The sequence below is a fragment of the Streptomyces sp. NPDC048506 genome (assembly GCF_040651315.1).
Classification (GTDB): domain Bacteria; phylum Actinomycetota; class Actinomycetes; order Streptomycetales; family Streptomycetaceae; genus Streptomyces.
The window spans coordinates 1-56,419 of sequence record NZ_JBEZIX010000008.1 but is presented as its reverse complement, the minus strand read 5'-3'; the positions used below and the strand labels follow the sequence as shown (position 1 = coordinate 56,419).

The window sequence follows — 56,419 nt, the reverse complement described above, 5'->3', positions numbered from 1 at the left end:
CCGCACCCGGGTCTCCCACAGTGGAGAGCAGGCAGAAGCATGCTGGCTCTTCAACGACCCGGCAGACATACGTCAGGTCGTCGACGGATGGATCGAGGAACACCCCTGGTCGGAGTACTTCGAGGAGGAGCTCCTCGAAGAGGACGCTGAGGACGACTGGGACCCGAAGTCACCGTCCTTCGATCCGCTGCCCGACGATGACCTTCGTGTGGAGATCCACGCCCCGGGTGAACCGATCGTGGTGCGGCACGTGTATCGGGGGCTTCGCCGGACACCGGAGCACACCGTCCACCTGGACTGGGCAGCGGTTCCGCTGCCGGACCGGCTTCCCACACCCTTGCCGACCGGACATCCCGTCCGCTTCGGCGGGCGCTGGTACCCCTTCGGGGAGAGCTTCCACGACCTCTGACAGCCGCTGTGACGCCTTGATCAACACTTCACACGCCGCCTGGATGCCCGGCGGCCGAGCGGTCGGCCTAGCATGGAGGGATGAACGAGGCCGTCGTGGTCGGTCCGCTGCCGGACGACGGCGGGTTCCCGGCCCGGGTCGCGCCGGGCTGTGGCGAGTTCGCCGAGTTGGACGCGCAGGTGGCACGCTGCCGGGCCTGTCCGCGGCTGGTGGCCTGGCGGGAACACGTCGGCGCCCATCCGCGTGCGGCGTTCCGCGACTGGGAGTACTGGGCGCGGCCGGTCCCGGGGTTCGGGCCGTCGGACGCGGCGCTCGCCATCGTCGGGCTGGCGCCGGCCGCGCACGGCGGCAACCGGACCGGGCGGATGTTCACCGGGGACGCATCGGGTGACGCCCTGTTCGCCGCGCTCCATGCGGTGGGCCTCGCCTCCCGGCCGACCGCGACCCACCGGGGGGACGGACTGGAGCTGTACGGGGTGCGGATCACCGCACCGGTGCACTGTGCTCCGCCGGACAACAAGCCGACGCCCGCCGAGCGGCGCACCTGCCGGCCGTGGCTGGCCGCGGAGTTGGCGCTGCTCGACCCCGGGCTGCGGGCGGTCGTGGCGCTGGGCTCCTTCGGCTGGCAGGCGCTGCTGCCGGTGCTCGGCGACGCCGGCTGGCCGCTTCCCCGACCCCGCCCGGCGTTCGGTCACGGCGTGGAACTGACCCTCCCCGCCACCGGTGGGCGCCGGGAGCTGCACGTCCTGGGCTGCTACCACCCCAGCCAGCGCAACATGTTCACCGGCCGGCTCACCCCCGAGATGCTGGTGGACCTGCTCACCCGCGCGGCCGGCCGCGCGGGGCTGGTCGCCGGCTGAGCCCGCCGCCCTCACCGTGCGCCGTACACCGGCAGCGGTGGCTCCGCCTTCGTGAGCAGCCTGCGGGCCGCCTCGCCCGCCTCGGCCGGGGTCCAGCGGCCGCCCTTGTCCGCGGTGGGGCCGGGGCGCCAGCCCTGCATGACGGTGATCCGGCCGGCTTCGGCCTCGAAGACCCGGCCGGTGACGCCGTCGCTGGCGGCGGAGGAGAGCCAGACCACCAGGGGTGAGACGTTCGCGGGGGCCATGGCGTCGAACGCCCCGTCGGTGGGGGCCGCCATGGTCTCGGCGAAGGTCTGCTCGGTCATCCGGGTGCGGGCCGCGGGGGCGATGGCGTTGACCTGCACCCCGTAGCGGGCCAGTTCGGCGGCGGCGACGAGGGTGAGGCCGAGGATGCCGGCCTTGGCGGCGGCGTAGTTGCCCTGGCCGACGCTGCCGAGCAGCCCGGCGCCCGAACTGGTGTTGATCACCCGGGCGTTGGGCGTGCGGCCGGCCTTGGCCTCGGCCCGCCAGTGCGCGGCGGCGTGCCGCAACGGCAGGAAGTGGCCTTTGAGGTGCACCCCGATGACCGCGTCCCAGTCGTCCTCGTCGAGGTTGACCAGCATCCGGTCGCGCAGGAACCCGGCGTTGTTGACGAGGGTGTCGAGGCGGCCGTAGGCGTCCAGGGCGGTGGCGAGGAGGGAGGCGGCGCCGTCGGTGGTGGTGATGTCTCCGGTGTGCGGGACGGCCTGGCCGCCGAGCGCGCGGATCTCGTCGACGACCTGGTGGGCGGGGCCCGGCGAGGCGCCGGCGCCGACCGCGGAGGCGCCCAGGTCGTTGACGACGACCCGGGCGCCTTCGGCGACGAGGGCCAGCGCGTGGGCGCGGCCGAGGCCTCGGCCGGCTCCGGTGACGGCGGCGACGCGGCCTGCGCAGATTCCCGGCATGTCAGGTCCCTTCGGTGGTGGGGGCATCGGAAGCGGTCGTGCCGTGGTTGACGGTGGCGGCGTCGAGGAACGCGGGCCGTTCTCCGCCGCCGTGCACCAGCAGGCTCGCCCCGCTGATGTACCGGGCGCGGTCCGAGGCGAGGAACACGGCCGCCTCGCCGACCTCGGCCGGTTCGGCCAGCCGGCCGAGCGGCACGGTGCGGCCGACCGCGGCGACGCCCTCCTCGTCCCCGTAGTGCAGCGCGGACCGTTCGGTGCGGACCATGCCGAGGACGAGCGTGTTCACCCGTACCTCGGGCGCCCACTCCACCGCCATGGAGCGCGCCAGGTTCTCCAGACCGGCCTTCGCCGCGCCGTAGGCCGCCGATCCGGGTGACGGACGGGTGCCACTGACGCTGCCGATCATGACCACCGCGCCCCGTGCGGCGCGGAGGTGCGGGTGCGCGGCGAGCGTGGCGGTGAGCGGCGCGGTGAGGTTGAGGTCGATGACCCGGGCGTGCCGTGCGGCGTCCACCTCGCCCAGGAGCCGGTGGGGCGTGCCGCCCGCGTTGTTGACCAGGACGTCGAGGCGCCCGTACGCGGCGGCCAGCTCGGCGAAGAAGGCCGGTACGGCGGCCGGGTCGCGGAGGTCCAGCGGCCTGAACTCGGCCTGTCTGCCGTGGACTTCGAGGCGGGTGTCGGGTGGCCGGCGGGCGCAGACCACGACGTGGGCGCCCGCCGCCAGGAACGACCGTGCGATGCCCGCGCCGACGCCCCGGGTTCCGCCCGTGACGACCGCGACCCTCCCGTCGAACTCCATCCGGTGCTACCTTCCTCGCCTAACAAACGTTTGGTGGAAAGGTAGCTGATCGGCTCATGGGTGTCTCCACCTCCCGCCCCGAGAAGGGCATCTCCGTCCTCACCGTCGACTTCCCACCGGTCAACGCCCTGCCGGTGCAGGGCTGGTACGAGCTCGCCGACGCGGTACGGGCCGCCGGCCGCGACCCGGAGGTGCGCTGTGTGGTGCTGGGCGCCGCCGGGCGCGGTTTCAACGCGGGCGTGGACATCAAGGAGATACAGCGGGACACCGGACACGACGCGCTGCTCGGCGCCAACCGAGGCTGCGCCGAGGCGTTCGCCGCGGTCTACGAGTGCGAGGTGCCGGTCGTCGCGGCGGTCGGCGGGTTCTGCCTGGGCGGTGGCATCGGCCTGGCCGGCAACGCCGACGCCATCGTCGCCTCCGACGACGCCACCTTCGGCCTGCCGGAGCTGGACCGGGGCGCGCTGGGCGCGGCCACCCACCTCGCCCGGCTGGTGCCGCAGCACCTGATGCGGGCGCTGTACTACACCTCGCGCACCGCCACGGCCGCCGAACTACAGGCGCACGGCTCGGTGTGGCGGGTGGTGCCGCGCGCCGAACTCCACGACTGCGCAATGGAGTTGGCGCGCGAGATCGCCGCGAAGGACGGCACCCTGCTCCGGCTGGCGAAGGCCGCGATCAACGGCATCGACCCGGTCGACGTACGCCGCAGCTACCGCTTCGAGCAGGGCTTCACCTTCGAGGCCAACCTGAGCGGGGTGGCCGACCGGGTGCGCGGCGCCTTCGGCCGCGAGCACACCGGCGCCACGGAGGAAGGGGTGGTCGGGCCGTGACCGACAAGACGATGACACCGGAGGACGTCGTCGCCCGCCTCCGCAGCGGGATGACGCTCGGCATCGGCGGCTGGGGCTCCCGGCGCAAGCCGATGGCGCTGGTGCGCGCGCTGCTGCGCTCCGACGTCACCGATCTGACCGTGGTCTCCTGCGGCGGCCCGGACGTGGGCCTGCTCGCCGCCGCCGGCAGGATCCGCAAGCTGGTCGCGCCGTTCGCGACGCTCGACTCGATCCCGCTGGAGCCACACTTCCGCGCGGCCCGCCAGGCGGGCTCCTTCACACTGATGGAGATCGACGAGGCGATGTTCATGTGGGGCCTGCACGCGGCCGCCAACCGGCTCCCGTTCCTGCCGGTCCGCGCGGGCCTGGGCTCCGACGTCATGCGGGTCAACCCCGCGCTGCGCACGGTCACGTCGCCGTACGCCGACGGCGAGACCCTGGTCGCGGTTCCCGCACTGCGCATGGACGCGGCCCTGATCCACCTCAACCGCGCCGACCGGCTCGGCAACGGCCAGTACCTGGGCCCCGATCCGTACTTCGACGACCTGTTCTGCGAGGCCGCAGAGAGCGCCTACCTCTCCTGCGAGCGGCTCGTCGACACCGCCGGCTTCGCGGCCGCACCTCCGCAGACCCTGCTGGTCAAACGGCACGTGGTCACCGGGGTCGTGGAGACCCCGAACGGCGCCCACTTCACCTCCTGCGTGCCCGACCACGGCCGCGACGAGCCCTTCCAGAAGCTGTACGCGACCACGCCCTGGCCGCAGTTCGCGGAGCGCTTCCTGTCGGGGGCCGACGAGAAGTCCTACCAGTCCGCCGTCCAGGCCTGGCGCGAGGAGACCCGATGACCAGCCGCGCCGAGTACTGCGTGGTCGCCTGTGCCGACGCCTGGCGCGACGACGGGGAGGTGCTCGCCAGCCCCATGGGCCTGATCCCCTCAGTCGGCGCCCGGCTCGCCAAGCTCACCTTCGCGCCGGACCTGCTGTTGACCGACGGCGAGGCCCTGCTGATCGGGCTCGACGGAACGCCGGAGGGCTGGCTGCCGTACCGCAAGCACCTGGCCATGGTGACCGGGGGCCGGCGGCACGTGATGATGGGCGCCAGTCAGATCGACCGGTTCGGGAACCAGAACATCTCCTGCATCGGCGACTGGGAACGACCGACCCGCCAGCTCCTCGGGGTGCGCGGCGCACCCGTCAACACCCTCAACAATCCGGTGAGTTACTGGGTCCCGAAGCACTCCACCCGGGTCTTCGTGGCGAAGGTCGACATGATCTGCGGTGTCGGTTACGACAGCGCGGCCGCCGCCGGGCCGTCCGCGACACGGTTCCACCGCATCCCGCGGGTGGTCAGCAACCTGGGCGTCTTCGACTTCGCCACGCCGGACCGCTCGATGCGGCTGGCCTCGCTGCACCCGGGGGTCACCCTCGACGAGGTCAGGGCGGCGACGGGCTTCGCGCTGACGGTCCCGGACGACGTGCCGTGCACCCGGGAGCCCACTCCCGACGAACTCCGGCTCATCCGGGAGGTCGTCGACCCGGAGGGCCGGCGGGAACGCGAGGTGACGGGCTGATGGAGACGTCGCTCACCACGCTCGTCGGGGTGCGGCACCCGCTCGTGCAGACCGGTATGGGGTGGGTCGCGGGCCCCCGGCTGGTCTCGGCCGCGGCGAACGCGGGCGCACTGGGCATCCTCGCGTCGGCCACCATGACCGTCGACCAGCTGCGCGCGGCGGTCCGCGAGGTGGCCTCCCGTACGGATGCGCCGTTCGGCGTCAACCTGCGGGCGGACGCCGGCGATGCGGCCGAGCGGGTGCGTGTCCTCGTGGACGAGGGCGTACGGGTCGCCTCCTTCGCGCTGGCCCCCTCCCGCGAGCTGATCGCCCGGCTCAAGGACGCCGGCGTGGTCGTCATCCCCTCCATCGGCGCCCGCCGGCACGCCGAGAAGGTCGCCGCCTGGGGCGCCGACGCGGTCGTGGTGCAGGGCGGTGAGGGCGGCGGCCACACCGGCAGCGTCGCCACGACCGTGCTGCTCCCCCAGGTCGTCGACGCGGTCGACATCCCGGTGATCGCCGCGGGTGGCTTCTTCGACGGCCGGGGCCTGGTCGCCGCCCTGGCGTACGGGGCGGCCGGCATCGCCATGGGCACCCGCTTCCTGCTGACGTCGGACAGCACGGTGCCGAAGGCCGTCCAGGCGCGCTATCTGGCGGCCGCCGTCAACGACATCACCGTGACCACGAAGGTGGACGGAATGCCGCACCGGATGGTGCGCAGTGACCTGGTGGCGGCCCTGGAACGGTCCGGGCGCGCCGCGGCACTGCTGCGCGCCGTCCGCCATGCCGCGGCGTTCAGGAAGCTGTCCGGGCTGAGCTGGGCACAACTGGTCCGCGACGGCGCGGCGATGAAGCACGGCAGGGAGCTGACGTGGAGTCAGGTGCTGCTCGCGGCCACCACCCCGATGCTGCTGAAGGCGGCGATGGTGGACGGCCGCACCGACCTCGGTGTGATGGCGGCCGGCCAGGTCGCCGGCCTGATCGAGGACCTGCCGTCCTGCGCGGAGCTGGTCGACCGGATCATGGCCGAGGCCCACCGGACGCTCGGCGCGCTACCGCAGTGAGCTGACCGCCCCTTTGGTGCCGTCACCGGCGAGCCCGCTGCGTCCCAGGGCTCGGGTCATGGCCGGCAGGTCCCAGTGGGTGTCGCCGGAGTCGGCGACCATCGACGCCAGCATCTCGGGCGTCAACTCGTAGGCCTCGGCCCGGTCCAGCAGCAACGCGGCGCCGTGGCCGGTGCCGTAGTCGTTGCCGTCCAGCATCTCCAGGGCCTCGGCCCTGACCGCGAAGCGGCTGATCCCGCAGTCCAGACCGTCGTCGTCCAGGTCGTCCGGGTACGGGGCACGGGCCCAGGCCCCGTCCTCGCACCAGTAGACGCAGCCCAGTTCGTACCCTTGGAGCCGGTCGCGCAGCTCTTCGTAGGGGAGCCACTTCGGGGCCCCCGCCAGCATGTCGACGGCCGGTTCGTGCCACTTGACGTCGCTGGACTCGTCCTCGCCGAACAGCACGAACCGGCCCGGCGCCATGCGGGCGAACGTCCACCACGTGCACCCGGCGTCGTCGAGGTGCAGCCCCTCGTCGTCCATCCAGGTCCCCGTGCGGTAGCCGCCGCGCCCCTCCTCCTCGGTGGCGGCGTGCAGGACGGCCCCCAGGGCCCACCGGGCCCACAGGACCTCCGCGGGCGGCAGGTCGCCCGGCAGGCCGGGGCGGTTCAGGGTCGTGGCGCCGTTCGCCGGCCGGTCGTCAGAGCTGTTCACCCGGCAAGACTAGAACCCTCCCGTCGTGCCCCTCGCACCCGGATCTCCTCACCCGGCTTCAGCAGCCGCAGTCGGTCCGTGAGGCCGGCCCGGGCGAAGGCCTCGGTCAGCGAGTCCCGGCCCTGGGTGAAGTGGGACCAGTGCTCGAAGTGCAGCGGTATCACCTGCCGGGCGCCCAGGATCTCGGCGGCCCGCGCGGCCCGGTCGCTGGGGAGGGTCAGGTAGGCGTCGCCGAGCAGCGGGGTCTGCGCGCCACCGGCGAAGAGCAGCGCCACGTCGATCGGTCCGTACCGCTCGGCGACCGCCCGGACCACGTCCAACGAGGCGTTGTCGCCGCTGACGTAGACCGTCGGCAGACCCGCTCCGGACAGCACGAATCCGGTGACCTCGCCGACCAGGTGCTCGGTGCCGTCGGGGCCGTGCTGCGCGGGGACGCCGGTGATCCGCAGCGTTCCGCCGTCCGGGCGCGGCAGTTCGATGTGCGCGTCGTTCGGCAGGGCGCGGACGTTGCCGCCGAGCCGCTGCCGTGCGGAATCCGTGGACAGCACCAGGGGCGCCTTGGCGGCGTAGGCCCGGCCGGCCCGGTCGAGGTTGTCCGGGTGGTGGTCGTGGGACAGCAGCACCGCGTCCACCGGTCCCGCCTCGGCCGCGGTGAGCGCCGGCCCGGCCGTCTTGACCAACTTCCGCTCGCCGACCGGGTGGTCGCCGGGCGGGTCGAAGGTGGGGTCGGTGAGGAGCCGGACGCCCGCCACCTCCAGGAGGGCGGTCGGTCCTCCCACGTAGCGGACGCTGACTCCGCCGTCCGGTTCCGTCGTACTCATCGCTGCCCGAGTCCCCCTTCTGCCACACGAACGCGACGGTGATCCGTCACATGATCGGCAACACGGCCGCGCCGCGGAACATTCCCGCGGTGCGTCAGAGGCGTTCGATGATGGTGACGTTGGCCTGACCGCCGCCCTCGCACATGGTCTGGAGGCCGAATCGGCCGCCGGTGCGCTCCAGTTCGTGCAGCAGGGTCGTCATCAGCCGTACGCCGGTCGCGCCGAGCGGGTGGCCCAGCGCGATGGCCCCGCCGTTGACGTTGACCCGCTCCGGGTCGGCGCCGGTCTCCTTGAGCCAGGCCAGCACGACGGACGCGAACGCCTCGTTGATCTCGACCAGATCGATGTCGTCGATGGTCATGCCGGCCTTCTTCAGCGCGTACGCCGTCGCCGGGATCGGCGCGGACAGCATCCTGATCGGGTCCTCGCCGCGCACCGAGAGGTGGTGGACACGGGCCCGCGGGGTCAGACCGTGCTCGGCCACCGCCCGCTCCGACGCGAGGAGCATCGCCGCCGCGCCGTCGGACACCTGCGAGGAGACCGCCGCGGTGAGCCGGCCGCCCTCGACCACCGGCGTCAGCCCGGCCATCTTCTCCAGCGAGGTGGTGCGGCGCGGGCCCTCGTCGACGGTGACGTCGCCGAACGGGACGGCCTCCCGGTCGAAGCGGCCCTCGTCGATGGCGCGGACGGCCCGTTGGTGCGAGCGGAGCGCGAACTCCTCCATCTCGGTCCGCGAGAGGTGCCACTTGGCGGCGATCAGTTCGGCACCGTGGAACTGGTTGACGGGCGCCTCGCCGTAGCGGGCCCGCCAGCCCCCGGAGCCGGCGAACGGCCCCTCCGTCAGGCCCAGCGGCTCGGCGGCCCGGCGGCTGGCGAAGGCGATCGGGATCTGCGACATGTTCTGGACGCCGCCCGCGACGACCAGGTCCTGGGTGCCGGAGAGCACCCCTTGGGCGGCGAAGTGGACGGCCTGCTGGGAGGATCCGCACTGCCGGTCGACGGTGACGCCGGGGACCTCCTCGGGCAGTCCGGCGGCCAGCCAGCAGGTGCGGGCGATGTCGCCGGCCTGCGGTCCGACCGCGTCCAGGCAGCCGAAGACGACGTCCTCGACGGCGCCCGGGTCGACACCGGTGCGCGCCATCAGGGCCGTCAGTACATGGGCACCCAGATCGGCGGGGTGCACGGCGGACAGACCGCCGCCCTTCTTGCCGACCGGGGTACGGACCGCGTCGACGACGTAGGCCTCGGGCATGCTGGTCTCCTTGGTCAGATTCTGCGGAGCTGCCGGCCGGTTCCGCAAGGGGCTGCCGGCCGGCACGGTCGGCGGGTGCCGGCGGGCGCTCCCCCACGGGGTGGTGCGGTGCGCCCGGCCGCCACCAGGGGCGGCGAAGGGTGCACCGCGGGGTTCCTCAGGCGTGCTGCGAGCTGACCGACACGGTCTCGCCGGTCATGTACGAGGCGTAGTCACCGGCGAGGAAGACGATCACGTTGGCGACCTCCCACGGCTCGGCCCAGCGGCCGAAGGCCTCCCGTTCGGTGAGCTCCGCCAGCAGGTCGGCGGTGGTGACCTTCACCAGGTGCGGGTGCATGGCGAGGCTCGGCGCGACCGCGTTGATCCGCACGCCGTACGCGGCGGCCTCCACGGCGGCGCAGCGGGTCAGCGCCATCACCCCGGCCTTGGCGGCGGCGTAGTGGGCCTGGCCGCGCTGGGCGCGCCAGCCGACGACGGAGGCGTTGTTGACGATCACGCCGCCGCTGCCGGTGCGCCGCATCCGGCGGAGAGCGGCCCGGGTACAGCGGAAGGTGCCGTTCAAGGTCACGTCGAGGACCGTGCTCCACTGCTCGTCGGTCATCTCGACGAGGTCGGCGGTGCCGCCCAGTCCGGCGTTGTTGACGACGATGTCGAGCCGGCCGTGGCGCTCCTCGGCCAGCTCCAACAGGGCGCCCACCTGGCCCTCGTCGGTGACGTCGCAGGGCAGGGCGGCCACCCGGTCGGCGCCGAACGCGTCGGCCAGCGCGGCCGCGTGCTGCTCCAGCCGCCGGGCGTGGGCGTCACCGATGACGATCCGGGCGCCCTCCTCCAGGAAGCGGCGGGCGGTGGCACCGCCGATGCCGGACCCGGCGGCCGCGGTGATGACCGCGCTACGGCCGGCGAGCAGGTCGTGGCCGGGCACGTAGGGGGGCGGTGTCATACGCGGACCTCCTCGGGCCTCGACGCTGCTCACGGCCGTACGTTAACCTACCAAACACTTGTTAGGGAAGGAGGGGCGGATGCCCGCTGCCCACACCGACGAGCCGGTGCGCTACACCCGCCAGGGGCCGGTCGCCACCGTCACCATGAACCGCCCGGACTACCGCAACGCCCAGAACTCCGCGATGACCTACGCCCTCGACCGCGCCTTCTACCGCGCCGCGGACGACGACGAGGTCAAGGTCGTGGTGCTGGCCGGCGCCGGCCGGCACTTCTCGGCGGGCCACGACATCGGAACCCCCGAGCGCGACGCCCACCTCCCCTTCGACCGCGCCGCGGGACTGTGGTGGGACCACTCGGACAAGGCGGGCGCCGAGAGCCGGTACGCCCGCGAGTCGGAGGTCTACCTGGGCATGTGCCGGCGTTGGCGGGAGCTGCCCAAGCCGGTGCTGGCCGCGGTCCAAGGGGCGTGCGTGGCAGGCGGGTTGATGCTCGCCTGGATCTGCGACCTGATCGTCGCCGCCGACGACGCCTTCTTCGCCGACCCGGTCGTACGGATGGGCATCCCCGGCGTCGAGTACTTCGCCCACCCGTGGGTGATGCCACCGCGGATCGCCAAGGAGTTCCTCTACACCGGCGACCGGATGTCCGCCCACCGGGCGTACCAGTTGGGGATGGTCAACCGCGTGGTTCCCCGACACGAACTGGCCGACCGCACCCGCGAGTTGGCGCTGCGGATCGCGGAGATGCCACGGTTGGGGCTGGCGCTGACCAAGCGCGCCGTGAACCAGGCCGAGGACCTCCAGGGCCTGCACCCCGGCCTGGACTCGGTGTTCGCCCTGCACCACCTCGCGCATGCGCACAACACCGAGACGGCGGCGGACCCACTGGGCGGCATGGACGTCACGGCGATGAAGCGAGCGGGTTCCTGATGGACCTCACCCCCTCGCCGGCCGACGAGGCCTTCCGGGCCGAGGCCCGCGCCTGGCTCGGCACGCACGTGCCGGCCGAACCGCTGCCGTCGCTGGAGACCGAGCAGGGCTTCGCCGCCCACCGCGCATGGGAGCGCACGCTGCACGCCGACCGCTGGTCGGTCGTCTCCTGGCCACCGGAGTACGGCGGCCGGGGCGCCTCGCTCGTCCAGTGGCTGCTCTTCGAGGAGGAGTACTACGCGGCGGGCGCGCCCGGCCGGGTCGGTCAGAACGGGATCAACCTGCTCGCCCCCACCCTCTTCGAGCACGGCACCGAGGAGCAACGCGCCCGCATCCTTTGCCCCATGGCGAGCGGTGAGGTGATCTGGGCGCAGGCGTGGTCGGAGCCGGAGGCCGGGTCGGACCTGGCCAATGTGCGCTCCACGGCGATCCGGACCACCGGCGGCTGGCTGCTCCGCGGCCAGAAGACCTGGTCGTCGCGCGCGGCCTTCGCCGACCGCGCCTTCGGGTTGTTCCGCAGCGACCCGCACGCCGGCGCACCGCACCGCGGGCTGACGTATCTGATGTTCCCGCTCGACGCACCCGGTGTGACGGTACGCCCCCTGGGGCGGCTCGACGGCAAACCGGCCTTCGCCGAGCTGTTCCTGGACGGGGTCTTCGTGCCCGACGAGGACGTCATCGGCGAGCCGGGCCAGGGCTGGCGGGTCGCGATGAGCACGGCGGGCAACGAACGCGGGCTCACCCTGCGCTCCCCCGGCCGCTTCCTCGCCGCCGCCGACCGGCTCCGCCGCCTGTGGCACGAGCGGGCCGACCCCGCCGACACCGCGCTGCGCGACCGGGTGGCCGACGCGCTGATCGGCGCACGCGCGTACCAGCTGTTCACCTATGCCAACGCCGCCCGGCTCGCGGCCGCCGACGGCACCGCCGGCGCCGAGTCGAGCCTGAACAAGGTCTTCTGGTCCGAGCTGGACCTCGCCCTGCACGAGACCGCACTGGACCTGCTCGGCCCGTACGGCATGCTTTCCGACGACGCCGATGAGGCGCCGGCGCACGGGAGTTGGGCCGAGGGCCACACCTTCTCGCTCGCCGGGCCGATCTACGCCGGCACCAACGAGATCCAGCGCGACATCATCGCCGAGCGGCTGCTCGGCCTGCCGAAGGGACGCCGGTGATGCGCTTCCTCCTCACCGACGAGCAGCGGGAGTTCGGCCGTGCGCTGGACGACATGCTGGGGGCGTCCGGTACTCCGGCGGTGGTGCGCGCCTGGGCGGGTGGGGAGCACAAGCCCGGGCGGGAGCTGTGGGGGCGGGTCGCCCAGGCGGGGGTGTTCGGGCTGGCGGTGCCCGAGCGCCATACCGGAATGGGCCTGCTCCCGGTCGAACTCGCCGTTGCCTTCGGCGCGTTGGGGCGGCATGCGGTGCCGGGGCCGCTGGTGGAGACGGTGGCCGCGGCCGCGTTCCTGGACCGGCTCGGCGAGCCCGGCGCGGCCGGGGAGTGGCTGCCACGGATCGCCTCCGGCGAGGCCGTGGTCGGCCTGTGCGTCGGGGCGCCGTTCGCGCTCGACGCGGACGCCGCCGACACCGTCCTGGTCGTCCGGGGCGACACCGCGTACCGCGCGGACGCGCACGGCCCGGTGCAGCCCTCGCTCGATCCGGCCCGGCGACTGTGCCGGCCACGCGGCGGCGCGTTGCTCGCCCGGGGCCCGGCGGTGACCGCGGCCGCCGCGCACGCCGTCGACGTCGCCCGGTTGGCCACCGCCGCGCAGTCGGTCGGCCTCGGCCGGGCCCTGCTGGCGGCGACGGTCGACCACGTCCGGCGGCGTACCCAGTTCGGCGTGGCGATCGGCTCGTTCCAGGCGGTCAAGCACCGGTTGGCGGACACGCTCCTCGGGCTGGAGTTCGCCGAACCGTTGGTGTACGCGGCGGCCCTGGCGGTGGCGGCGGGCGCCCCGTCCGCCGCGCGCGAGGTGGCGGCGGCGAAGGTCGCGGCGGGCGAGGCGGGCCACACCGCGGCCGGTACGGCGCTGCAACTGCACGGCGCGCTCGGGTACACCGAGGAGTTGGACCTCTCGCTGTGGATCCGCAAGGCCCGCCCGCTGCGGGACGCCTGGGGCACGCCGGCGGACTGCCGGGCGCGGGTGCTCGCCGACTGATGTCACGTCAGATGCCGGTGCGGCGGGCCGTGTTCACGCCCCGGCCGGACTACCGGCGGGCGCGGTCCCGCTCGTCCAGGTCGGTCAGCATCGCGTCGGCCAGGTCCCGCTCGGAGGCGTAGAACCGCTCGGACCACTTCAGGACGAGCGCGGGGTAGTCCCAGGCCTGCTCGGCGCGGGCGCGCTCGGCGTCCGCCTCGGCGCGCTGCCGCATGGACTCCGCGTACTCCCGGTGCCGGCCGAGGACTTCACGCATCCGATCCGCCTCCAGCAGATGGCCGAGCCAGAGCCGCAGCATCACGCCGTGCTTGAGGACCGGGGGCTCCACCGGTGCCTCGCGCGCCCAGTGGCGGACCGCCGCCATCCCCTCGTCGGTGATCACATAGACCCGCTTGTCGCGGTTGCCGGTCTCCTGGGCGACCAGGCGCGAGCTGACGTAACCGACCTTCTCCAGGCGCTTGAGCTCGCCGTAGACCTGGCTGAAGGACGGGCTCCAGTAGAAGGAGCGCAGCGATTGGTCCGACCGCTTCTTCAGGTCGTAACCGGACAGCTCCTCGCCGAAGGAGAGCAGTCCCAGCACCGCCCAGCCGGTCGCCGGTAGCGCCGGCCGCTCCGCATCGCCGGCGTCCGCGACGCCCGCCGTCTTCTCCGTCACGGTGCGCAGTCTACGGTCCGCGTCCCGGCGGGCGGTCGACCGGTTTCTGACAGATCGTCATACGCGAGGGCCGTCCCGCCGGCCCGGCCCGCGGACGACCGATCGCCGGACGACGGGCGGGCCGAGCGGCGTGCCATGCGGCCCCGGTGCCGCTGGCCAATAGTGGAGGGGTGAGACCGCAACAGCGAGCTCCCGAGCGGCGGACGGCCGGCGGGGCCGTCGACGCGGTGCGGCGCAGACTGCGCTACCTGCGCGAGCACGGCCGGCACGAGCTGCGCGGACACCGCTCGGTGCTCGGCAATGCGGTCCGCGTGACCACCGCCTCCTGCATCGCGTTCTACGTCTGCCGCTACGGGCTCGATCGGACCGTGATGTCCGTGTACGCCACCTTCACCGTGGTCTCGCTCGGCGCCCTCGCCCGGATCCCGGGGTCCGGGCGCCAGCGCGCCGCGACCACCCTGACCGCGGTCCCCGCGGGTCTGGCGCTCGTCACCCTGGGCACCCTGCTGGCGGTACGGACCTGGGCGGCCGTCCTCGGCATGCTCGTCATCGGCTTCCTGGTCGCCTACGCCGGCACCACCGGGCCGCGGATCGCCGGCGCGGCACCCGGAATGCAACTGCTCTACATCCTCCCGTGCTTCCCGCCCTACGCCCCACAGACGCTGGACCAGCGGCTGGCCGGCTTCCTGCTGGGCGCCGTACTGCTCGCGCTGGCCCAGCGCTTCGTACTGCCGGAGCCGGACACCCCGCCGTTCCGCCGACTGCTGGCCGAGGCCGCGGACGCGGCGGCGGACCTGGCCGGGCACCACGGCGGCCCGGTGCCGGCGTCCGAGCGCACCCGGGCGCGTACCGCCGCCGATGCGCTGCGCCCGTCCCGCCTCCCCCCGGCCGACGTCCCGGCCTCCCCCACCGTCGCCCACAAGGCGATGGCACACGCCGCCGAGGCCGCCTGCACCCTGCTGACCAGGCTGGACGCCCTGCATGTGGCAGCCGGGAGGCAGTCCGCCTACCACCCGGAGACGATCACGCTGCTCCAGGGCATCCGCGCCGCGAGCGGTGAGGTGGCCGAGGCGTTGCGGGAACCCGTCCGGACGCGGCGCGGCCGGGGGCGGCTGCCGCGGCACAGGCGGCGGCTGCTGCCCGGCATGGGGCGTCCGTCCGCGACGGCCCTACAGAACGAGCTGGACCCGGTCCGCGCCCACCGGGCCGTGGACACCCTGGAGCGGTTGGGCACCGACGAGCGGCTGGGCTACCTGCGCCGCCGCTCCCTGGTCGTGCAGGCCGCCGACGCCGCCGTGATCCTCGTGCTGGCCGTTCGACTGCTGCTCGGCGACCGCAGCGTCGACCGGAACCCGGCCGGGCACTCCTTCTCATACGCGCGGGCACACGCCCCCGAGCTGTGGTGGCGGCGCCTGACCACGCACCTCACCCCCCGCTCGGTGATCTTCCAGAACGCCTGCCGGTACGCGCTCGGACTGGCCGCGGCCCGTGGCGTCGCCGGACTCCTCGATCTCCAGCACGGCTTCTGGGTACTGCTCGCGACGCTGACCCTGACCCGTACGACGAGCCTGGAGACCCGCTCCGCGGTCCGCCAGGCGCTCCTCGGGACGCTGATCGGCGCGGTACTGGCCGGCGGACTGCTGGCGCTGGTCCATGACCGGGCGACGGTGTACGCGGTGACGCTGCCGCTGGTGATGCTGGTGGCCTTCATCGCCGGGCCGCTGCGCGGGCTGGCCTGGGCGCAGGGCGGTTTCACGCTGGTCGTCGCCACGCTCTTCGCCCAGGTCTCGCCGGTCACCTGGCAGCTCGCCCCGGTCCGGCTGGAGGACGTGCTGGCCGGCAGCCTGATCGGGCTGGCCTGCGGTCTGGTGGCCTGGCCGCGGGGCGCGGGCGGCGAGTTGCGCAGGAGCATGGCGGACCTGTGCGCGGCCATCGCCGACGCCATCGGCCGGACCACCGCACGGGTCGTCGAGCGCACCACGGCGACCGGCAGCAGCGACGCCGGCGGCATCGCCGCGATCAACCGCGCCCTCCTCCTCGCGCAGGAGAGCCTGGCGCAGTACCAGAGCGAACCGTGGGAGGAGACGGCCCGGCAGCCGTACTGGCCGGCGCTGCTGGTTGCGGCGGCGGACGCCCGGCGCGGCGAGCGGCTGCTGCCCGGCCGGCCGGGCCGGATCGGCCACCAGGAGGTCGGCGCCTGGCTACGGCAGGCCGCCGGCGGCACGGCCGCCGCCTACCGGGCCCTGGCCCGGTACCTCCGCACCGACCACGGCTCCCCGCGCCCCGCCCCCCGCCCGCTGGACATCCGTGCCCTGCTGGCCGTCGTGCCGCCCGTCCCGCGCGACGTCCCGGACCGGGACGCCCGCGCGGTCTCCGCCGCGCTCCTGGTCGACTCGGTCATCTGGCTCGACTCGCTGACCGCCGATCTGACGCGTGTCCACCACGAGATGTGACACCCGCACAGCGCCCGAACCGCCGGGCCGGGGGAACCGCCGCGGGTGCCCGGCGCGGCCCGCCCGGGTGCGGATGGCCCTGTTGGCCCTGATCCTGAAGCAGTGGAGTGGCATCTGGCGTGTGACGTCCCGCCTCCCGGGCACCCGCCAGGGCAGGAGGACGAGCGACAGCTCCAGGCCCCGACAAGGCAGCATGTCGCGGTACCGCCGTGACAGCGGAACGGACACACATGAGCAAGGGAAGCGTGGGTCCGGGGGGTTACGGCCCGGACCCGTTCGGTGAATTCCTCGCGCGCTTCTTCGGCGACTCGGCGAAGTCCCAGAGCGGCGAGGCGGGACAACCGCCGCCCCGGCACGCGGACATCGCGCGCCTGATGAGCGGCCCCGCCCGGGATCTGGTGACCTCCGCAGCCGCCTACGCCGCCGAGCACGGCAGCCCCGAGCTGGGCACCGAACACCTGCTGCGGGCGGCGCTGAGCGCCGAGCCGACCCGGTCCCTGCTGCGGCAGTCGGGGGCGGACCCCGACGCGCTGGCGGCCGAGATCGACCGCAGCGCCGGCAGCGGCCCGAGGCAGGCCAGCGTCGCGGTGACCCCGGCGGTCAAGCGGGCCCTGCTGGGCGCGCACGAGCTGGCGCGGGACAACGGTGCCTCGTACATCGGTCCGGAGCACGTCCTGGACGCGCTGGCGGCGAACCCGGACTCGGCGGCCGGGCGGATCCTGAACCTGGCGCACTTCGATCCGCACGCCGCCCCGCAGGGCGGCCACGGGCCGCAGCACGGGGGCGGTGAGCACGGCGCCCCGCCGAAGCACGACACCCCGACCCTGGACAAGTTCAGCCGCGACCTGACCGACCTCGCCCGGGCGGGCCGGATCGACCCGGTCATCGGCCGCGAGGAGCAGATCGAGCAGACCATCGAGGTGCTCTCCCGCCGCGGGAAGAACAATCCGGTGCTGGTCGGTGACGCGGGCGTCGGGAAGACGGCGATCGTGGAGGGGCTGGCGCAGCGGCTGGCCGACGGGGACGTCCCCGAGACCCTGGCGGGGCGCCGGGTGGTCGCCCTGGACCTGACCGCGGTGCTCGCCGGCACCCGCTACCGCGGCGACTTCGAGGAGCGGATGAACGGGATCATGGAGGAGGTCCGCGCGCACCCCGAGGCGCTGATCGTCTTCATCGACGAGCTGCACACGGTCGTCGGCGCCGGGGGCGGCACCGGGGAGGGCGGCTCCCTCGAGGCGAGCAACATGCTCAAGCCCGCCCTGGCCCGCGGGGAGCTGCACGTCATCGGCGCCACGACACTGGAGGAGTACCGGCGGCACATCGAGAAGGACGCCGCGCTCGCCCGCCGCTTCCAGCCCATCCTGGTGCCCGAGCCGACGATCGACGACACGGTGGAGATCCTGCGCGGCCTCCAGGACCGCTACGAGGCGCACCACCAGGTCCGTTACACCCCCGAGGCGCTGCTCGCCGCCGTCGAGATGTCGGACCGCTACATCACCCACCGCTTCCTGCCCGACAAGGCCATCGACCTGATCGACCAGGCGGGCGCCCGCGTCCGGCTCCGTTCGGGGGCGAAGACCACCGACGTACGGGCGCTGGAGCGCGAGGTGGAACAACTGGCCGTGGACAAGGACCAGGCGGTCGCCTCGGAACAGTACGAGCGGGCCACCGACCTGCGGGACCGGATCGCCGAGCTGACCACGCGGATCGAGGCGGCCCAGGGCACCCGGCCGCGCGGGGACGGCACGATCGTGGAGGTCACCGCCGAGGACATCGCGGAGATCGTGTCGCGGCAGACGGGCATCCCGGTCAGCAGCCTGACCCAGGAGGAGAAGGAGCGGCTGCTCGGGCTGGAGGACCGGCTGCACACCCGTGTGATCGGGCAGGAGGACGCGGTCACCGCCGTCTCCGAGGCGATCCTGCGCTCGCGGGCCGGCCTGGCCGACCCCGACCGCCCGATCGGCAGCTTCCTCTTCCTCGGCCCCACCGGCGTGGGCAAGACGGAGTTGGCCCGGGCGCTCGCCGAGGCGCTGTTCGGCAGCGAGGACCGCATGGTGCGGCTGGACATGAGCGAGTTCCAGGAGCGGCACACCGTCAGCCGGCTGGTGGGTGCGCCCCCCGGATACGTCGGCCACGAGGACGCCGGCCAGCTGACCGAGGCCGTGCGGCACCACCCGTACTCGCTGCTGTTGCTGGACGAGGTGGAGAAGGCGCACCCGGACGTCTTCAACATGCTGCTCCAGGTGCTCGACGACGGGCACCTGACCGACTCCCAGGGCCGTACGGTCGACTTCAAGAACACCGTCATCGTGATGACCAGCAACCTCGGCTCGGACGCGCTCAGCGGAGGCCGCGGAGTGCTGGGCTTCGGTGCGGAGAGCACGGCGGCGGGGGGCGGCGACGGGGCCCGGCAGCGGGCGCTGGCGAGCCTGCGCGAGCACTTCCGCCCGGAGTTCCTCAACCGGCTCGACGAGATCATCGTCTTCCACCGGCTCACCGACGAGCAGTTGCGCGAGATCACCGGGCTGCTGCTGGAGCGCACCAAGCGCCGGCTGCAGTCCCAGGACATCTCGGTGGAGTTCACGCCGGAGGCCGTGGACTGGATCGCCCTCCGCGGCCACCAGCCCGAGTACGGGGCACGGCCGTTGCGCCGCACCATCCAGCGCGAGGTGGACAACGCGCTCTCCCGGCTGCTGCTGGACGGCGCGCTGTCGCCCGGGGACGAGGTACGGGTGGAGATCCGGGACGACGAGCTGACGTTCCGCACCGCCGTGAAGAAGTAGCTGCCGGAGGCATGATGGTCACGAGGAGGGGAGGGCGTCCGGCTTGCGCCGGCTCGGCAGCGCTGGGAGGTCTCCCATGACGGACAGCATCTGGGGTTATCAGGACACCGCGGGACACCGCACCGGGGTCGATCTGACCGGCTTCTCGGTCGAGGCGATCGACGGCACCGTCGGGACGGTGGAGCAGCACTCCGACGAGGCCGGCGCCGCCTGTCTGGTCGTCGACACCGGGGTGTGGATCTTCGGCAGGCAGGTCCTGCTGCCGGCCGGAGTCATCTCCTCGATCGACTTCGACCGGAGCGTGATCTACCTCGCCCGGACGAAGAAGGACATCGAACACGCCCCGGAGTTCGACCGGGAGAAGCACATCGGGGACGACGCGTACCACCGGCGGCTCGCCGGGTACTACGGCGCTCCGCACACCTGACGCGCCCCGGCCGCGGCGGCGCGGCGAAGGGCGCGGGCCGGGAACCCGTTTCCGGGTCCCGGCCCGCGCCCTCGACGCCGGATCCGCGCCGGCCGTTCACGCTCCCGCCGGGGCGGTACCGACCCGGCGCGGGCGGCTGAGCAGCGCCGCACCGGCGAGTCCGGCGCTGACCACGGCCAGTCCCACCGCCAGCATCTCGGGCCACAGGCCGATGTCCCCCAGCCCCTTGCCGAGGGGGGTGAGGACGCCGGCCCGGGACAGCGCGTGCAGGGCGACGATGACCATGGCCGCGGCCGCGCTCACCGTCCAGACCAGGGCGGTGTCGCGCATCGCCAGCCACCCGGACAGCAGCAGGTAGACCACGGCGATGGCCATGGACAGCCCCGCGGCGGCCTGGGCACCGGGCGTGTGGGCGGCGTTCACCGGCAGGTGGCCCACCCCGCACAGCGCCAGGGCCGCGGCCGCGGGCCAGCGCAGGACGGAGCGCAGCACGCCGGGGACGGCGTAGCCCGGCTGCCGGGGCTCCTCCTGACCGCCGCCCCACGCCGGACCGCCCGGACCGTGCTGCGGGTGGGAGGGCAGATGGGACCACGGCGGGCGGCCGGGCGGCTGCTGCATCGCGTGCTCGCGGTGTGCGGCGGGGGCCGGACGGGCGCCGTTGCCCAGCGGGCGGACGTCGGGGTCCAGGGTGTGCAGGGTCGCGGTGTGCTCCGGTTCGCCGAGGCCGCCCGGGCCACCGGAGCCGCCCGGGCCCGGCGGGAAGTGGTCCGACCGGTCGTACGGGTCGGTGGCGCCGAAGGGGTCGGTGCCGCCGTCCTGCGTCCGGTCGAACATCTCGATGAGCTGTGCGACCTCCTCGACGGACCTGCCGACCGCCGCGGCGCGCAGTGCGTCACGGCTGGACTCCACGGTGTTGGGGTCGGCCCGGAGCAGGTCGAAGAGCGCAGCGACCTCGCTCACCGGGCGGGCGATGACCGCCAGGCGCAGCGCTTCGTCGCCGGGATTGGGAACGTCGCCGCTGCGCTTGAGCAGTTCCACGAGAGCGGCGACTTCCTCCAAGGGCCGATGGGTGACGGCCTCCCAGAGAAGGGTGTGGGCGGAGTTCTTCTCGGAAGGGAGGGGCGGAATGTGCTCGCCGTGTGCTGTCGATGACAGTTCGGCGTCGCCCCCACAAAGTGCTGGTTCGGATGTCATGGAGGACTCCACTGAACGAGGGGAGCGTCAAACCCCAGAGGCTCTGACACTCAGCGGACGTGAGCTGCTGTGCTTCAGCCAACGTCCCTCCCGGTCGCCCTCGCCATTGCAGGAAGGCCATCTGGTGGAGACACGCCGGGACGCCCGGGCGTGCCGCGTTCGGCGGCCTCCTACGATCGGGCTTCGTGGCGGTCGGCCATTTCCGTGTCCCGGGAAGTTCCCTTTCGAGGTGCCGAAGACCGCCGGTCCTGATTCGCTGGTATATGCAGCTCCCCATCCACGGCGCGAGGACAGATCATGAGTGCATCCGGAGAAGTACGTGCACGAATCCAGCAGATGCGCGACAAGGCCCAGGAATTGAAGGCGGCCGCGGAACGCACCAGCGACCCGGACGAGCGGAAGCGGCTCCAGGAGAAGGCCCGCAGGCTCCAGTCCCAGAGTGAACAGGAAAGCATGATGCGGGGCGGGGACATCTACCCCGCGGAGTGAGAGACCGGAAGATGAGGGACGGGACGCGGCCCTGGGGCCGCGTCCCGTCCGTGTGCGCCGGTGGGTTCCGGTTGCTCCGGGTCGGTCAGACGGTGAACGGCTGCTGCGCCAGGAACGTCTCGCCGGGCCGTCCGGTCACGTAGAGGTTGGGGCTCTGGAAGGACGGCATGTTCCCCAGGATCTCGCGGTGGAAGGTGCGATAGGTGCCGCGGAACGCCCCGTCCCGCCAGACGTCCAGCAGGGTTCCGGTGAATTTCCCGTTGGTGTCCCCGTCGGAGGCGAGTTGATTGTCCTGGCACGCGGAGATGAGCAGCGCATCGGCGGTTCGTTCGCTGTCCTTCCGGGCCGCGAGATCGCGCTGGAGTTCCTGGAAGAACTCCTGGTCCCGCCGGTAGATCTCCTGCTGTTTGAAGACCGGCATGAGACGGGCGGCGGCTGCGTTCTGATCGGGCATTTCGATGGCGGTGCCGCTGTGGCAGCAGTCGAGGAGGGCCAGGATGCGGACGCCCTCGGCGAATCGGCCGAATTCCCGGTGCAGCTCGTCGTCGATGAATTCGCGGTCGTAGAACACCAGGGTCTCGTCGAATGCGTCCGGCTCCGCGTCGCCGCCGTCGGCGTTCGGGACCTGGCCGCCGTGGCCGGAGTAGCTGAACAACAGGATGTCGCCGCTGGTGAGCCTCTCCGCCGCGGTGCGCAGCGCGCCGACGATCCGGTCGACGGTGCCGTCGGGGGTGAGCAGGGTGGTCGGTGCGAACCCGGCCGCGCCGGCCAGCCGCGCCAGGTCGCGGGCGTCGTTCTCACAGGCGACCAACCGGCCGTCCCAGCCGTCGTACTTCTCCGGATCGACCTGGTTGAGTCCGACGTGGAGGGAGAGACCGGTGGGCATGGCGGCTCCTTGACAGCGGCGGGGCGACGGGCAACGCGGGGATGCGTTCCGTGATCCCCGGCCGGTGAACCCGGCGCCCGGCCCAACCGCCTGAACGGCCCCCTCCGCACGGGCCCGGCGCGGCGGCGCTCCTCGATACGCCGGGCTGTTCGAGTGGCTTCGCCGTGGGCACCGATCGGCGGTCCGCGCCACCGGGAAGCGCTCCTCACATGAGCCCATCAGATTCTTTAGGGGCAGGTGGGGCACCGTCCGGGGCCGGGACCCGGAACTCCCTGGACGACCGCGCGGGCTACGACGAGCACTTCCTCGGCGTCCAGGTACCGCTCCCGAAGCCCCACCGGCCCGACGTGGAGACCGTGGTCCTGCCGTACACCCACTTCAGCGTCGTGCTGCGCCCGGACCGGCGGATGGCGACGGCCACCGCCGTCTGCATCGACGGGCGGCGGCTGCTGGAGCACGTCCCCCGGGAGAGCGGCTGGCAGTTCGATCCGCGGCTGCCCGAGAGCCGGCAGACCGGCAACGACGTCTACCGCGACAACTCCCTCGACAAGGGGCACCTGGTGCGCCGGCTCGACCCGGTGTGGGGCGAGGCCGCGGAGGCGAACCAGGCCAACGCGGACACCTTCCACTACACCAATGCCGCTCCGCAGGCCGATGTGTTCAACCAGGGCAAGCAGCTCTGGCAGGGGCTGGAGAACTACCTGCTCGACCACGCCGCCACGTTCGACCGCAAGCTGGTCGTGCTCACCGGCCCGGTGCTGCACGACTCGGACCCGCCCTACCGGGGCGTCCAGGTGCCGCTGCGCTTCTGGAAGGTGGCGGCGTTCGTCCAGGACGGCGCGCTGGCCGCGACGGCGTATGTGCTCGACCAGAGCCCCGATCTGACCAGGGACGCCGACCGGGCACTGGCCGGTGCCACACCGGGGGCGCCGCCGCCGCTGGGCGCCTTCCGCACCTTCCAGGTACCGGTGTCGGACGTCGTCGAGCTCACCGCGCTGGACCTGGGGCCGCTGCCGGACGTCGATCTGATGCCGGTCGTGCGCGCCCCCCGGGAGCGCTGGGTACGGCTCGAGTCGCACGACGACATGCTGCTCGAGCGCCGCTGACCACCGGAAGGAAGCACCATGCCCGCCACGGTCGTCTACGTCCACGGCAACGGCAACAAGGTCCGCCGCGAGCTGCTCAAGTCCCAGTGGGACACGGCGCTGTTCGGCAGGGACATGGCCGAGGCGTCGCGGATGGCGTACTGGGCTCCGCTGCGGTACCCGGAGCCGCTCCCGGACTTCGGGGCGGACCCGCTGGACGGCGGGGCGGAGCCGATGGAGGAGCTGGCGGCCGGGCCGGACCGGCTCGCTCTCGAACCGCCCGAGGTCTTCGTGGCCCGCACCCTCGACGAGGCACAGCGGGAGGCGGGCGACGGCGGGCTGGAGGGCCGGGCGGTCCCGGACCAGGACAGACTGGCCGACTGGCTGCGGGACATGACGTACCTCGCGGACACCCTGGCCCGTACCGGGGAGCCCGAGGAGCCGGCCGAGGAGCTCCCGCTGGAGGCGCTGCCGCTGCCCCGCGCCGGCCGTACCGCGCTGTTCCGGCTGCTGGTCGAGCGCGCCTTCAAGGACGTCCACGCGTACTTCTTCGGCGGGGCGGGCCCGGCGATGCGCGCGGTGGTGAAGGAGGCCCTGGACGGTCTGGACGGCGGCCCGCTGGTGGTGATCGGGCACAGCCTGGGCACGATCATCGCCTACGAGGAGCTGCGGGAGCAGGGGCGTGACGTGGAGCTGCTGGTCACCGTCGGATCGCCGCTGGCGATCACCGAGGTGCAGGACCAGCTGGCCCGGCCGCCGGCCGTCCCGGCGGGCGTGGCGGCCTGGCGCAACGCCTCGGACCTGCGGGACCTGGTCGCCCTCGACCACACCCTGCGGCCCGAGTACGCACCGCAGGAACGGGTCACCGACCTGCTGGTCACCAATGACAGCCACAACCACCACGGCATCACCGAGTACCTGGCCCAGCCCCAGGTCAGGGAGCCGGTGCAGCGGCTGTTCGGCGACCACGCCGGCGGTCCGGGGTAGGTGCGGCATGCCCTTGACCGAAACCGAGTGGGACCTGGTCACCACCTGGGTGCAGAGCTATCTGCTGGACACCACCGATCCGCACGCCCAGCTCGCCCAGTACGACTTCCCGCAGGACTTCATCGGCGGGCTGCCGCTGACGCACGTCAGCGCGGACAACGCCCGTGCCCTGGTGCGGACCTCGCGTGCGGACATCCAGCGGCAGCTGCGGCTCGTCGAGGCGCTCACCCGGGTCGACCGGCTGGCCGTGCTCCCCGACATCGTGAAGGCGCAGGAGTTCCTGGAGCGGCTGCGCGAGGACGCCCGTGCGCACACCGCGCAGGACACCTTCCGCACCTGCGTCCTGAAGAACGGCACCGAGGCCTTCATCGACCGCCAGGACCTGCGGGAGACGCTGCGCCGGTTCATCGCGGACCCCGACAAGTTCGTCCTGCTGGTCGACGGCGAACCGGGCAGCGGACGGTCCTACACCTACAACTTCCTGCGCCACATCGGGCAGCACAGCGGATTCCGCCCGGTCCGGGTCACCCTGTCGCGGACGTCCACGGCCGCCAAGGTCGTGCGCCGGCTGGCCGACTTCGTCGCCGATCCGGGAGCGGGGACCGCCCCGCTCAACCCGACCGAACTCAACGACCTGCTGCCGTCGATCGACGAGGCGGCACATTGGGTGGCCGGCCGGGCGACCGCCGTCGAGGAGCGCCTGTGGCTGGTCCTCGACGAGTGCGACAAGCTCGACCCCAGCTCCGATGTGTGGGACTTCATCGGCCAGCTGGCCATGGCCATCTACGAGCACGCCGCCGTACGGGGCGACCAGGCGCCCCGGCTGGTGCTCCTCGGCTACGGCCGCTCGATGCGGCAACTCCCCTACGACCTGCGGGGGAACATCTGCTGGGACACGGCGCGGGCCGCCGAACCACAGGATCTGCGGGCCTTCTTCGACCAGGCCTTCCACGAGACGCCCGCGCCGTCCCTGGGCAGCGGCGGGTTCCGGGAGACCTCGATCGCGGAGCTGGTGGACGTGGCCGTCGAAGAGGTGCTGCACGCCTCCGCAACGGGTGGCGCGGAGAGCGAGGGCTATATGCGCAGGGTGTGCACGGCAGCGGAGGGGGCCATCCGTGTCTACCAGTCCCTCTGACCCGCCCGCCCAGGGTGCCGCCGAACCGCCGGTGAACTTACGGGAGTTGTTCACCGCACGGCTGCGCGAGGCGCTGCACACCGGCGCCGGGAGGACCGCGGACGTCTCGGACCTCCGCCGCGCCTACCGCGAGGCGGCCTGTCTGCTGGCGCGTTTCGACCCCCGACAGCTGAAGCTGCCCGGGGAGCAGCACGCCACCGGCCGCGCGCTGCTGGAACTGGTCGACGACTGTACGACCCTGGGGATGCAGGACCGGGCCGAGTGGGCGCTCAAGGCCGATGTGCGGGAGCGGACGCTGCGCGGGCTGGCCGGGCCCGAGGCCGCCCGGCGCGTCCTCGCCGGCAACATCGGCCAGCTGTCCGCCGCGGCGGGGCCGGAGCACTTCGCGCTGGCCCAGCTGTTCGGCCACCCGCAGCCGACGGACCGGATGACCGCCGACGAACTGACCGACGCGCTACAGGCGGTGTTGTGGCTGTCCCAGGTGCCCGGGGTGGCCGAGCTGCCGGACCCCACCGAGCTGCAACGCGCCCTGGAGCGAGCCCGGTTGCTGGAGCCGCTGGAGCGGCTCGTCCAACAGCCGTTCCAGGGGCGTACCCGCGAACTGGAGGAGCTGCGGCGCTACGTCGGCCTGCCGGTCGGCGCCGCGGGGCCCGGACAGCGGCCGGCCGTCCCCCCGGCGCCGATGCCGCCGCTGATCGTGCACGGCCCCGGCGGGATGGGCAAGAGCACCCTGCTCGCCAAGTTCCTGCTCGACGGAGCCCGCGCCTCCGGCGACGGCTTCCCGTTCGTGTACATCGACTTCGAGCGGCCCACCCTCTCCATCCGGGAGCCGGTCACCCTGATCGCCGAGGCCGCCCGGCAGCTCGGTATCCAGTACCCGGACCACCGCGCCGAGCTGGACGCGCTGGCGGAGGAGTGCCAGCAGACCGCCCGCAGCCAGCGGGAGGGGCAGGACCGGGTCACCCAGCTGCACGAACTCGCCACCACCCGGGCCGTGTTGGGACGTCGCTCGTCGCAGGAGTTCCAACTGCTGGCCACCGGGCGGGAGACCGATCTGATCCGACGGGTCGCCGACGTCCTGGTGCGGGCGGTCGCCGACCGCAAGACCGCCGAGGACCAGCCGGACCCGCCGTTCGTGCTGGCCGTCGACTCGTTCGAGGCGGCGCAGTACCGCGGCTCACCGGTCATCGGCCGGACCTGGGCGATGTTCCTGTCGTTACAGAGCGTCTATCCGCGGCTGCGGTGGATCGCCTCCGGGCGGGCGCCGGTCGACCACCCCGCGAAAACCACGACGCCGCTCGACATCGAACTCGGCGAACTCGACACCGAGGCGGCCGTCAACGTCCTGATGTCGTGCGGGGTCGAGGACCCGGAGGTGGCCCGGGCGCTGGCCGACCGGGTCGGCGGCCATCCGCTCAGTCTGAAGCTGGCCGCCCGGGCCGCCACCCTCGCCGGGACGGCCGAGGAGACGACCGGCGAGCTGATCCGCTCCCTGCCCGAGCGCCGCCGCGAGGTCTTCCGCCGGGTCGACCAGCTGCTGGTGCAGGGCATCCTCTACGACCGGATCCTGAACCACATCGCCGACGAGGACGTCCGCCGCCTGGCCTACCCGGGCCTGGCGCTGCGGGTCATCACGCCGGAGATCATCAAGGACGTGCTCGCCGAGCCCTGCGGGCTGCGGGTGACGACCATGGACCAGGCCCGTGCGCTGTTCGCCGAGCTGAGCCGCCTCGACATGGTCGAGCCCGCCCGGACGGACGCGGTGCGCTACCGCAGCGACGTCCGCGCCATCATGCTGCGGCTGCCCGGTGGCGACCGTACCCAGGTGATGCGGGCCGTCGAACGGCGCGCGGTCGACTACTACGCCGCGTGCGAGGGGCTGGAGGCGCGCGCCGAGGAGATCTACCACCGGCTGCGGCTGGACGAGGACCCGCGTTCGGTGGAGGAGCGCTGGCTGCCCGGCGTCGAACGCTTCGTGGCCGGGGCGCAGCAGGACATGACGCCCAGGGCCGCGGGGCTGTTGACGGCCCGGCTGGGCGGGGGCGCCCCGGACCGGGTGGCGGCGGGCGCCGACCAGGAGGACTGGGAGCGGATCGCGGCCCGCGAGGTCGAGGACCTGCTCGCGCAGGGCTATGCGGAGGCGGCGTTGGAGCGGATCGGCAGACGCCGGCCCTGGACGCCGTGCAGCCCCCTGCACGCCCTGTTCGCCGAGACGCTGAACCGGCTGGGGCGGGGCGCCGAGGCCCGCCGGGCGGTGTCGGACGCCATCGCGCCCGCGGAGCGCGCGGGGTGCGGGGAGCGCCGGCTGGAGCTGCTGTTGCTCTCCGCCCGGCTCGCGGTGGAGGCCGGCGACCTGGCGGGCGCCGACCGCGAGCTGCGGATGGCGGAGGACGTCGCGGTCGGCCTCGGACAGGACCTGGAGGCGATGGGCGCACTGCTGGCCCGGGCCCAGCTGCCCCCGGGGGGCGAGGGCACGGACGCCGAGGCGGACCGCCAACTCGCCGAACGGCTGGAGCGGTTGCCCGATGCGGTGCTCGCGGACCAGCCGGTGCTGGTGCGGGCGGTCGCCTCGCAGATCTACGACCGGGCGCCCGGGGCGCTCGACCACGCGCTGGAGGTGGTGGGCCTGCCGGCCGACGACGAGACGCTGGACGCGCTGGGCAGCGCGATGCGCCGGGCCACCCGCCGGCAACCGGCGCTGCTGGGCGCGGTGATGGGGATCCTCGACGAGGCGGTGGGTCCGGCCCGGCCGCCGGCCGGCGGCGCGCCCACCAGCATCGCGGGGATCCTGCGGCTGGCCCGCGACCGCGGCACCCTCGACGCGCTCGCCCGCCGGCTGCTGGCGGTACCCGACAAGAGCGGGGAGATCGTCGCGGGGGTGGCCGCCGCGATGGGGGTCGGCTCCGGAGGGCGTACCGCGACGCCGGTGGGCGGCGGCGCGTCCGACGAGGGCTCCTGGCCAGGAGAGAGGAGCGGCCCGCAAGGGCCTGGTGACCGATGACCAACTACCTCGCGCCGGAGGAGATCCGCCGGGTCGTGGACGCCGCGGTGGAGACCGGACTCGCCGACCCCGCGGTACGGCCGCTGCTGCTCGACGGGATCATGCCCCGCTACCGCAGCACGCTGCCGCTGAACCCGGCGCCGGGGCGCCAGGTGCACTCGGACCTCAACGAGATGAACCGGGTGGAGCGGCTGGTGGACGGCTCGGTGCCGCTGGAGATCTGGCTGCGCAACGCCGTCGCCGAGACCACCGAGGCCGATCCGCTCACCGTCTTCCAGCGGGCCCTGGACGATGTGGCGCGTCAGGCGGGCGGTGAGCCGGACGTGCCGGCCGGGATGGCCGCGGAGATCAAGGAGGAGATCGTCCACCGGGACGACACCGTCCCGATCGGGTTCCTCCAGGGCGGTGCGCTGGCCGGCGCGGCGGTGGCCCGGATCAAGGTGCCGCCGTACCAGGGCGGCGCGCCGTTGCAGCCCAACGGCTTCCCGCACTCCGGCACCGGCTGGCTGATCGCCCCGGACCTGCTGATCACCAATCACCACGTGGTCAACGCCCGGTCCGGGACCGGCGCGGGGCGTCCGGTGGCCGACCCCGAGGACCTACGGCTCCAAGCACGGCGCAGCACCGCCCGGTTCGACTTCGACACCGAAGGCGACCTGGACGAGACGGCGACGGAGGACGCCACCGTCACCGAGCTCGTCGCCTCGGACGCCGCACTCGACTACGCGGTGCTGCGGCTGACCGATCCGCCGGCCCGGCCGGCTCTGAAGCTGGCGGAGCGGCCGCTGGCGGTGGCCCGCGGCGACTACGTGGCCGTCAACATCATCCAGCACCCGGGTGGCCAGCCGAAGCGGGTGGCGCTGCGCAACAACCTCGTCTACGAGGCGGACGAGCACGACGTGCGGTACTTCACCGACACCCGCGGCGGGTCGTCGGGCTCACCGGTCTTCACCGACGACTGGAAGGTGGTGGCGCTCCACCGCGGCACCCGGCGCGTGGAGAACGTGCTGTTCCAGGGCAGGACCACCGCCTTCGTGAACGTCGGTACCCAGATGCGCAGTGTGCTGCGCCATCTGGAGACCAGCAGTCCGGGGGTCCATGCCGAGATCCAGAACGCACAGGCGACGCCGTAGCACAGGGCGACGGCGGTTGGAGGAGGGCGAGATGCACAGAGGGCGCAGATCACCGGTCGCGGCCGGTCCCGAGGAGGTCTTCTCCGACCTCCGCGCGGTGGCGGCGCGGGTCCGCGACGGGCTGTCCTGGGAGATCCCGGAGTCCCTGGAGGAGCTCCCGGCGGACGAGCTGCCGGCCGGGCAGATCGCGCAGTTCGCCCAGCAGGAGCGGACCCGTGTGCTGTCGGCGGGCGTCAGTGGCCTGGAGAAGCTCGCCGAGGGCCGCGCGGACGAGATCGGCGACGACGAGTCCTTCGGCATGGAAGCCATCGTGCTGCTCGAAGGCCGGCCGGCGATCCTGGTGCAGAACCACGACTTCGCACCGCAGCAGGGCGACTGGGCGGTCCTGGAGGGCCATCGGACGGCGATCCGGGAGTCGTTCGCCCGGGTCGGCCGGGTCGAGCTCACCGGGCACCTCAGCCTGGACTGGCTCGGCACGGCGTTCCTGGTCGGCCCCGACGTGGTGCTGACGAACCGTCATGTGGCGGCGGAGTTCGCCCGCGGCGACGGCGCCGGCTGGACCTTCCAGCAGGGCATCACCGCGAACGTCGACACGGGCGAGGAGTACGGCGACACCGTTCCGGGAGGCAGCGGCCCCTCCTACGACGTCGTCGAGGTGCTGGGCATCCACGAGGACGTCGACCTGGCCCTGCTGCGGGTCGCACCGCCGGCCGGTGGCGGGGCGTTGCCCACCCCGCTGGCGGTGGCCGCGGACGCCCCGGCCGACCTCCCCGGTCGCCCGGTGTACTGCGTCGGCTATCCGGCGTACGACGGCCGGCGCAACGAGCCGGAGTCGATGCGCCGGATCTTCATGGACGTCTACAACGTCAAACGGCTCCAGCCCGGCACCACTACGGAGCTGGTGCCGGGCCAGAACGTCATCAGGCACGACTGTTCCACGCTGGGCGGCAACAGCGGCTCACCGGTCATCGACCTCACCGACCACCGGGTGCTGGGTCTGCACTTCGGCGGCCGGTACGGGTCCGGCAACTTCGCCGTACCGCTGTGGCAGTTGGTCGACGACCCGCTGCTGGGCCGGGCCGAGATCAACTTCGTCTAGGGGAACCCCCGGGCCGGCGCGGGCCCGCCCGGCGGTCGGCCCGGAGCGGCTCAGCCCTTCTTGACGAACGCGGTGGTGTAGGTCTTCTTCAGGTCCACGGACGCGTTCTTCAAGTTGGGGTTGAAGGCCTTCAGGACGCGCTCGACGGTCTCCGGGCCGTCGGCCGGCATCACCCCGTCCTTGGTGAACATCGGCAGGGTGTCCTTGATCGCCTGGGCGTAGAGCGCCTTGCCGCCCTGCGCGTAGTCGGCGGGCATCTTCGCGGCGATCTGCTCCGGCGTGTGGGTGGACATCCACTTGAGGGTCTTCACGAAGGCGTTGGCCAGCTTCTGGACGGTGTCCTTGTGGCTGTTCACCCAGTCGGTGTTCATGTAGAGGCTGGAGGACGGGTAGGGGCCGCCGAGCGCCTGCTTCGAGCCCTCGGGCGTGCGCATGTCGATGAGGACCTTGCCCAGTTTCTTGTCCACGATCTGCGCAACCGTCGGGTCGGTGGTCATCCCGCCCTGGATGGAGCCCTGTTGGAGGGCGGAGAGGAAGGTCTGGCCGGCGCCGACCGCCACCGGGGTGAACTCGTTGGTCTGCACCCCGTTCTTGACCGCGAGGTACTTGGTCAGGAAGTCGGTGGACGAGCCGAGGCCGGTGACGCCGAGCTTCTTGCCCTTGAAGTCCTTCGCCGAGGTCAGCTCGCCGGCCGCCTTGTTGGAGACCACCTCGACCTCGCCGGGGGCGTGGGCGAACTGCACCACCGACTCCACCTGCTTGCCCTTGACCTGGAGGTCGAGGGTGTGGTCGTAGAAGCCGACGACGCCCTGGACGTCGCCGGAGACCAGCGAGGTGGTGGCCTGCACACCGGCCGGTTCGGTGAGCAGGGTGACGTGCAGGCCCTCGTCCTCGAAGTAGCCGAGCTGCTGGGTGAGTCTGGCGGGCAGGTAGATGACCTTGTCGAGGCCGCCCACCATGATCTTGATCTTGCCGTTCTGATCGTCGGCGGTGGAGGCCGCGGAGCCGCCTCCGCCACAGGCGGTGAGGGTGGTCAGGGCGAGCAGCGTGGCGGCCGCGGCGGCCGACAGCTTGCGGTGTGGGCGCATGGTGATGTCCTTGGTGGGTTGACGGGCGTGCGGGGGGGGTGGGGTTCAGCGGCCGGTCGAGGCGTCGGCCGGCTTCCAGCGGAAGAGCCGCTTTTCGAGGAAGGCGAGCAGCCCTTCGGCGAGCAGCGCGACGACCGCGAGGATCGCCATGGCGGCGTAGACACCGGCCGCGTTGAAGGTGCCCTGGGACGCCGAGACCAGCAGGCCGAGGCCCTTGGTCGCGCCGATGTACTCGCCGACGATCGCGCCGATCAGCGCGAAGCCGAAGCTGACGTGCAGGCTGGTGAAGATCCACGAGGTGGCGGAGGGGATCACGACCTGGAGGGTGACCTGGCGGTTGCTGGCGCCGAGGATGCGGGAGTTGGCGACCAGGTTGCGGTCGACCTCCCGGGCGCCCTGGAAGGCGTTGAAGAAGACCGGGAAGAAGACCAGGACGACGGCGGAGGCCACCTTGGAGGCCGGCCCGAGGCCGAACCAGATCAGGAAGATGGGGGCGAGCACGATCCGCGGCAGCGCGTTGAGCACCTTGATGTACGGGCCGAGCACTTCGGCCAGGAAGCGGACCCGGCCGAGCGCGATGCCCAGCACCACACCGCCGATGACACCGATGACCCAGCCGAGCAGCGCTTCGTAGAGCGTGTACCAGATCTGCTCCCACAGCGAGCCCTGCGGGGTGCCGTGCAGCGCCCACTGGGTCATCTGGTCCCAGATCCTCGACGGCATCGAGAAGTTGAACGGGTCGATGACGGCGGCCCGCGCGAGCCACTCCCACAGGCCGATCAGGCCGACCAGCAGCAGCGCCCGGGTGCCGTGGACCAGGAGCCGGTGCTTCCGGGCGGCCCGCGCCCGTTCCTGTGAACGGTCGGCGCCGGGGCCGGACTTGGCGAGCGCGACGGGGGCGGGGACGGTCTCAGGCGACATGTGCGGCACCCCTCTCGCGGGTGATCCGGACCTCTTCGCCGAGCGAGGACCAGATCTCCCGGTAGATCTCGATGAACCGCGGTTCCAGCCGTACCGACTCGACCTTGCGGGGCCGCGGCAGGTCGATCTCGAAGACCTCCTTGACGGTCGCCGGTCCGGCGGTCATCACCACCACCTTGTCGGCGAGCGCGATCGACTCCTCCAGGTCGTGGGTGACGAAGACGACCGAGGCGCCGGTGCCCGACCACAGCTCCAGGAGTTCGTCCGACATCAGCGCGCGGGTCTGCACGTCGAGCGCGGAGAACGGCTCGTCCATGAGCAGGATCCCGGGGTCGTTGACGAAGGTCGCGGCGAGCGCGACCCGCTTGCGCTGACCACCGGAGAGCTGGTGCGGGTAGCGGTCCTCGAAGGCGGCCAACCCGACCCGGGCGAGCCACTCCCGCGCCCGTTCCCGGGCCTCGGGCTTGGGCACTCCGCGGAAGCGGGGGCCGGCCATCACGTTGGACAGCACGGTGCGCCAGGGGAAGACCGCGTCCTGCTGGAAGACGAACCCGACCTTGTCGCCGATCCCGCGGACCGGCTCGCCGGCGACCAGCACCTCCCCCTCGGTGGGCTCCTCCAGCCCGCTGACCAAGGTGAGGGTGGTGGACTTGCCGCACCCGGTGGGGCCGACCACGGCGACGAACTCGCCGCGTTCGACGACCAGGTCCAGATCCCGGACGGCGGTGTGCAGCACCCCCGACGGTGTCCGGAATGTCTTGCTCGTTCCCCGCAGTTCGATCGCGGGGCTGGTGTGGCTGTTCATGGCTCGGGAGGCTAGGAGCGGCCCGGGCCGCCGCGGCAGCCTTGTGGGCGCAAGCTGCCTTTCTGCGCGCAAACCCTGTTGTGCTCGTTTTGCTCACGCTAGAACAGCATCCGCATGACCAGGGGGTGGGCAGGTGCTCACGGAGGGCTTACGGTGCGGGCACCTCGCAGTAACAAACGTCGGCGTCGGTTCCACGCACATGCGTAAGGGCCCAGGACAAGGGAGACCCATGCGGATCCACTGGCCCCGACGCGTCTTCGCCCAGGTCCTCACCGCACAGCTGACCCTGACCACCGGCGTGATGGTGCTGGCCACCGGCCTGTTCCTCGCCCCGCTCAGCTCCCAGCTGGACGACCAGGCGATGCGGCGGGCGCTGTCCATCGCCCAGACCACCGCCGCGGATCCGGGAATCGCCCGGGAGCTGGTCGCCACCGAGCCGGACGCCCACGGGCCGGTGCAGGCCGACGCGGAGCGGATCCGCCGGGCGACCGGGGCGCTGTACGTCGTGGTGATGGACACCCGTGGGGTGCGCTGGTCGCACACCAACCCCGCCGAGATCGGCCGGCACGTCTCCACCGACCCCAGCCTCACCCTCGCCGGGAAGGAGGTGCGGCAGATCGACACCGGGACGCTGGGGCGTTCGGCCCGCGCCAAGGTGCCGTTGCGTGACGGCCGTGACCGGATCGTCGGCGCGGTCTCGGTCGGCATCGCCTACGACAGCGTCCGGGGGCGGCTGCTGGGCACCATCCCCACCGTGCTGCGGTACGCCGGCGCGGCGCTGGCCGCCGGTGTGCTGGCCGCGGTCGCGCTCTCCCGGAGGCTGCGCCGCCGTACGCACGGGGTCGCGTTCGCCGACATCTCCGCGCTGCTCGACGAGCGCGAGGCGATGCTGCACGGCATCCGCGAGGGCGTGGTGGCCTTCGACCGGCAGGGCCGGATCCGGCTGGTCAACGACGAGGCCGGGCGGCTACTGGGGCTCGGCGCCGGCGCCGCCGGGCGGGCGCTGGACGACGTCCTGCCGCCGGGCCGGACCACGGACGTGCTGGCCGGGCGGGTGGCCGGGGACGATCTGCTGGCCGTCTGCGGCGGCCGGGTGCTGATCGCCAACCGGGTGCCGACGCGGGACGGCGGGGCGGTGGTGACGCTGCGGGACCGCACCGAGCTGGAGCTGCTCGGCCGGGAACTGGACGGCACCCAGGGGCTGTTGGACGCACTGCGGGCCCAGGACCACGAGCACGCCAACCAGCTGCACACGCTGCGCGGGCTGCTCGAACTAGGCCGGTACGGAAAGGCGGTGGAGTTCGTCACCGAGGTCACCAGCGCCCACCGGGCCTCGGCGGAGCAGATCGCCGAGCGGGTGCACGATCCGCTGCTGTCCGCGCTGCTGGTCGGCAAGGCGGCGATCGCCGCGGAGCGGGGGGTGTCGCTGCGGGTGTCGTCGGCGTCGCTGCTGCCCGATGCGGTGGTGGACCCGCGCGATCTGGTGACCGTCCTGGGCAACCTCATCGACAACGCACTGGACGCCACCGCGGAGCGGCGCGGCGACGACCCCTTCGTCGAGGTGGAGCTGCGGGCCGAAGGGGCCACGGCCGTGCTGCGGGTCTCGGACAGCGGGCCGGGGGTGCCGCCCGACAGGCGCGAGCGGATCTTCGCCGAGGGCTGGTCCACCAAGGCCCCGCCCGGGGCGGCCGGGGCACCGGGCGGCTCCCCCGCGCGCGGACGGGGCATCGGACTGGCGCTGGTGCGCCGGCTCGCCGAGCGCTACGGCGGAATGGCGCGGGTGACCGCGCGGGCCGGCGGTGGTGCGGTGTTCACCGTCGTCCTGCCCGAGGCGCTCGCCGTCCCGGACGGCGCGTCCGACGGCGGCGGGGCGCTGCCGTCGGCCGGCGCGGAGCCGCGGTGGCGGGAGTGCCACGAGGAACGAAGACCCACGGTGATCGGAGAGCCACGATGATCGACGTCCTGGTCGTGGATGACGACTTCCACGTCGCCGAGATCAATGCCGCCTACGTCTCCCAGGTGCCCGGCTTCCGCGTCGCCGGCCGTGCGCACACCGCCGCCCAGGCGCTGGCCACCCTGGAGCGCACCCACGTCGACCTGCTGCTGCTCGACCACTACCTCCCGGACGAGACCGGCCTGGCCCTGGTGCGGCGGCTGCGGCAGCTCGGCCACCGCACCGACGTCATCATGGTCACCGCCGCCCGCGACGTGGCCACGATCCAGGACGCGATGCGCTCCGGTGCGCTCCAGTACCTCGTCAAGCCGTTCGGGTTCTCCGGGCTGCGCGCCAAACTCGACGGCTACGCCGCGCTGCGCCGTACCGTCGCGGGTGTGGGCGGCCGCGGCGCGGCCGGCCAGGACCAGGTCGACCGGATCTTCGGCGCCTTCCGGACCACCGAGTCCCCGCACACCGAGCTCCCCAAGGGCCACTCGGCGGCCACCGTCGACCTCATCCGCCGGGTGCTGGACGAGGCCGGCCGGCCACTGTCCGCCCACGAGGTCGCCGCACGCTCGGGCGTCAGCCGCTCCACGGCCCAGCGGTACCTCAAGCACCTGGAGCGCAGCGGCCACATCACGCTGACCCTGAAGTACGGCGACACCGGCCGCCCCGAGCACCTCTACCGGTGGGCGGTCGCGCACTGACCGCCGGCGCTCGGGGGCGCCGCTACGACAAGGTCTTCCACATGCTCGACTTCCGCGGGGACCGTCGAACCCCTTGACAGCTCCCCCCGCGGGATCCGACTATCCCCGGGTGAACCTGTCAGACAGCCAGACAGCTGGCGATGTGCCCCGGCGGATCAGCGCGATGGAAGCGGTCCTGAACCATCTGCGCGGTGCCATCGAGCGGGGCGAGTACGCGGTCGGGGACAAGCTCCCCTCGGAGGCGGAGCTCTGCCGCCGTCTGGAAGTGAGCAGACCCGTGCTCCGGGAGGCGCTGCGGGCCCTCCAGACGATGGGCCTCACGGTCTCCCGCACCGGCAAGGGCACCTTCGTCGTCTCGGACGGCGCGGTCGCGGACCCGACCTTCGGCGACTACGCGGCGAGCGACCTCCTGGAGGTCCGTCGCCATGTGGAGATCCCGGTGGCCGGGTATGCGGCGCTGCGCCGTACACCGGAGGACCTCGACCACCTGACCCATCTGCTGGAGCGGATGGAGCGGGAGACCGACACCACCGCCTGGGTCGCGATGGACACCCTCTTCCACCTCGCCGTCGCCCAGGCGGCCCGCAACCCGGTCTTCCGCAGGGTCATCGAGGAGATCCGCGACGCGCTGGCCCGCCAGTCGGCGTTCCTCAACGAGCTCGGCGGACGGCGCGAACAGTCGAACCGCGAGCACCGGGCGATCGTCGAGGCGCTCGTCGACAGCTCCGAGCACGACGCCACGGAAGCCATGGCGCACCACCTCTCGCGCGTCGAGACGACGCTGACCACCATCGTGCGGCCTCCCCACCGCACGGACCCCTCCACGGAAGACGAGGAACGAGCGTGAGCGAGCACTCCCTCCGGCAGGCGGAACGGCAACCACAGCAGGACCCCGCGCGGCAGCGGCCGGGCGGCCATGTGGACGCGGGCGACGCCGGCTACAGCAAGTCCCTCACCTCCCGGCACGTCAACATGATCGCCATCGGCGGGGCGATCGGTACCGGGCTGTTCCTGGGCGCCGGTGGCCGGCTCGCCGACGCCGGGCCGTCGCTGGCGGTGGCGTACGCCCTCTGCGGGGTGTTCGCCTTCCTCGTCGTGCGTGCCCTGGGTGAGCTGGTGCTGCACCGGCCGTCCTCCGGGGCGTTCGTGTCGTACGCCCGTGAGTTCCTCGGCGAGAAGGGGGCGTTCGTCGCGGGCTGGATGTACTTCCTGAACTGGGCGACCACCGGGATCGCGGACATCACCGCGGTGGCGACCTACACGCACTACTGGGGGATGTTCTCCGACATCCCCCAGTGGGTGATCGCGCTGATCGCGCTCGCGGTCGTGCTGACCGTGAACCTGATCTCGGTGAAGATCTTCGGTGAGCTGGAGTTCTGGTTCGCGATCGTCAAGGTCGGCGCGCTGGTCGTCTTCATGCTGATCGGGATCTTCCTGCTGGTCACCCAGCACCCGGTCGGCGGCCACTCCCCCGGCCCGGCGCTGGTCGCCGACCACGGCGGGGTCTTCCCGGCCGGGACGCTGGCGATGCTGCTGGTCATCCAGGGCGTGGTGTTCGCCTACGCCTCGGTCGAGCTGGTCGGCGTGACCGCGGGCGAGACCGCGGAGCCGGAGAAGATCATGCCCCGGGCGATCAACTCGATCATGTGGCGGGTGGCGCTGTTCTACGTCGGCTCGGTGGTCCTGCTGTCGATGCTGCTGCCCTGGAGCTCCTACACGGCGGGCGAGAGCCCGTTCGTCACGGTGCTGTCCCGGGTCGGGGTGCCGGCCGCGGGCGGGGTGATGAACCTCGTCGTGCTCACGGCCGCGATGTCCAGCCTCAACTCCGGCCTCTACTCCACCGGGCGCATCCTGCGCTCGATGGCGATGTCGGGTTCCGCACCGCGGTTCACCGGCGTGATGAGCCGCAACCAGGTCCCGTACGGCGGCATCCTGCTCACCTCGGGCGTCTGCGTACTGGGCGTGGGCCTCAACTACGTCGTGCCGAGCCAGGCGTTCGAGATCGTGCTGAACTTCGCGGCGATCGGCATCCTCAGCACCTGGGCGATGATCATGATCTGTCATCTGCTCTTCTGGCGGAAGGCGCAGGCCGGGCAGCTCGTCCGTCCCGGCTACCGGCTCCCGGGCTCGCCCTGGACCGAGATCGTGACGCTGGTCTTCCTCGCCCTGGTACTGGTCCTGATGTGGGGCGACGGCGGCGCCGGCCGGACGACCGTGCTGTGCCTGCCGCTGATCGTGGCCGCGCTGGTCGGCGGCTGGTTCCTGGTACGGGGCCGGGTCGGCGCCGTACGGGAGGCCGCGGAGCGCGAGGCCGTCCCGGCCGGTCCCGCCGGTGGCCCCACCACACACCCCGAGAACACCGAAAGCACCGAGAACTGATCATGAGCCAGAGCTCCACCCTGTCGCGCCGCGCACCGAAGGCACCGCCCGAGGTGCGCGAACCGGCCCACGTTCCCGTCGCCCACGTGCGGCGCGGAGGCATCGTCGAGGGCGTCCACCACGGCTCGGTCGTGGTGCTGGCGGCCGACGGGAGCGTGGCGTTCCAGGCGGGCGACATCGAGGCCGCCTGCTACCCGCGCTCGGCGCTCAAGCCGGTCCAGGCGGTCGGCCTGCTGCGCGCGGGCCTGCCGCCACTGGACGACGAGGCGCTGGCCCTGGTCGCGGCCAGCCACTCCGGCACGGAACGCCACCTGGCCACCGCCCGGCGCATCCTGGACGCCGCCGGACTGACCGAGGACGCGCTGCGCAACGCCCCCGACCTGCCGTACGGGTCCGCCGAACGGGACGAGTGGCTCCGGCGCGGCCTCGGGCCCACCCGGCTCGCCCAGAACTGCTCGGGGAAGCACGCCGCCATGCTGTTCACCGCCCGGGCCCGGGGCTGGCCGCTGGACACCTACCTCGACCCGGGGCACCCGCTACAGGGAGAGCTCGCCGCCACCGTCGAGGACCTCACCGGTCAGGGCATCGCCCGGGTCACCGTCGACGGCTGTGGCGCCCCGCTGTTCGCGGTGTCGCTGCACGGGCTGACCCGGGCCGCTGCCCGGCTCGCGACGGCGGCCCCCGACACCCCCGAGGGCCGGGTCGCGCACGCCATGCGGACCCACCCGGAGCTGGTCTCCGGCCCGGGCCGGGACGTCGCCCGGCTGGTGCACGCCGTGCCCGGACTGCTCGCCAAGGACGGCTTCGAGGGCGTGCAGATCGCGGCGCTGCCGGACGGGCGGGCGGTCGGCGTGAAGATCGCCGACGGCGGCGACCGGGCCCGGATGCCGGTGACCGCGGCGGCGCTGGCCCGCTGCGGGGTCGACCCCGAGGTCCTCGCCCCGTTCGCCGCCACACCGGTCATCGGCGGCGGCGCACCGGTCGGTGAGCTGCGGGCGGCCGGCGCCCTGGCCCCGCACCCCGCCGAGAGCTGACAGTGCGCCACCCGGAACCCGCGGCCGCTCCCCCACTGCCCCTGACCACCTGACCGCCCCTCCCTCAGGCACCGCCCGAGCCCCACCTCCCGAAGGACCACCCGCACCATGACTGCCGCCGCCCACCGCCGCGAACACGACCTGCTCGGCGACCGCGACATACCCGAGGACGCCTACTGGGGCGTGCACACCCTGCGCGCCTCGGAGAACTTCCCCATCACCGGCACGCCCATCGCCGCCTACCCGCACCTGATCAATGCGCTCGCCGCCGTCAAGGAGGCCGCGGCCCGGGCCAACGAGGGCCTCGGGCTGCTCGACCCGCAGCGGGCCGACGCCATCGCCGCCGCCTGCCGGGAGATCCGCTCCGGCCGGCTGCACGACCAGTTCGTCGTCGACGTCATCCAGGGCGGCGCCGGCACCTCGACGAACATGAACGCCAACGAGGTGATCGCCAACCGGGCGCTGGAGATCCTGGGCCACGACAAGGGCGACTACCACCACCTGCACCCCAACGAGCACGTCAACCTCAGCCAGTCGACCAACGACGTCTACCCGACCGCCGTCAACGTCGCCACGATCATCGCCGTGCGGGAGTTGCTCGACGCGATGACGGTGCTGCGGGAGGCCTTCGCCGCCAAGGCCGAGGAGTTCCGCGACGTCCTCAAGATGGGCCGCACCCAGCTCCAGGACGCGGTGCCGATGACGCTGGGCCAGGAGTTCTCCGCGTACGCGGTGATGCTGGAGGAGGACCAGAGCCGGCTGGCCGAGGCGGTGCTGCTCATCCACGAGATCAACCTCGGCGCCACCGCCATCGGCACCGGCCTCAACGCCCCCCGGGGGTACGCCGAAGCGGCCCGCGAGCACCTGGCCGCCCTCACCGGACTGCCGCTGGTCACCGCCGCCAACCTCGTCGAGGCCACCCAGGACTGCGGGGCCTTCGTCCACCTCTCCGGCGTCCTCAAGCGCATCGCCGTCAAACTCTCCAAGAGCTGCAACGACCTGCGGCTGCTGTCCTCGGGCCCGCGCGCGGGGTTGGCGGAGATCAACCTGCCGCCGGTGCAGGCCGGTTCGAGCATCATGCCCGGCAAGGTGAACCCGGTGATCCCCGAGGTCGTCAACCAGGTCGCCTTCGAGGTCATCGGCAACGACGTCACCATCACCATGGCCGCCGAAGCCGGCCAGCTCCAGCTGAACGCCTTCGAGCCGGTCATCCTGCACTCGCTCTCGGAGAGCATCACCCACCTCGGCGCCGCCTGCCGCACCCTCGCCGAGCGCTGCGTGGCCGGTATCACCGCCAACACCGAGACTCTCCGCGCCAGCGTGGAGAACTCCATCGGCCTGGTCACCGCGCTCAACCCGCACATCGGCTACACCGCCGCCACCGCGATCGCCAAGGAGGCCCTGGCGACCGGCCGGGGGGTCGCCGAACTCGTCCTGGAACAGGGGCTGCTGCCGGCCGACCGGCTCGCCGCGCTGCTGCGCCCGGAGGAGATCGCCGGCACCGGCCGCGACCTCGCCTCGACCTGAGCCGAGGCTCCCGTACCGGGGCGCGGCTCGACGGCCCGTCCGGTGGCCGGTCGGCGGCACCCTGCGGGCAGGATGGTCCGGGGCTCGTGCGCCGTATGCGGCACATGAGCCCCGGAAGGCACCGACCGGCCCGAGAATCGGTACCGGAACGGGCAGGACACAGGCACGAGGGAGAGAGACCGGATGCGTATCGCGCTCTGTCAGATGACGGCATCGACCGATCCCGAGGAGAACCTCGCGAACGTACAGGACCATGTGCGTCGGGCCGCGGACGAAGGGGCCCGGCTGGCGGTCCTCCCCGAGGCCTCCATGGTGCGGTTCGGGGTGCCGCTGGGGCCGGTGGCCGAGCCGCTGGACGGGCCGTGGGCCGAGGGGGTGCGCGCCGTCGCGCGCGAGACGGGTGTGACGGTGGTGGTGGGCATGTTCACCCCGGCACCCGACGGGCGGGTCGCCAACACCCTGCTGGCCACCGGGCCGGAGGTCGAGGAGTCCTACGACAAGATCCACCTCTATGACGCCTTCGGGTTCCGGGAGTCCGACACGGTCGCCGCCGGCAGCCGGGTGGTGACCATCGACGTCGAGGGCGTCCGGGTGGGCCTGGCGACCTGTTACGACCTGCGGTTCCCCGAGCTCTTCCGGGCGCACGCGGACGCCGGGGCGACGGTGTCCGTGCTGCCCGCGTCCTGGGGCGCGGGACCGGGCAAGGTCGCCCAGTGGGACCTGCTGGTGCGGGCCCGCGCGCTGGACGCTACCGTCTGGCTGGCGGCCGTCGGCCAGGCCGCCCCCGATCCGACGGCCGACCCGGAGGAGCGCACCAAGGCCCCGACCGGCGTCGGGCACAGCGCACTGGTCGGCCCGGACGGCACGGTTCGCGCCCAACTTGGCGGCGAGCCCGGCCTGTTGACCGCCGAGGTGGACGCCGAGGAGACCGCACGGGTGCGGCGTGCGGTGGCCGTGCTGGACAACCGCCGGCTGTAGGGGCCGTCTCCCCCTCTCCGGGGGACCGCCCCGCCCGGCACCGGCCCGGGTCGGCCGCCTGACCGGCGGCCGACCGGGTCATGCGGCCAGGAGGAGACGCTGGGTCGCCCGGATGTGGTGGTCGATGGCCGCGCAGGTGGCCGCGGTGTCCCCGGCGGCAAGGCCGTCCAGGATCCGGCGGTGTGCGGCGAGCACCTCGTCCCGGCGGTCGCCCGAGCGGTACAGCGCGCTCGCACCGGCCCTGGCCTGCCGGCTGCGCAGCGAGTCGTACTGACGGCTCATCAGCGCACTGCCGACCGCGCCGACCAGCGTGCCGTGGAAGCGGTGTTCGGCGGCGAGGAACTCCGCGACGCCGTCCGCGTCGCGCAGCGCGACCTGCTCGTCGAGGATGACGGCCATCGCCTCGACGGGTGCGGTGCCCTCGGCCGTGGTGCGCTCGACGGCGAACCGCTCGATCAGCCCGCGCATCTCCATCAGCTCGCGGATCTCCCGGCCGGACAGCGGGGCGATGTGCGCCCCGCGCTTGGGCACCAGCCGCACCAGGTCCTCGGCGGCGAGCAGCAGCAGGGCTTCCCGGATCGGCGTGCGCGAGACGCCGATCCGGTCGGCGATCTCCTGCTCGGACAGGAACCGGTCCTGCATCTCCGGGTCGGTCAACACGCTGCCCTTGAGATACGCGTAGGCCTTCTCACGCCCCGACTGCATCGCCCGTACTCCCCACACCATGAACGGCATACACGCCGTATGCGAAGGCTACACGTCGGAGAGGGATCAACGACGCACCGCGGGCCAGGTTCCTGACGGAATGTCACAATGCTCCGCGCTGTCGCCCGCGACCGGTCGCCTCACGGGAGGAACTTCACCTCTGGGAAGGCCGCGCTCGGGCCGTCGAGCGGACGCCCCCGCCGGGTCGAGCCGGTTGACGTGGCCCTGCCCGCCGCCACGGTGTTCCCCGCCTGCGGCTGCTGCGCGGGGCGGGGTCGTGGCGGCGGGCAGGGTCACGGCCTGACGGGTCAGCCGCCGGCGGGCCTACCGGGCGTCCTCCCGCAGCAGGTCGGCGCACTTCTCGCCGATCATCATGGTGGTGATGCACGGGTTGACGGTGACCAGCTCCGGCATCACCGAACCGTCCGCGACGCGCAGGCCGGCGACGCCCTTGACCCGCAACCGGGCATCCAGCGGGGCGGTGACGTCCTCGTCGGCGCCCATCTTCACCGTCGAGGAGGGGTGGTAGACGGTGTTGTGGGTGGCCCGGATGTAGTCCAGCAGCTCGTCGTCGGTGTGGACGTCGGGGCCGGGGGCGAGCTCGGCGCCCGCCCAGCCGGAGAGCGCGGGCCGGGCGGCGATCTCGCGGGCGAGGCGGAGGCCGTGGGTCATCACCCGCACGTCGTGCTCGTGGGTGAAGTAGCGCGGGTCGACCCTGGGCTTGTCGCGGAAGTCGCGGGTGCGCAGCCGGACCGTGCCGCGCGAGCGGGCCCGGGTGACGTTCGGGGTGAGGCAGAAGGCGTTCTCCGAGGTGGGGTAGCCGTGCCGGGCGGTGTTCAGGTCGAACGGCACCGAGCCGTAGTGGAACATCAGGTCCGGGCGGTCCAGACCGGGCTCGGTGTCCGCGAAGATGCCGATCTCCCACCACTGCGTGGATGTGGACACCATCGGCTGCTTCGCCTCCCACATGATCACGCCCTCGGGGTGGTCCTGGAGGTTCTCGCCGACGCCCGGGGAGTGGACGAGCACGTCCACCCCCACCTCCCGCAGGTGGTCGGCCGGGCCGATGCCGGAGAGCATCAGCAGCTTGGGCGTGTCGATCGAGCCGCAGGAGACGACGGTCTCGCGGCGCGCCGTCACCGTCCGGGTGTGGATCAGGTCGGGGTCGAGGTACTCGGCTCCGGTGCAGCGCCGATCGGCGTCGATCAGCAGGCGCTTGGCACGCACCCCGGTGCGCACCGTGAGGTTGGGACGCCTGCCCATGATCGGGTGGAGGTAGGCCACGGAGGAGGACTGCCGGGTGTTGTTCTCGTCCGAGTTGATCTGGAACCAGTGGGCACCGCGGACGACCGTCCGGCCCGTGTTGAACGGGGTGGTGGGGATGCCCTGTTCGGCACAGGCCGCCAGCAGTGCGGTGCCGCAGGGGTCCTCACCCTTGATGGTGCGCAGGGTGACCGGGCCGTTGCGGCCGTGGTGGTCACCGGGCGCGTCGTTGTTCTCCAGCCGCCGGTAGAGCGGGAAGCAGTCGGCCGCGCTCCAGCCCGCACACCCCAGCGCGGCCCACTCGTCGAGGTCCTCGGCCGGCGCCCAGAACGCGATACAGGAGTTGTGCGAGGAGCAGCCGCCGAGCACCCTGGCGCGGGCGTGCCGCATAAAGCTGTTGCCGTTCTCCTGCGGCTCGACCGGATAGTCCCAGTCGTAGCCGGACTCCAGCAGGCCCATCCAACGGTCCAGCCGCAGGACGTTGTCGTCCCCGACGTCCGAGGGGCCGGCCTCCAGCACGCACACCGTGACGGTCGGGTCCTCGCTGAGCCGGGCGGCCACGACGTTCCCGGCGGTTCCGCCACCGACGATCACATAGTCGAACTCTTCGTGGGACATGGGTAGTTGACCTCCTTGCAGGTCGGGGTCAGTCCTGCGCCGGCACGGTGGCCGGGGGTTCGGTGGCGGTCGGGGCGTCCGGGGAGGACTGCGGCGCGGCGTGCTCGGCCAGCACGCCGGTGCGGTGGCGCTGGACGCACCAGTAGTACGCGAAGCCGCCCCCTGCCACGACCCCGACGAACAGCACCGCGCCCCAGCGCAGATACCAGTGGTGGGGCGGGGTGGCGTTGTAGACGGCGTCCCGGGGCCAGGCGAGGTTGACGATCATGCCAGCGCCCCAGAGGACGGCGAGGACGTTGACCGGCAGACCCCAGCGCCCCAGCGTGAAGCGGCCGCCGTCGGCCGGCACCCATCTGCCGCGCACCCTGGCCACCAACATCGGGGCGGTGACCAGCAGATACGCCAGGTAGATCATGATGATGCCGATGCTGGTCACCACGGAGAAGATCTGCGGCTGGCGGATGTTGATCAGCAGGACGGCCAGCGAGAGCACGCCGACGACGACCGCGGGCAGCACCGGGGTCTGGAAGCGCGGGCTGACCTTCGCCATCAGCGACGCGGCCGGCAGGTTGGTGTCCCGGGCCATCGCGAACGCCAGCCGGATGGCGGCGGTGTGCACCGCCAGCGCGCAGACCGTGACCGCGATCAGCACGCACCACAGCATGGCCTTGCCGCCGGTGTCACCGAGCACGTCCAGAACGACGTATTGCAGCCCGTCGGTGCTCAGCCCCTTGCCGTTCAGGCTGCTCACGCTCATCAGGGCGAGCAGCAGGACGAGCCCGCCCAGGACGAACGAGGCGATCAGCGCACGGAGGATGGCGCGCGGGGCGTTGCGCGAGGGGTCGAGGGACTCCTCGCCGAGCGAGGCCGCGGTGTCGAAGCCGTACATGACGTAGGCGGAGGCCAGCGAGGCGGTGAGGAAGGCGCCGAGGTAGCCGAGGTGCTGACCGGTGCCGATGTGGTGGGTCTGGAGGACGACGTCCGGACCGCGGACGATGTGTACGGCGAAGAGCGCGATCAGCACGACCGTCGCGATCAGCTCGACGAAGACGCCGGCGGTGTTGATGCGGGCCATCAGCTTGACGCCGAAGGCGTTCACCAGCGTCGTGAAGAGGATCAGCACGGCGGCCAGCAGGACCGCGTTGGTCGCGGTGTCGTACGTACCGCTGCCGTCGCCGATGACCTGGAAGGCGGTGGAGATCTGCGGGAGCGTCAGTTGATAGGCGAGTGCCACCGCCGACAGCGACACGATCGAGGCGACCAGCATCATCCAGCCCGCCAGCCAACCGATGTGCGGATTGCCGAGCTTCTTGGCCCAGTTGTAGACGGAACCGGCGACGGGATGGCGGGCGGCCAGCTCCGCGAAGGACAGCGCGACCATCAACTGGCCGACGAAGACCATCGGCCAGGACCACCAGTAGGCCGGGCCGCCGTGCCCGTAGCCGAAGTAGAAGAGCTGGAAGGTGCCGGTCAGGATGGAGATGTAGCTGATGCCGGCGGCGAAGGTGTGGAAGTTGCCGAGGGTGCGCTTGAGTTCGGGCCGGTAGCCGAACTCCGCCAGTGCCGCGTCGTCCGGAGGCGCCGCCGACTGTGGTGACGCCTCATCAGGTGCTCGCAAGGGCCTTCCTCCTCAGATGACTCACTCGAACCAGTACTGCGCCTTCGGGGCGGTGTTCCGCCAGATGTGCTTGGTCTCGCGGTACTCCGCGAGACCGGTGGGGCCCAGTTCCCGGCCGTTCCCCGACTGCTTGAAGCCGCCCCACTCCGCCTGCGGGAGGTAGGGGTGGTAGTCGTTGATCCAGACGGTGCCCAGGCGCAGCGCCGAGCCGACCCGGTCGGCCCTGGCCTGGTCGGTGGTCCAGACGGCGCCGGCCAGTCCGTAGACGGTGTCGTTGGCGAGCCGTACCGCCTCGTCCTCGTCGGTGAAGCGCTCCACCGTCAGCACCGGCCCGAAGGACTCCTCGCGGACCACCGACATGGCGCCGTGGCATCCGTCGAGCACGGTCGGCAGGTAGTAGAAGCCGCCGGCGAGCGCGGGGTCGTCGGGGCGGGCGCCGCCGCAGCGCAGTACGGCACCCTCGGCGAGCCCGGCGGCCACGTACGCCTCGACCTTGGCGCGGTGCTCGGCGGAGATCAGCGGTCCGGTGCGGGCGTGCTCGTCGAAGGGTCCGCCGAGCCGGATCAGCCGGGCGCGGCGCACGACCTCGTCGACCAGGCGGTCGTGCAGGGCGTCCTCGACCAGCAGCCGGGCGCCGGCCGAGCAGACCTGACCGGAGTGCAGGAAGACCGCGGTGAGGGCGTGGTCGACGGCCGCCTCGAAGTCGGCGTCGGCGAAGACGATGTTGGGGTTCTTGCCGCCGAGTTCGAGGGCGACGCGCTTGACGGTGCCGGCCGCGGCGGCCATGATCCGGCGCCCGGTGGCCAGCCCGCCGGTGAAGGAGACCAGGTCCACGTCCGGGTGGTCGGCGAGCGGGGCACCGACCTCCGGGCCGGCGCCCAGGACCAGGTTGGCCACCCCGTCCGGCAGCCCGGCCTCCTGGAGCAGCCGGACCAGGGCGACGGCGGTGTGCGGGGTGAGTTCGCTGGGCTTCAACACGAAGGCGTTGCCCGCGGCGAGCGCCGGGGCGACCTTCCAGGCGGTCTGGAGCAGCGGGTAGTTCCAGGGCGTGATCAGGGCGCAGACGCCGACCGGCTCGTGGACGATGCGGCTGTCGACGGCGGGGACGCCCGGATCGGTCACCCGGCCGTCCTCGGTGCCGGCGAGCCGCCCGAAGTAGCGGAAGCAGGCGGCGATGTCGTCCAGGTCGGCCTCGCTCTCGACCAGGCGCTTGCCGGTGTCGAGGGACTCCGCGCGGGCCAGCGCGGGCTTGTCGCGGACGAGCAACTCGGCGACCCGCAGCAGCAGATCGCCGCGTTCGGCACCCGGTGTGTGCGGCCACGGGCCTTCGTCGAAGGCCCGCCGGGCGGCGGCGATCGCGTCCAGCACGTCCTTGCCGCCGGCCTCGTCGACGACGGCGACCAGGCTGCCGTCGGCCGGGCAGCGGATCTCGCGGGTCCGCCCGCCGAGCGCGGCGCGCCACCGGCCGTCGATGAACAACTCAGCCACGCTCGTCCTCCAGCTGCTCGGTGACCCACTGGTGGAAGGCGCCGATGTGGTGCTCGCTGGGGACGAGCACCCCGCCGTCGCGGTACGCGCGGGAGCTCATGGCCGGCTGGGTGCGCTCGCAGGCGTCGAAGTCCTGGGCGTTGACGCGGTGGAAGAGCTCGACAGACTTGGAGACGTCGGCGCCGGAGTCCACCGCCTCGGGCAGGTACAGCCAGTCGCACTCGATGACCGTGCGGTCGGCGGCCATCGGGAACATCCGGTGGACGATGACGTGGTCGGGGACGAGGTTGACGAACACCTGCGGGCGGACGGTGATCGCGTAGTAGCGGCGGTCCTGGGCGTCCGCGACGTCCGGCAGCCGGCCGAAGCCGGCGCTGCCGTCGACGGTGAACCCGGCGGCCTCCTCGGCGAACTCCGCGCCGTGGCCGACGTAGTACTGGGCGGCGAAACCGTCCGCGAACTCCGGTAGGACCTCGGTGAGTTCGGGGTGGATGGTGGCGCAGTGGTAGCACTCCATGAAGTTCTCGATGACGAGCTTCCAGTTGGCGCGCACGTCGTAGGTGATCCGCCGGCCGAGCGCGAGGGCTTCGGTGCGGTAGTGCTCGATGGCGGCCGGATCGCCCAGCCGCTCGGTGGCCGCGCCGATCACGGTGTCCTCGAAGGACGGCGGCCGGTCGGCCAGGCACACCCAGGCGTAGCCGAGCCACTCCCGGAGCGGGACGGTGACCAGTCCGCGTTCGGTGCGGTCGACGTCCGGCATCTTCTGGAGGTTGGGGGCGGCCACCAGACGGCCGTCGAAGTCGTAGGTCCAGGCGTGGTAGGGGCACTGGAGGTTGCGGCGGACCTCACCGGACGCCTCGGTGCACAGCCGGGCGCCGCGGTGCCGGCAGATGTTGAGGAAGGCGCGCAGCTCACCGGCGCGGTTGCGGGTGATCAGGACGCTCTCCCGGCCGACCTGCACGGTGCGGAAGGCGCCGGGCCCGGCCAGGTCGGAGCCGCGGACGGCGCAGAACCACAGCCGCTCGAAGATCCTCTCCTGCTCCAGCCGGAAGACCTCCGGGTCGGTGTAGTGGTGGCCGGGGAGGGTGGCGATCAGACTGGGGGAGATCGGGGTCGTCGTCACGGGCGTACTCCTCAGGCGGGCGCGGCGGCGGGCCGGCTAGGGGTCTCCCCGGCGAAGCGGGGGGAAGGGTCGAAGAGGCCGATCGGGTGCGCGGTGGTGCCGGTCAGGGCCAGATCGGCGACGATCTCGCCGACGACGGGGACGAACTTGAAGCCGTGCCCGGAGAACCCGCAGGCCACGGTGACGGACTCCGGGTGCGCGGGGTGGCGGGCGATGACGAAGTGCTCGTCGGGGGTGTTGGAGTACATGCAGGTGGCGGCCTTGAGGAAGGTGCCGGGCAGGTCGGGGATGCACGGGGACATGTGGTCCGCCATGGCCTGCACCTCGTGGTCGTGCACGGTCCGGTCGATGGTCCCCGGCGTGCACACCACGCCCTTGCGGAAGAAGGCGACCTTGGCCCCGAGCTCCGGTCCGTCGATGGACGGGAAGCCGTAGACCTGGACGCCGGCCGCGTCCTCCCAGATGTAGACGGGGTGGTGCTCGGGCAGGAAGGGCCGGACTCCGCCGGTCGGCTGGAACCAGTACATGATCTGCCGCTCGATGGTGAACGGCACCCCGAGGTCGGTGAGCAGCTCCGGCGCCCAGGCACCCGGGCAGATCACCAACTGGCCCGCGGTGTAGGTGTTCTCCGCGGTGTGCACGCGTACGCCGTCCCGGTACGGCTCCCAGCGCGTCATCGGCTCGTCGAAGTGCAGCGTGGCGCCCTGCCGGGTGGCGAGCTGGAGGTGGGCGGCGACGGTGTTCTCGGGGCGGACCAGGCCGGCCTTCGCCTCGTAGAGCGCCACCTCGTCGTCGGCCGGGGCCAGGGTGGGGAAGCGACGGCGGATCTCCTTGGCGTCGAGCATCTCGTGGGGCAGGTCCCACTGCCGGGCGGAGCGCAGCGAACCGGAGACGGTCCGCGAGTCGGGGCGGCCGACCATCACCCCGCCGCACAGGGTGGCGATCTCCCGGCCGGTCGCCCGCTCCAGCTCGTCGTACAGCTCGTACGAGCGGAGCAGCAGCGGCACGTACGCCGGGTCCTCGAAGTAGGACTGCCGGGTGATCCGCGAACCTCCGTGGCTGGAGCCGCGGTTGTGGACCGGACCGAACCTCTCCAGGCCGAGCACCCGGGCGCCGCGCGCCGAGAGGTGGTGGGCGGCGGCGCTGCCCATCCCGCCCAGTCCGATGACGATCACGTCGTAAGTGGGGGACACGGTGGCCTCCTTGGTGCGTCGCAGCACGGGGTCGACGGCGACTGTGGTCACTTCAAGATGTGGGTCATCTTCGGGTCGAAGAGCGGCTCGTCGGCGACGGTCGCCGGGAGCCTGTTGCCGAAGTACTCGATGTGCACGGCGGTGCCGGTGGCGAGCGGCGGCAGCCAGGCGTACGCGATGCACCGGCCCAGCGTGTAGCCGTACCCCGCACTGGTGACGTAGCCGGCGGGGGCGCCGCCCGATCCGGCGGAGTCGGGCGTGGGGACGTGCACCGGCTCCTTGCCCAGGACGTTGGCCGCGGGGTCGTCGAGGAGGAGGGCGGCGAGCTTGCGGCCGACGGGGGCGTCGTCGAGCGCGGCGCGGCCCAGGAACTCCTTGTCCGTGCGCACCGCGAAGCCGAGGCCCGCCTCGTACGGGTTGTGCTCGTCGGTCATGTCGACGCCCCAGGCGCGGTAGCCCTTCTCCAGGCGCAGGCTGTTGAACGCGCTCCGGCCGGCGGCGATCACGCCGTACTCCCGGCCCGCCTCCCACAGCGTGTCCCAGAGTCGGAGCCCCAGGTCGGCGGTGGTGTACAGCTCCCAGCCCAGCTCGCCGACGTAACTCAGGCGCATCGCCGTCACCGGAACGTGGCCGAGGTGGGTCTGCTTGGCGCGGAAGTAGCCGAAGCCCTCGTGTGAGAAGTCGTCGCGGGTCAGCGGCTGGACGAGGTCGCGGGCGAGCGGTCCCCAGACGCCGATGCAGCAGGTGCCCGAGGTGATGTCCCTGATCTGGACGTCGGTGGGCGCGTGCCGCAGCAACCAGTCGAGGTCCGCGGGGGAGTTGGCGCCGATCTGGAAGCGGTCGGGGGCCAGGCGGGCGACGGTGAGGTCGGAGCGGATGCCGCCGGTCTCGTCGAGCAGCAGGGTGTAGGTGACCGCACCGGGCTTCTTGCGGATGTTGTTGGTGGTCATCCGGTGCAGGAAGTCCCGTGCGCCGGGGCCGGTGACCTCCAGCCGGCGCAGCGGCGTCATGTCGTACAGGGCGACCTTCTCCCGGGTGGCCCTGGCCTCGGCGGCGGCGATCGGCGACCAGTAGCGCGCCGACCAGGCGTCCCGCTCGGGGAGCCGGATGTCCTCGGCGAGCGGGGCGTTGGCCTCGTACCAGTGCGGGCGCTCCCAGCCGCCGCCTTCCAGGAAGTACGCGCCGAGCTCCTGCTGGCGCGGGTAGAAGGGGCTGGTGCGCAGCGGCCGGGGCCGCTCCATGGGCTGGAGCGGGTGGATGACGTCGTAGACCTCGACGAAGTTCTGGGCCCCGCGGTCGGCGACGTAGGCCGGTGAGCGCTGGACGTCCTCGAAGCGGTTGAGGTCGCACTCGTGGAGGTCGAGGGCGGGCCGGCCGTCGGTCATCCACTCGGCGACGGCCTTGGCGACGCCCGCGGAGTGGGTGACCCAGACCGCCTCGGCCAGCCAGAATCCGCGCAGGTCACGGGATTCGCCGAGGACCGGCATCCCGTCGGGCGTGAAGGAGAAGACCCCGTTGAAGCCTTCTGCCACCCGGGACTCGCCCAGCGCCGGGAGCAGCTCGATGCTGTCCTGCCAGCTCGGTGCGAAGTCGTCCTCGGTGAACGGCAGCGAGGACGGCATGACCGGAGCGTCGTCGAAGGCCGGGACGGCGAACGGGTCGACGGGCATCGGGCGGTGGGCGTAGGAGCCGATCCCGAGTCGGTCGGTGTGCTCGCGGAAGTACAGGTCGCGGTCCTGGAACCGCAGGATCGGCCTGCTCGCTTCCGTACGGGCGTCGTTGACGCCGGCGAGTTCGGGCAGCGGCGCGGTCGTGGCGTACTGGTGGGCCAGCGGCAGCAGCGGTACGTCCACCCCGGCCAGGGCTCCGATCACCGGCCCCCAGAAGCCGGCGGCGGAGACGACGTGGTCGGCGGGGAAGGCGCCCCGGTCGGTGACGACGCCGGTGACCCGGCCGTCCGCGCGCTCGATACCGGTGACGGTGTGCCGCTCCAGGAAGCGGGCGCCGCGGGCGGTGGCCCGCTCCCGCTGGGCGCGGCAGGCGAGCAGGGCACGGGCCAGCCCGTCGTCGGGGGTGTGGAAGCCGCCGTACAGCCTGGTCTCGTCCAGCATCGGCCACAGTTGCGTGCACTGCTGCGGGGTGAGCAGTGCACCGCGTACGCCCCAGGAGGCGGCGAGCCCGGCCTTGCGGTGCAGATCGGCCCAGCGGGCCTCGGTGGTGGCGACCTCCAGACCACCGACCGGATGGAAGCAGGGCAGTCCGTCGACCTCCAGGGAGCGCAGCTTCTGGACGGTGTAGGCGGCGAACTCGGTCATGGTCCTGGAGGGGCTGGTCTGGAAGACCAGGCCCGGTGCGTGCGAGGTGGAGCCGCCGGGGGCCGGCAGCGGCCCCTGTTCGAGGACGGTGACGTCGGTCCAGCCGCGGGCGGTCAGCTCGTCGGCGAGGGAGCAGCCGACGATGCCGGCGCCGATGACAACCACACGGGAACTGTTTGCGGGCGTACGGGACATGCCCCTCCTCCTGCTGGTCGGGGTGGTCGACGGGGTGTCACGCCGGGTCAGGTTCGGGTGGGGTGGGCGACGCCGTCACAGGACGACGACGGAGCGCAGCACCTGGCCGTCCCGCATCTTGGCGAACGCGGTCTCCACCTCGTCCAGGCCGATCGTCTCGGTGACGAAGCCGTCGAGGTCGAGCCGTCCGCTGAGGTAGCGGTCGATGAGGACGGGGAAGTCGCGGCTGGGCAGGCAGTCGCCGTACCAGGAGGACTTCAGGGCGCCGCCGCGGGAGAAGAGGTCGATCAGCGGCAGCTCGATGCACATGTCCGGATCGGGGACGCCGACCTGGACCAGCGTGCCGGCCAGGTCGCGCATGGAGAACGCCTGGCGGTAGGTCTCGGGCCGGCCGACCGCGTCGATCACCACGTCCGCGCCGTGCCCGCCGGTGAGTTCCCGGACCGCCTCGACCGGGTCCGTACCCCGGGAGTTGACGGTGTGGGTGGCCCCGAAGCGGGTGGCGCCGTCGAGCTTCCGCTCGTCGATGTCCACCGCGATGACCCGGCGGGCGCCGGCGATCGAGGCACCGGCGATGGCGGCGTTGCCGACGCCGCCGCAGCCGATGACGGCGACGGTGTCGCCGCTGCCCACTTGCCCGGTGTGGACGGCGGCGCCGTAGCCGGCCATCACTCCGCAGCCGATCAGTCCGGCGGCCTCCGGGCGCGCGGAGGGGTCGACCTTCACCGCCTGTCCGGCGGCGACCAGCGTCTTCTCGGCGAAGGCGCCGATGCCCAGCGCGGGGGTGAGTGGGGTGCCGTCCAACAGGGTCATCGACTGCGCGGCGTTGCGGGAGTCGAAGCAGTACCAGGGCCGACCGCGGCGACAGGACCGGCAGCTGCCGCACGGCGCCCGCCAGGCGAGTACGACGTAGTCGCCCGGGGCAAGATCCGTGACGCCGGGGCCGACCGCCTCGACGGTGCCGGCCGCCTCATGGCCCAGCAGGAAGGGGAACTCGTCGTTGATCGCGCCGTCCCGGTAGTGCAGATCGGTGTGGCAGACACCGCAGGCCTGCACCGCCACCAGCACCTCGCCCGGGCCGGGATCCGGCACCATGATCGTCTGCAACTCGACCGGTGCGCCCTGTTTCGCCGCGACGACGGCATGGACTTCGTGTGGCATGCCCTACCCCTCATTGTTGCGCAGTGCACGACTGGTTGCGCGATGAGAGACATAGTGGGAACGCTGTATCGGCACCGTCAAGAGGTACGGCCCAGCCGTTGGTAAAAGGCGCGTTACGCGTCCGGACACCACTGCGGGGCCGGAACATACGCTCCGGCCCCGCCTCGACACCCCCGCCCGTCAGCCGCTCAACAGGCGTACCCCATCCGCCGGGAGAGCTCCTCAGCTGCGGAAACGGTGCCCTTGACAACCTCGGGCAGCCGCTCCTCGTCCAGCCGGTAGGCCGGCACCGAGACGCTGATCGCGCCGATCACCGAACCGTCGTGCGCCCGCACCGGCGCCGCGACCGCGCGCAGCCCGAGCTCCAGCTCCTCCACCGCCATCGCGAAGCCCCGCTCCACGACCTGCTTGAGCTCACGGCGCAGCACCTCGGCCGAGGTGACCGTCCGCTCGGTGAGCCGGGGCAACTTCCGCCCCAGGACGGCCTCCTGGACCGGTGCGGGCTGGTACGCGAGCAGCGCCTTGCCGCTGGACGTGGCGTGCAGCGGCGTCCGCCGGCCGAGCCAGTTCTGCGCGGTGACCGATGCCGGGCCCCGCGCCTGCATGATGTTGACCGCGGCATCGCTCTCCAGCACCGCGATGTTGACCGTCTCCCCCAGCTCGTCGGCCAGCTGCCGGCAGACCGCCGCGCCCTCCTGGGAGATGTCCAGCCGCACCGCCGCCGCACTGGCCAGCCGCAACACCCCGGCGCCGAGGTAGTACTTGCCGCGCTCCTGCTCCTGGGCGACCAGCCCGCGGCTCTCCAGCACTCCGAGCAGCCGGAACGCGGTCGACTTGTGCACTCCCAGCTCGTCGGCGACCTCGGTCACCCCGGCCTCGCCGAGCCGCGCCAGGATCTCCAGCACGGTCACCGCCCGGTCCACCGACTGCACGGCGCTCGCGGGACTCTTCGACGGTTTGCCCTCCGCCTGCTCCTCCACGTTGTCGGTCATGTATTGGATCTCACCACCTGGGAACCCGCTCGCGGGTCCGATTCTGAACGGCCGGCTTTTCCGGGGAACGCTTGACGCATGGACTCCCCGTCTGGATTCTGTTGCGCATAGCGCTCCATCGTGCGCAACGCGAAACTCGATGATACCGAACAGTAACAGGGGGGTCCTGTGATTCCTGTCTGCCATCTCGCCGACCTGCCCGCAGGCGAGTCCGTACGCATCGACACCGCACCTCCGATCGCCGTCTTCAACGCCGACGGGCAGCTGTACGCCATCGACGACACCTGCACCCACCAGGACGCCTCGCTCGCGGACGGCTGGCTGGAGGGGTGTCTGGTCGAATGCCCGCTCCACGCCGCTTCATTCGATCTCCGCACCGGGGCGCCCACCTGCCTGCCCGCGCGCCGAGCCGTGCGCACCCATCCGGTGACCGTCGAGGACGGCATGATCTACGTCCACCACGTGGCCGAGGAGGGCACCGCCGCATGAGGTCGGTCGCTGTCATCGGAGCCTCGCTCGCGGGGCTGTACACCGCGCGGGCCCTGCGCGCCCAGGGGTTCGACGGCCGGCTGGTGATCGTCGGGGACGAGCAGCACCGCCCCTACGACCGGCCGCCGCTGTCCAAGGACTTCCTGACCGGCGCCACCGGCCAGGACGACCTGGCCCTCGCCGACGCCGAGGAGATCGCCGAGCTCGACGCCGAGTGGCTGCTCGGCACCCGCGCCACCGGCCTCGACACCGCCGCCGGCGCGGTCCTCCTGGACGGCGGCCGGTCCCTCACCACCGACGGCGTGGTCATCGCCACCGGCGCGATCCCCCGCCGTCTTCCCGGGCCGGCACCCGCGGGCACACACACCCTGCGCACCCTCGATGACGCCCGGGCGCTCCGCGCCGACCTCGGCCGCGGCCCCTCCCGGGTCGTGGTGATCGGCGCCGGCTTCATCGGCGCCGAGGTCGCCTCCTCCTGCGCCGCCCTCGGCCACGAGGTCACCGTCGTCGAAGCGGCCCCCCTGCCCCTGCTCCCCCAACTCGGCGAGGAGATGGCCCGGATCTGCTCCGGCCTGCACGCCGACCACAAGGTCGCCCTCCTCACCGGCACCGGCGTCCGCCGCCTGCACGGCGCCGCCGACGGCCGGATCACCGCGGTCGAACTCACCGACGGCCGCCTGCTCCCCGCCGAGATCGTGGTCGTCGGGATCGGCATCCGGCCAGAGACGGCCTGGCTCGAAGCCTCCGGTCTGCCGCTGGACGACGGCGTCGTCTGCGACGCCGGCTGCGTCACCTCGCTGCCCAACGTCGTGGCCGTCGGCGATGTCGCCAAGGTGGCCGGCAGCCGTGCCGAACACTGGACCAGCGCCACCGAGCAGGCCGCCACCGCCGCCCGGAACCTGCTCGCCGGCAGCACCGTCACCACCCACCGCGCGCTGCCCTACTTCTGGTCCGACCAGTACGGCGTCCGCATCCAGTTCGCCGGCCGGCGAGGCCCCACCGACACCCCGCGCATCCTCGAAGGCTCCCCCGACGACCGCACCTTCCTCGCCTGCTACGAACGCGCCGGCCGCACCACCGCCGTGCTCGCCCTCAACCGCCCCCGCCCCTTCATGCGACTCCGCCGCGAACTCGCCCGCGCCATCACGCCGGCCACCACCTGACCCGCCCCAGGAAGGCGCCGCCCCATGTCGCTTCTCAACAGCTCCCTGCACGAGCTCGACCCCGACGTGGCCGCCGCCAGCAGTCCACCCTCGAAATGATCGCCTCGGAGAACTTCGCTCCGGTCGCCGTCATGGAGGCCCAGGGCTCCGTCCTGACCAACAAGTACG

49 protein-coding genes and 1 pseudogene (1 of these 50 cut by a window edge) are annotated in these 56,419 nt (G+C 72.7%); 29 read left to right on the top strand and 21 right to left on the bottom strand.

Going from position 1 to position 56,419, the window contains the following annotated elements; translation table 11 throughout:
- Both AB0C96_RS08290 and AB0C96_RS08285 read left to right on the top strand, forming a co-directional pair.
- On the top strand, window positions 1-409 hold the final stretch of the coding sequence (locus AB0C96_RS08290; protein ID WP_362914942.1) for a hypothetical protein. Its footprint begins 599 nt before the window's first position; 409 of the gene's 1,008 nt are visible here — the last part of the coding sequence; the start codon falls outside the window, past its left edge; it ends in the stop codon at window positions 407-409.
- A gap of 80 nt (window positions 410-489) precedes the next feature.
- On the top strand, window positions 490-1,269 hold the full coding sequence (locus AB0C96_RS08285; RefSeq protein ID WP_362914940.1) for a uracil-DNA glycosylase: 780 nt from the start codon (window positions 490-492) through the stop codon (window positions 1,267-1,269).
- A gap of 11 nt (window positions 1,270-1,280) precedes the next feature.
- Here the strand turns inward: AB0C96_RS08285 and AB0C96_RS08280 are convergent, their stop codons facing one another.
- Both AB0C96_RS08280 and AB0C96_RS08275 read right to left on the bottom strand, forming a co-directional pair.
- Window positions 1,281-2,192, bottom strand: coding sequence for an SDR family oxidoreductase (locus AB0C96_RS08280; RefSeq protein WP_362914938.1), 912 nt, complete (start codon window positions 2,190-2,192; stop codon window positions 1,281-1,283).
- A 1-nt stretch (window position 2,193) separates the two neighbouring features.
- Window positions 2,194-2,991 (bottom strand): SDR family oxidoreductase, encoded by a 798-nt coding sequence (locus AB0C96_RS08275; RefSeq protein ID WP_362914937.1) that lies wholly within the window; start codon window positions 2,989-2,991, stop codon window positions 2,194-2,196.
- A 56-nt stretch (window positions 2,992-3,047) separates the two neighbouring features.
- On the opposite strand from AB0C96_RS08275, the gene AB0C96_RS08270 reads away from it, so the two are divergent.
- From AB0C96_RS08270 to AB0C96_RS08255, 4 genes are read left to right on the top strand one after another with little or no spacing between them, the layout of a single operon-like run.
- Window positions 3,048-3,824: an enoyl-CoA hydratase family protein gene (locus AB0C96_RS08270; protein WP_362914935.1), complete on the top strand. Its 777-nt coding sequence runs from the start codon at window positions 3,048-3,050 to the stop codon at window positions 3,822-3,824.
- Window positions 3,821-4,669, top strand: a complete 849-nt coding sequence (locus tag AB0C96_RS08265; RefSeq protein WP_362914933.1) for a CoA-transferase — start codon at window positions 3,821-3,823, stop codon at window positions 4,667-4,669. Before AB0C96_RS08270 ends, AB0C96_RS08265 begins: the two co-directional genes overlap by 4 nt.
- Complete coding sequence (locus tag AB0C96_RS08260) at window positions 4,666-5,394, top strand: CoA-transferase (RefSeq protein WP_362914932.1); 729 nt, start codon at window positions 4,666-4,668, stop codon at window positions 5,392-5,394. The genes AB0C96_RS08265 and AB0C96_RS08260 overlap by 4 nt, the downstream gene beginning before the upstream one ends.
- A complete protein-coding gene (locus AB0C96_RS08255; protein ID WP_362914930.1) occupies window positions 5,394-6,437 on the top strand; it encodes a nitronate monooxygenase in 1,044 nt (347 codons plus the stop codon). The genes AB0C96_RS08260 and AB0C96_RS08255 overlap by 1 nt, the downstream gene beginning before the upstream one ends.
- Here AB0C96_RS08255 and AB0C96_RS08250 read toward each other — a convergent pair.
- From AB0C96_RS08250 to AB0C96_RS08235, 4 genes are all read right to left on the bottom strand, one after another.
- Complete coding sequence (locus tag AB0C96_RS08250; RefSeq protein WP_362914928.1) at window positions 6,426-7,130, bottom strand: hypothetical protein; 705 nt, start codon at window positions 7,128-7,130, stop codon at window positions 6,426-6,428. The two genes, AB0C96_RS08255 and AB0C96_RS08250, sit on opposite strands and share 12 nt — an antisense overlap.
- Window positions 7,127-7,951 (bottom strand): MBL fold metallo-hydrolase, encoded by an 825-nt coding sequence (locus AB0C96_RS08245; protein WP_362914926.1) that lies wholly within the window; start codon window positions 7,949-7,951, stop codon window positions 7,127-7,129. Before AB0C96_RS08245 ends, AB0C96_RS08250 begins: the two co-directional genes overlap by 4 nt.
- A 94-nt stretch (window positions 7,952-8,045) precedes the next feature.
- On the bottom strand, window positions 8,046-9,203 hold the full coding sequence (locus AB0C96_RS08240; protein ID WP_362914924.1) for an acetyl-CoA C-acetyltransferase: 1,158 nt from the start codon (window positions 9,201-9,203) through the stop codon (window positions 8,046-8,048).
- 157 nt (window positions 9,204-9,360) lie between these two features.
- Window positions 9,361-10,143, bottom strand: a complete 783-nt coding sequence (locus AB0C96_RS08235) for an SDR family oxidoreductase (RefSeq protein ID WP_362914922.1) — start codon at window positions 10,141-10,143, stop codon at window positions 9,361-9,363.
- 79 nt (window positions 10,144-10,222) lie between these two features.
- Between AB0C96_RS08235 and AB0C96_RS08230 the strand changes: the two genes are divergently transcribed.
- Genes AB0C96_RS08230 through AB0C96_RS08220 form a run of 3 tightly spaced genes read left to right on the top strand, consistent with a single transcriptional unit; the run spans window position 10,223 to window position 13,226 of the window.
- Window positions 10,223-11,074, top strand: coding sequence for an enoyl-CoA hydratase (locus AB0C96_RS08230; protein WP_362914920.1), 852 nt, complete (start codon window positions 10,223-10,225; stop codon window positions 11,072-11,074).
- Window positions 11,074-12,246, top strand: coding sequence for an acyl-CoA dehydrogenase family protein (locus AB0C96_RS08225; protein WP_362914918.1), 1,173 nt, complete (start codon window positions 11,074-11,076; stop codon window positions 12,244-12,246). The genes AB0C96_RS08230 and AB0C96_RS08225 overlap by 1 nt, the downstream gene beginning before the upstream one ends.
- Window positions 12,246-13,226 carry an acyl-CoA dehydrogenase family protein gene (locus AB0C96_RS08220; protein ID WP_362914916.1) on the top strand — a complete coding sequence of 327 codons (981 nt, stop codon included), beginning with the start codon at window positions 12,246-12,248 and terminating at the stop codon, window positions 13,224-13,226. The genes AB0C96_RS08225 and AB0C96_RS08220 overlap by 1 nt, the downstream gene beginning before the upstream one ends.
- Before the next feature lie 49 nt (window positions 13,227-13,275).
- Here AB0C96_RS08220 and AB0C96_RS08215 read toward each other — a convergent pair whose 3' ends face one another.
- The gene (locus AB0C96_RS08215; RefSeq protein WP_362914914.1) at window positions 13,276-13,881 is read right to left on the bottom strand and encodes a PadR family transcriptional regulator; all 606 of its coding nucleotides are present in this window, start codon (window positions 13,879-13,881) and stop codon (window positions 13,276-13,278) included.
- Between the two features lie 170 nt (window positions 13,882-14,051).
- Here AB0C96_RS08215 and AB0C96_RS08210 point away from each other — a divergent pair, with 170 nt between their 5' ends.
- From AB0C96_RS08210 to AB0C96_RS08200, 3 genes are all read left to right on the top strand, one after another.
- On the top strand, window positions 14,052-16,334 hold the full coding sequence (locus AB0C96_RS08210; RefSeq protein WP_362914912.1) for an FUSC family protein: 2,283 nt from the start codon (window positions 14,052-14,054) through the stop codon (window positions 16,332-16,334).
- A 230-nt stretch (window positions 16,335-16,564) separates the two neighbouring features.
- Window positions 16,565-19,117 carry an ATP-dependent Clp protease ATP-binding subunit gene (locus AB0C96_RS08205; protein WP_362914910.1) on the top strand — a complete coding sequence of 851 codons (2,553 nt, stop codon included), beginning with the start codon at window positions 16,565-16,567 and terminating at the stop codon, window positions 19,115-19,117.
- Between the two features lie 76 nt (window positions 19,118-19,193).
- On the top strand, window positions 19,194-19,544 hold the full coding sequence (locus AB0C96_RS08200; protein ID WP_362914908.1) for a PRC-barrel domain containing protein: 351 nt from the start codon (window positions 19,194-19,196) through the stop codon (window positions 19,542-19,544).
- Between the two features lie 96 nt (window positions 19,545-19,640).
- Here the strand turns inward: AB0C96_RS08200 and AB0C96_RS08195 are convergent, their stop codons facing one another.
- Window positions 19,641-20,738, bottom strand: coding sequence for a hypothetical protein (locus AB0C96_RS08195; protein ID WP_362914907.1), 1,098 nt, complete (start codon window positions 20,736-20,738; stop codon window positions 19,641-19,643).
- Window positions 20,739-21,035: 297 nt separating this feature from the next.
- Between AB0C96_RS08195 and AB0C96_RS08190 the strand changes: the two genes are divergently transcribed.
- On the top strand, window positions 21,036-21,227 hold the full coding sequence (locus AB0C96_RS08190) for a DUF6381 family protein (protein WP_362914905.1): 192 nt from the start codon (window positions 21,036-21,038) through the stop codon (window positions 21,225-21,227).
- 85 nt (window positions 21,228-21,312) lie between these two features.
- On the opposite strand, the gene AB0C96_RS08185 is transcribed toward AB0C96_RS08190, so the two are convergent.
- Window positions 21,313-22,113, bottom strand: coding sequence for a caspase family protein (locus tag AB0C96_RS08185; protein ID WP_362914903.1), 801 nt, complete (start codon window positions 22,111-22,113; stop codon window positions 21,313-21,315).
- Between the two features lie 209 nt (window positions 22,114-22,322).
- Between AB0C96_RS08185 and AB0C96_RS08180 the strand changes: the two genes are divergently transcribed.
- Genes AB0C96_RS08180 through AB0C96_RS08155 form a run of 6 tightly spaced genes read left to right on the top strand, consistent with a single transcriptional unit; the run spans window position 22,323 to window position 30,553 of the window.
- Entirely contained in the window at window positions 22,323-23,219 is an 897-nt protein-coding gene (locus AB0C96_RS08180; RefSeq protein WP_362914901.1) for a DNA/RNA non-specific endonuclease, read from the top strand.
- An 18-nt stretch (window positions 23,220-23,237) separates the two neighbouring features.
- Window positions 23,238-24,185 (top strand): hypothetical protein, encoded by a 948-nt coding sequence (locus tag AB0C96_RS08175; RefSeq protein ID WP_362914899.1) that lies wholly within the window; start codon window positions 23,238-23,240, stop codon window positions 24,183-24,185.
- A gap of 7 nt (window positions 24,186-24,192) precedes the next feature.
- Entirely contained in the window at window positions 24,193-25,320 is a 1,128-nt protein-coding gene (locus AB0C96_RS08170; protein ID WP_362914897.1) for a hypothetical protein, read from the top strand.
- Window positions 25,301-28,321 carry an ATP-binding protein gene (locus AB0C96_RS08165; RefSeq protein ID WP_362914895.1) on the top strand — a complete coding sequence of 1,007 codons (3,021 nt, stop codon included), beginning with the start codon at window positions 25,301-25,303 and terminating at the stop codon, window positions 28,319-28,321. Before AB0C96_RS08170 ends, AB0C96_RS08165 begins: the two co-directional genes overlap by 20 nt.
- A complete protein-coding gene (locus AB0C96_RS08160) occupies window positions 28,318-29,454 on the top strand; it encodes a trypsin-like peptidase domain-containing protein (RefSeq protein ID WP_362914893.1) in 1,137 nt (378 codons plus the stop codon). Before AB0C96_RS08165 ends, AB0C96_RS08160 begins: the two co-directional genes overlap by 4 nt.
- Before the next feature lie 31 nt (window positions 29,455-29,485).
- A complete protein-coding gene (locus AB0C96_RS08155; protein WP_362914891.1) occupies window positions 29,486-30,553 on the top strand; it encodes a serine protease in 1,068 nt (355 codons plus the stop codon).
- A 50-nt stretch (window positions 30,554-30,603) separates the two neighbouring features.
- On the opposite strand, the gene AB0C96_RS08150 is transcribed toward AB0C96_RS08155, so the two are convergent.
- From AB0C96_RS08150 to AB0C96_RS08140, 3 genes are read right to left on the bottom strand one after another with little or no spacing between them, the layout of a single operon-like run.
- A complete protein-coding gene (locus tag AB0C96_RS08150; protein ID WP_362914889.1) occupies window positions 30,604-31,641 on the bottom strand; it encodes an ABC transporter substrate-binding protein in 1,038 nt (345 codons plus the stop codon).
- A gap of 45 nt (window positions 31,642-31,686) precedes the next feature.
- Window positions 31,687-32,562, bottom strand: a complete 876-nt coding sequence (locus AB0C96_RS08145) for an ABC transporter permease (RefSeq protein WP_362914888.1) — start codon at window positions 32,560-32,562, stop codon at window positions 31,687-31,689.
- Window positions 32,552-33,367, bottom strand: coding sequence for an ABC transporter ATP-binding protein (locus AB0C96_RS08140; protein WP_362914886.1), 816 nt, complete (start codon window positions 33,365-33,367; stop codon window positions 32,552-32,554). The genes AB0C96_RS08145 and AB0C96_RS08140 overlap by 11 nt, the downstream gene beginning before the upstream one ends.
- Before the next feature lie 229 nt (window positions 33,368-33,596).
- Here AB0C96_RS08140 and AB0C96_RS08135 point away from each other — a divergent pair, with 229 nt between their 5' ends.
- From AB0C96_RS08135 to AB0C96_RS08105, 7 genes are all read left to right on the top strand, one after another.
- Window positions 33,597-35,321, top strand: coding sequence for a sensor histidine kinase (locus AB0C96_RS08135; protein WP_362914884.1), 1,725 nt, complete (start codon window positions 33,597-33,599; stop codon window positions 35,319-35,321).
- Window positions 35,318-36,010, top strand: coding sequence for a response regulator (locus tag AB0C96_RS08130; protein ID WP_362914882.1), 693 nt, complete (start codon window positions 35,318-35,320; stop codon window positions 36,008-36,010). Before AB0C96_RS08135 ends, AB0C96_RS08130 begins: the two co-directional genes overlap by 4 nt.
- A gap of 109 nt (window positions 36,011-36,119) precedes the next feature.
- Window positions 36,120-36,857 carry a FadR/GntR family transcriptional regulator gene (locus AB0C96_RS08125; protein ID WP_362914880.1) on the top strand — a complete coding sequence of 246 codons (738 nt, stop codon included), beginning with the start codon at window positions 36,120-36,122 and terminating at the stop codon, window positions 36,855-36,857.
- 71 nt (window positions 36,858-36,928) lie between these two features.
- A complete protein-coding gene (locus tag AB0C96_RS08120; protein ID WP_362915205.1) occupies window positions 36,929-38,389 on the top strand; it encodes an amino acid permease in 1,461 nt (486 codons plus the stop codon).
- Between the two features lie 2 nt (window positions 38,390-38,391).
- A complete protein-coding gene (locus tag AB0C96_RS08115) occupies window positions 38,392-39,423 on the top strand; it encodes an asparaginase (RefSeq protein ID WP_362914878.1) in 1,032 nt (343 codons plus the stop codon).
- A gap of 108 nt (window positions 39,424-39,531) precedes the next feature.
- Window positions 39,532-40,950, top strand: coding sequence for an aspartate ammonia-lyase (aspA, locus tag AB0C96_RS08110; protein ID WP_362914876.1), 1,419 nt, complete (start codon window positions 39,532-39,534; stop codon window positions 40,948-40,950).
- 183 nt (window positions 40,951-41,133) lie between these two features.
- Entirely contained in the window at window positions 41,134-41,928 is a 795-nt protein-coding gene (locus AB0C96_RS08105; RefSeq protein WP_362914874.1) for a carbon-nitrogen hydrolase family protein, read from the top strand.
- A 78-nt stretch (window positions 41,929-42,006) separates the two neighbouring features.
- Here the strand turns inward: AB0C96_RS08105 and AB0C96_RS08100 are convergent, their stop codons facing one another.
- From AB0C96_RS08100 to AB0C96_RS08060, 9 genes are all read right to left on the bottom strand, one after another.
- Window positions 42,007-42,633 carry a GntR family transcriptional regulator gene (locus AB0C96_RS08100; protein WP_362914872.1) on the bottom strand — a complete coding sequence of 209 codons (627 nt, stop codon included), beginning with the start codon at window positions 42,631-42,633 and terminating at the stop codon, window positions 42,007-42,009.
- A 324-nt stretch (window positions 42,634-42,957) separates the two neighbouring features.
- Window positions 42,958-44,514 carry a GMC family oxidoreductase N-terminal domain-containing protein gene (locus tag AB0C96_RS08095; protein WP_362914870.1) on the bottom strand — a complete coding sequence of 519 codons (1,557 nt, stop codon included), beginning with the start codon at window positions 44,512-44,514 and terminating at the stop codon, window positions 42,958-42,960.
- Between the two features lie 28 nt (window positions 44,515-44,542).
- Window positions 44,543-46,132: an APC family permease gene (locus tag AB0C96_RS08090; RefSeq protein ID WP_362914868.1), complete on the bottom strand. Its 1,590-nt coding sequence runs from the start codon at window positions 46,130-46,132 to the stop codon at window positions 44,543-44,545.
- A 21-nt stretch (window positions 46,133-46,153) separates the two neighbouring features.
- Window positions 46,154-47,620: an aldehyde dehydrogenase family protein gene (locus AB0C96_RS08085; protein ID WP_362914866.1), complete on the bottom strand. Its 1,467-nt coding sequence runs from the start codon at window positions 47,618-47,620 to the stop codon at window positions 46,154-46,156.
- Window positions 47,613-48,743, bottom strand: coding sequence for an aromatic ring-hydroxylating dioxygenase subunit alpha (locus tag AB0C96_RS08080; RefSeq protein WP_362914864.1), 1,131 nt, complete (start codon window positions 48,741-48,743; stop codon window positions 47,613-47,615). The genes AB0C96_RS08085 and AB0C96_RS08080 overlap by 8 nt, the downstream gene beginning before the upstream one ends.
- An 11-nt stretch (window positions 48,744-48,754) precedes the next feature.
- Window positions 48,755-49,936, bottom strand: coding sequence for an N-methyl-L-tryptophan oxidase (gene solA / locus AB0C96_RS08075; protein ID WP_362915203.1), 1,182 nt, complete (start codon window positions 49,934-49,936; stop codon window positions 48,755-48,757).
- A gap of 47 nt (window positions 49,937-49,983) precedes the next feature.
- Complete coding sequence (locus AB0C96_RS08070; RefSeq protein WP_362914862.1) at window positions 49,984-52,446, bottom strand: FAD-dependent oxidoreductase; 2,463 nt, start codon at window positions 52,444-52,446, stop codon at window positions 49,984-49,986.
- A gap of 75 nt (window positions 52,447-52,521) precedes the next feature.
- A complete protein-coding gene (locus AB0C96_RS08065) occupies window positions 52,522-53,607 on the bottom strand; it encodes an S-(hydroxymethyl)mycothiol dehydrogenase (RefSeq protein WP_362914860.1) in 1,086 nt (361 codons plus the stop codon).
- A gap of 188 nt (window positions 53,608-53,795) precedes the next feature.
- On the bottom strand, window positions 53,796-54,599 hold the full coding sequence (locus AB0C96_RS08060; protein WP_362914858.1) for an IclR family transcriptional regulator: 804 nt from the start codon (window positions 54,597-54,599) through the stop codon (window positions 53,796-53,798).
- 168 nt (window positions 54,600-54,767) lie between these two features.
- Between AB0C96_RS08060 and AB0C96_RS08055 the strand changes: the two genes are divergently transcribed.
- The 3 genes and pseudogenes from AB0C96_RS08055 to AB0C96_RS08045 form a co-directional block, all read left to right on the top strand.
- A complete protein-coding gene (locus tag AB0C96_RS08055; protein WP_030411057.1) occupies window positions 54,768-55,088 on the top strand; it encodes a bifunctional 3-phenylpropionate/cinnamic acid dioxygenase ferredoxin subunit in 321 nt (106 codons plus the stop codon).
- Window positions 55,085-56,251: an FAD-dependent oxidoreductase gene (locus tag AB0C96_RS08050; RefSeq protein WP_362914856.1), complete on the top strand. Its 1,167-nt coding sequence runs from the start codon at window positions 55,085-55,087 to the stop codon at window positions 56,249-56,251. The genes AB0C96_RS08055 and AB0C96_RS08050 overlap by 4 nt, the downstream gene beginning before the upstream one ends.
- A 24-nt stretch (window positions 56,252-56,275) precedes the next feature.
- A pseudogene (locus tag AB0C96_RS08045) lies at window positions 56,276-56,419 on the top strand (serine hydroxymethyltransferase); the annotation flags it as partial.

What these genes read in the sequence shown, in the direction of transcription:
- AB0C96_RS08285 (WP_362914940.1), top strand. Translation starts at nt 490, where the DNA reads ATGAACGAGGCCGTCGTGGTCGGTCCGCTGCCGGACGACGGCGGGTTC.
- AB0C96_RS08280 (WP_362914938.1), bottom strand. Translation starts at nt 2,192, where the DNA reads ATGCCGGGAATCTGCGCAGGCCGCGTCGCCGCCGTCACCGGAGCCGGC.
- AB0C96_RS08275 (WP_362914937.1), bottom strand. Translation starts at nt 2,991, where the DNA reads ATGGAGTTCGACGGGAGGGTCGCGGTCGTCACGGGCGGAACCCGGGGC.
- AB0C96_RS08270 (WP_362914935.1), top strand. Translation starts at nt 3,048, where the DNA reads ATGGGTGTCTCCACCTCCCGCCCCGAGAAGGGCATCTCCGTCCTCACC.
- AB0C96_RS08260 (WP_362914932.1), top strand. Translation starts at nt 4,666, where the DNA reads ATGACCAGCCGCGCCGAGTACTGCGTGGTCGCCTGTGCCGACGCCTGG.
- AB0C96_RS08255 (WP_362914930.1), top strand. Translation starts at nt 5,394, where the DNA reads ATGGAGACGTCGCTCACCACGCTCGTCGGGGTGCGGCACCCGCTCGTG.
- AB0C96_RS08245 (WP_362914926.1), bottom strand. Translation starts at nt 7,951, where the DNA reads ATGAGTACGACGGAACCGGACGGCGGAGTCAGCGTCCGCTACGTGGGA.
- AB0C96_RS08240 (WP_362914924.1), bottom strand. Translation starts at nt 9,203, where the DNA reads ATGCCCGAGGCCTACGTCGTCGACGCGGTCCGTACCCCGGTCGGCAAG.
- AB0C96_RS08235 (WP_362914922.1), bottom strand. Translation starts at nt 10,143, where the DNA reads ATGACACCGCCCCCCTACGTGCCCGGCCACGACCTGCTCGCCGGCCGT.
- AB0C96_RS08230 (WP_362914920.1), top strand. Translation starts at nt 10,223, where the DNA reads ATGCCCGCTGCCCACACCGACGAGCCGGTGCGCTACACCCGCCAGGGG.
- AB0C96_RS08225 (WP_362914918.1), top strand. Translation starts at nt 11,074, where the DNA reads ATGGACCTCACCCCCTCGCCGGCCGACGAGGCCTTCCGGGCCGAGGCC.
- AB0C96_RS08220 (WP_362914916.1), top strand. Translation starts at nt 12,246, where the DNA reads ATGCGCTTCCTCCTCACCGACGAGCAGCGGGAGTTCGGCCGTGCGCTG.
- AB0C96_RS08205 (WP_362914910.1), top strand. Translation starts at nt 16,565, where the DNA reads ATGAGCAAGGGAAGCGTGGGTCCGGGGGGTTACGGCCCGGACCCGTTC.
- AB0C96_RS08200 (WP_362914908.1), top strand. Translation starts at nt 19,194, where the DNA reads ATGACGGACAGCATCTGGGGTTATCAGGACACCGCGGGACACCGCACC.
- AB0C96_RS08195 (WP_362914907.1), bottom strand. Translation starts at nt 20,738, where the DNA reads ATGACATCCGAACCAGCACTTTGTGGGGGCGACGCCGAACTGTCATCG.
- AB0C96_RS08190 (WP_362914905.1), top strand. Translation starts at nt 21,036, where the DNA reads ATGAGTGCATCCGGAGAAGTACGTGCACGAATCCAGCAGATGCGCGAC.
- AB0C96_RS08185 (WP_362914903.1), bottom strand. Translation starts at nt 22,113, where the DNA reads ATGCCCACCGGTCTCTCCCTCCACGTCGGACTCAACCAGGTCGATCCG.
- AB0C96_RS08180 (WP_362914901.1), top strand. Translation starts at nt 22,323, where the DNA reads ATGAGCCCATCAGATTCTTTAGGGGCAGGTGGGGCACCGTCCGGGGCC.
- AB0C96_RS08175 (WP_362914899.1), top strand. Translation starts at nt 23,238, where the DNA reads ATGCCCGCCACGGTCGTCTACGTCCACGGCAACGGCAACAAGGTCCGC.
- AB0C96_RS08170 (WP_362914897.1), top strand. Translation starts at nt 24,193, where the DNA reads ATGCCCTTGACCGAAACCGAGTGGGACCTGGTCACCACCTGGGTGCAG.
- AB0C96_RS08160 (WP_362914893.1), top strand. Translation starts at nt 28,318, where the DNA reads ATGACCAACTACCTCGCGCCGGAGGAGATCCGCCGGGTCGTGGACGCC.
- AB0C96_RS08155 (WP_362914891.1), top strand. Translation starts at nt 29,486, where the DNA reads ATGCACAGAGGGCGCAGATCACCGGTCGCGGCCGGTCCCGAGGAGGTC.
- AB0C96_RS08150 (WP_362914889.1), bottom strand. Translation starts at nt 31,641, where the DNA reads ATGCGCCCACACCGCAAGCTGTCGGCCGCCGCGGCCGCCACGCTGCTC.
- AB0C96_RS08145 (WP_362914888.1), bottom strand. Translation starts at nt 32,562, where the DNA reads ATGTCGCCTGAGACCGTCCCCGCCCCCGTCGCGCTCGCCAAGTCCGGC.
- AB0C96_RS08140 (WP_362914886.1), bottom strand. Translation starts at nt 33,367, where the DNA reads ATGAACAGCCACACCAGCCCCGCGATCGAACTGCGGGGAACGAGCAAG.
- AB0C96_RS08135 (WP_362914884.1), top strand. Translation starts at nt 33,597, where the DNA reads ATGCGGATCCACTGGCCCCGACGCGTCTTCGCCCAGGTCCTCACCGCA.
- AB0C96_RS08130 (WP_362914882.1), top strand. Translation starts at nt 35,318, where the DNA reads ATGATCGACGTCCTGGTCGTGGATGACGACTTCCACGTCGCCGAGATC.
- AB0C96_RS08115 (WP_362914878.1), top strand. Translation starts at nt 38,392, where the DNA reads ATGAGCCAGAGCTCCACCCTGTCGCGCCGCGCACCGAAGGCACCGCCC.
- aspA (WP_362914876.1), top strand. Translation starts at nt 39,532, where the DNA reads ATGACTGCCGCCGCCCACCGCCGCGAACACGACCTGCTCGGCGACCGC.
- AB0C96_RS08105 (WP_362914874.1), top strand. Translation starts at nt 41,134, where the DNA reads ATGCGTATCGCGCTCTGTCAGATGACGGCATCGACCGATCCCGAGGAG.
- AB0C96_RS08100 (WP_362914872.1), bottom strand. Translation starts at nt 42,633, where the DNA reads ATGCAGTCGGGGCGTGAGAAGGCCTACGCGTATCTCAAGGGCAGCGTG.
- AB0C96_RS08095 (WP_362914870.1), bottom strand. Translation starts at nt 44,514, where the DNA reads ATGTCCCACGAAGAGTTCGACTATGTGATCGTCGGTGGCGGAACCGCC.
- AB0C96_RS08070 (WP_362914862.1), bottom strand. Translation starts at nt 52,446, where the DNA reads ATGTCCCGTACGCCCGCAAACAGTTCCCGTGTGGTTGTCATCGGCGCC.
- AB0C96_RS08065 (WP_362914860.1), bottom strand. Translation starts at nt 53,607, where the DNA reads ATGCCACACGAAGTCCATGCCGTCGTCGCGGCGAAACAGGGCGCACCG.
- AB0C96_RS08060 (WP_362914858.1), bottom strand. Translation starts at nt 54,599, where the DNA reads ATGACCGACAACGTGGAGGAGCAGGCGGAGGGCAAACCGTCGAAGAGT.
- AB0C96_RS08050 (WP_362914856.1), top strand. Translation starts at nt 55,085, where the DNA reads ATGAGGTCGGTCGCTGTCATCGGAGCCTCGCTCGCGGGGCTGTACACC.